The sequence below is a fragment of the Rhizobium sp. rho-13.1 genome, assembly GCF_007000305.1.
GTDB classification, from domain to species: Bacteria; Pseudomonadota; Alphaproteobacteria; order Rhizobiales; family Rhizobiaceae; genus Rhizobium; species Rhizobium rhododendri.
The window spans coordinates 1-56,776 of sequence record NZ_SCFL01000015.1; the positions used below are offsets into that span (position 1 = coordinate 1).

A 56,776-nucleotide genomic window follows, 5' to 3' on the forward strand; every position below is an offset into this window, starting at 1 on the left:
AATGCAGAATCATCTTTCCCGCCCTACGTCATCTCAAAATGAGGGGATGCCTGAGGTCACACATACCTCGTTGATCGAGGCGGATGACGAAGCGACCGCTGCGGCAAAAGTTTACGGGGAAATGTGCAAAAGTGAAACGCTGACCTTCAATGTGAAGGCCGATGAGAACCCCGGCACGAAAGTAATTGTTCCGACCTGCGGTGGGACCGATCCGAGTTTCGTCCGTCCGGGTATTTCTACGTCATCGTCAACCGCAACGCAGACCCTTGCGATCACATCCCCTGCTCCCGCCAAGGGACCGATAAATATCCCCGTTGGTCAGAGCGGGGCGGCATTTCGATCGACAAGCACATTGCTATGCGCCGGTACTGGCATTGCCGCGGCTCTCTACCTTGTCGCTCACTATTTGACCTGACCGGGGGAGCGACGAACCGACAAGCTTAAGCGGCAATAAACTCGATCGAATAGTGTGAGTTTATCGCTTGAAGCGACCCCAATCCGGTGGAAGCTCCCCCCACGGAACTCTTTGGGCCGTGATGAGGACGTAAACTACATCGTACTTCCCTATTTGACTTCCGACGATGAAGCGGGAACCAGAGCTTTGGAAATCGGCTCGATCCAACGGTCATTGACGATGTGGTAGTCGTAGGCGCTGAAACTGCTTTCGAACTGCCAGTAGCTCCAAGCAAAGTGATCGGCTTCCGCCGTGCGGGCAACCGTGGAAGACTAAGAGCACCATCGTCACCATCAATCGCAATTTTGCTGAATGGAATGGCGTCTGCAGCGCGACACTGCGGGTTTCACAAAGTCCCGGACAGGGATTTCAGTCAGTCGCGGACAGAAGCGACAGTGGATTCTAGATTGAATCTCGTGAGCGCCGATCTGGCAATTTGTTCTTAACACCTAGGCCGCCATACCCATCCACTCTCATGTTCGCGAACGAATACCCGACCTGTGCATTCCAGGATGATGAGACCGAACGTCTTCATTAAGCCGCGGATCTGATTGCTGAGCTGGGTCGAGATGCTGAGGAGCTGATTGCGAGCGGCCACCAGATAACTTAGAGTTGGACGCGTTTCTTCAATAGGCTTCAATTGTTGATGGCTAACATCGTCTTCTGCGGCATCAGGCGCAAGGACAAAGCCCTTTGAACACACCGACCATATCGTCAATTTGCCAAAACAATCATTGGTACGATATTCTGTCGTTGGTTAGAAAAATAGAATTTTATTGCGCTTTAGCGGGCTGAAGCATCGATTGTCGATCCTTGACAGAGAGCCCCGTCTTTCGCATGCTTGGGGAAGGCTCTGAACCGACAGATTTGGATCGAAATATGCTTTACCCCTCCAACGATCCAACGAAAATGATCGAAGATCTATTGCAGCCGCTCGAGCCGCGGTTGATTGAGATCCGGCGCGACATCCATGCGCATCCGGAAATCGGCTTCGACACCTTCAGGACGGCGCAGCTCGTCGCGGACGAGTTGCGGGCCCTCGGACTTGATCCCAAGACAGGTGTTGGCCGAACAGGTGTGGTTGCGACCATTACCGGCGGTCGTCCCGGACCGTGCGTCATCCTGCGCGCCGACATGGATGCCCTGCCGATAGCAGAGCAGACCGGGCTTGCCTTCGCCTCGACGATCCCCGGCGCCATGCATGCGTGCGGACACGATATTCATACGGCGGCGCTGCTTGGCGCTGCGAGCGCGCTTTTAAGGATTTCGTCCGAGCTTGCCGGATCGATAAGGCTGATTTTTCAACCGGCCGAGGAAACGCAGGAGAGCGGCGCTGCCGCCATGATCGCCGATGGCGCTGCCGACGGTGCCGACCTGGCGGTGGCTTTTCACAATCGTCCGGAAACTCCAGCTGGCAAGATCGTCCTCAACAGAGGCGCCAGCACCGCATCCAGCGACGAGTTCAAGGTGATTGTCCACGGCAAGTCCGGCCATGCGGCCCGCCCGCATGCCGCCATCGACCCCATTGTCGCTGCCGCACACATGATCACCCAGTTGCAGACCCTGATTTCCCGCGAGATGGATCCTTCGACGTCGGCGGTACTGACGATCGGCCATATCCAAGGCGGCGCGACACAGAACATCATTCCCGACAGCTGCATGTTCGAGGGCACGGTTCGATGCCGGTCGCCGGAATCCCGTGACCTGGCAGAGGCCTCCTTCAGCCGGATCTGCCAGGGTGCTGCTGCCGCACTCAACGTATCCGTCGATATCGACTATGTGCGCGGCGCACCGCCGCTGATGAACGACGACCGCCTGGTGGATCGTGCCACGGAAGCGCTCGGAATGCAGTTTGGCGTTCTGCCACTTGTAGAGCAGGGTTCCAGCTTCGGCGCAGAGGACTTTTCCTACTTTTCGGAACGCCTTCCGTCCATCCAGATCTTCATCGGTTCCGGCCAGCCCGGCCGTGACGACCGTGTTCACAATTCCGATTATCAGCCCGACGAATCCTGCATCAAGCAGAGCGCCATCGCCTTGACGCGCGTGGCTGTCGAGCTACTCACCTGACACCCATTCCATACCCTCCTACATATCCGGGATCACACTCATGACCATCACACGCAGCCATTTCCTGCGCCTTGGCCTTGCTGCCATCGCCGCAATCGCCATGACACCTGCAGCCACATTCGCGCAGACCAAAACATCCTACGTGTTCGCGACCGAGGGTGCGTTTCCACCTTTCAACATGACCTCTCCCACGGGCGAATTGAAGGGCTTCGAGATCGACATGATCAACGAGATCGGCAAACGCGCCGGCTTCGATGTGAAGATCATTCCCCAGGCTTGGGACGGAATGATCCAGGGCGTGATCGACGGCAAGTATGACGGCGTGATTGATTCCGTTTCGGTCACCGACAAAAGGCGCGAGGTCATCGACTTCTCGCTACCCTACACCACCGGAGGCTCGACTTTCTTTGTCGCCAAGGACAGCGGTCTCGAACTGCCCGGCAACGGAACGTCCGTCGACCTTGCCGACGATGCAGCGACGCAGCCAGCGATCGCCGACATTGCCAAGGTCCTGGCCGGCAAGACTGTCGGCGTACAGGTGTCGACGATCCAGAGCACGTTTCTCACCAAATATCTCGCCGACAAGGGCGTGACGGTCCGCACGTACCCGAACGGGCCTGATGTCTACCACGACCTTCTCAATGGACGGATCGACGCGGGCATGGCGGCGGAGACCAATGTAGCTGCCTTTCTCGAAAAGAATGCTGCCGAAGCCGTCAAGACCGGCCCGTCGATCAAGGGCGGCGTCATGGGGACAGGGTCGGCCGTCGCTATCCGCAAGGGCAACAAGGATTTGCAGCAGAAGCTCGACAAGGGCCTGAAATCCATGTCCGATGACGGCTCTTTGGCTGAGCTTTCGAAGAAATGGTTCGGTATGGTCATCACGCCAAAGCTCTGAGGCCGACATGCAGGCAGACCTGGCGCTTCTTGGATTTGGGCCCGATGGATGGGGCATGGCGCTGTTTCGCGCCGGCCTTACCACGCTTGCCGTTTCCATCTGCGCCTTTGTCGTCGGCATGCTGCTGGGGACGCTGGTGGCTTGGGCCCGCATCGCCGGAGGCTGGCCGATGCGCAAGATCGCGGTTGCCTACACCGTCGTAATGCGCGGCGTGCCGGACATTCTGGTGATCTATCTCTTCTACTTCGGAGGCCGCCAGATCGTCGCGCTTGTCGGACAGGCGCTCGGCTTTGCCGGCCCTTTCGAGATCAGCGGGTTCGTCGCCGGCATGCTGGCCATCGGTCTGATATCGGCTGCGTACCAGTCGGAGGTGCTTCGCGGCGCCTATCAATCGGTCCCGAAGGGAACGATAGAAGCGGGGCGCGTCGTGGGCATGGGTAACTGGCTGCTGTTTCGTCGCGTCATTGCACCGCAGGCGATGACCACGGCCATTCCCGGCCTTGGCAACCAGTGGCAGTCGGTCATCAAGGAGTCCGCGCTCGTTTCGGTGACCGGGCTGGTGGAGGTCATGCGCCAAGTCTCGGCAGCAGCCGGCTCGACGCAGGAGGATTTCCTGTTCTATTCCGCCGGCGCCGGCGTCTACCTCGTCATTACTACGATCTCCGGCCAGGTCTTTCGCCTCATCGAACGTCGCAGCCTGCACGGCCAATCGGCAGGAGGCTTCTGATGGACATCCAGTTCCTCGCCGATATCGAGAAGCAACTGCTGGTCGGCCTGCCGCTGACGCTCAATCTCGGCATCCTGTCGCTGCTGGGTGGCGGTTGCCTGGCGCTGTTCTTCAATCTCATTCGCGTCAACCCCATCGGTGAAGCCTTCGTCTCGGCCTATGTCTTCCTGTTCAGGGGCACGCCGCTACTTATCCAGATCTTCCTGATCTACTACGGGCTCGCCCATTTCTGGGTGATCCGGCACACATTCCTCTGGCCGTTCTTTCGCGAACCCTATTGGTGTGGCCTGCTGGCGCTGGTGCTGAACGACGCGGCCTACACGACGGAGATTATTCGTGGCGGCCTGCGCGCCGTGCCAAAGGGCCTCATCGAGGCCGGCAGGGTCTCCGGGATGACACGGCTTACGGTCACCCGACGCATCGTGCTGCCCATCGCCTTCCGCCAGGCCCTGCCCTCCTATTCAAGCGAGGTCATTTCAATGCTGAAATCGACCGCGCTGGTCAGCACCATCACGTTGATGGAGGTCACCGGCATCGCCCGTGCGCTGGTGTCTGAAACCTGGCGCGCGATCGAGATATTTCTCTGCGCGGCGGTGATCTACCTCGCCCTGTCCCTCCTCGTGACGCGGGCCGCCGACTGGATCGAGCGCCGCCTCTCTCCTTGGCAGTTTGGAGCATACCGATGACCGCCCTCCCGGCAATTTCCATCAGCGGTCTGCGAAAGCGCTTCGGTGATAACGAGGTGCTGCGCGGTATCGATCTTACAGCTGATGACGGGGACGTCATTTCCCTGATTGGTGCCAGCGGCTCTGGAAAGAGCACACTACTCCGTTGCATTCCGATGCTCGAGATCCCCCATGAGGGCTCGGTGTCCGTCGGGGCAGACCGCATCTCCCCCAGAGCGGGAAGGCTGTCGCGCAATGAGGAGGCGGCTGCCCGGCGCATGCGCAGCCATCTCGGCTTCGTCTTCCAAGGCTTCAACCTTTGGCCGCACCGGACCGTGCTCGAAAATGTCATCGAGGCGCCGATCCATGTCCAGAAACGCCCTCGGGCCGATTGTATCGCGGAGGCATTGGCACTCCTCGAGCGGGTCGGGTTGGCGGAAAAGCGCGATGCTTGGCCGGCTCACCTCTCCGGCGGGCAGCAGCAGCGCGTCGCCATTGCCCGTGCCTTGGCGCAGCATCCTCGCGCCATCCTCTTCGACGAGCCTACCTCGGCGCTCGATCCGGAACTGGTCGGCGAAGTGCTGAAGGTCATTCGCAGCCTTGCCGAGGACGGCATGACCATGCTGATCGTCACCCACGAAATGGGCTTTGCCCGCGAGGTGTCGTCGCGCACGATCTTCCTCGACATGGGCCTGATCGCCGAGGACGGTACGCCGGAAGAGGTTTTCGCCAACCCCAAGTCCGATCGCTGTCGCTCGTTCCTCAGCGGCCACTTCGACCGCAATCGCTGAGGGTACGTGATGCGCGAACCGATCGACAAGAAGAGCCTGCAGGACAATACGGTGGATTGGCTGCGCGATGCCATCGTTCGCGGCGAGTTTCTTCCAGGCGCCACTCTGACCGAGCAGGGACTGGCGCAGCAAGTCGGCGTCGGCCGCGGAACAGTACGCTCGGCTCTCTTTGCACTCGAGGAGAAGGAACTCGTGATGCGAACGCCCTATTCGAGCTGGCATGTCGCCCATCTCGACGCCCGCGAGATCTCTGAAATCTATTCGATGCGGGCTGCCTTCGAAGGCTTGGCAGCCCGCATCGTATCAGAAAGGTGGTGCGCGATCGACACGACGAGGATCACGGAGGCCTTCGACAATCTCGGTGGCGCGGAGGACGGTGGCACCGATGCAAGGCTGGAAGCAGATCTCGGCTTTTACGCCAGCATCGTCGAGGCCGCCAACCACCGGCTTTTGATGCGCCGCCACGCCCAGCTCGCCGACAAGATGGAATGGCTCTATCGTTGGTCGGAGCTGCACTGGCCGCGTCGGCGGCCGCTCGTTGCGGAACACCAGCGTCTCTTCGAGACCCTGATGCAGGAGAACCCGGAGAATGCCGAGAAGGCCGTTCGCGATCATATCGCGGATTCGATAGCGGACGACATCGCCGGCTTTCATGAACTTCAGAGAGCCAACACCCAAAAACAGAAAGTACATCATGGCTGATATCTTGATCCTCGACGGTGGAATGGGGCGCGAACTGGAACGCATCGGCGCTCCCTTCCGTCAGCCTGAATGGTCTGCCCTCGCGCTGATGGAGGCACCTGATATGGTCCGAAAGGTCCACGACAGCTACATCCGCGCCGGTGCCAAGGTCATCACCACCAACAGCTATGCCATCGTCCCCTTTCACATCGGCGAAGCGCGCTTTCGCGAGCGCGGCGAGGAGCTTGCCGCGTTGGCGGGACGCTTGGCACGCGATGCCGCGGGCGCCACAAATGTCAAGGTGGCAGGCTCTCTGCCGCCCGTCTTCGGATCCTATCAGCCTGAGCTCTTCAACGCCGAACTAGCGGCCGATTATCTCGGCGTCCTCGTTCGCGGGATGTCCCCTTACGTCGATTTCTGGCTTGCAGAAACGCAAAGCAGCCTGGAAGAGGCCACCGCGGCCGCGACTTCAATTCGCCAGACCGGCAAGCCGCTCTGGCTTTCGTTCACGCTGCGTGACGATATTCCGTCCGAAGAGATGACTGAACCGCAACTCCGGTCGCATCAGACTGTCGCGGACGCGGCTCGCCTCGCCGCCGCGCTCGGCGCCGAGGCTCTCTTATTCAATTGCTCGATGCCGGAAGTAATGGCTGCCGCACTCAGGGCCGCGCGGGCCGCAGTGCCTTTGCTTCCCCTCGGCGTCTATGCAAACGCCTTCGGCTCTCAGGATGAAGACGGTGCTGCCAACGAGGTCGTCTCTGCGGTGAGGACTGACCTTGACGCACAATCCTATTGCAATTGGGGCAACCATTGGATCGAAGCCGGCGCGACGATCATCGGTGGCTGCTGCGGCATAGGAACAGATCATATCCACCACCTGACAAACCATTTGGTCTGTGAAGCAACGCGGTAGACGTACCGATGGCGCTGAACGTGGAAGCAGTTGGAGCGGCGCAATGCAAAGCTGCGGGCCGACAGTTGCTTGTCCAACGACGTCCATGATCTGCGTCACGCGGCGATATTGCGCTGCTTGCACAGGATGTGCATTGCTATTTTCATCTCTGGAAAGCGCCATTGCCCGGTACAGAGATGGCTTGTGCAATTGCAAGCGGCGGCCGATTGCTCGGCGGCTTCAACATAGTTAGCGTGACTGGTCGGAAGATCTCCAATATCCTGCCCCCTTTAAAGAACGCCAACCCGCGCCTGCACCGCGCCTCAGGAGATTTGTTTGTCGAACGATAGCGAGAACGGGACTGCCAGTGAGGGCGCGCCTTCCAGAGAAATTTCAGAAGATGACAAGCGGGCGGTGTCGGAGCGGACGTCGGGATCGGCCAAGGTCGTCCACGAGGTGATCCGGCTGCAGGGCGACGAAGAACTCGCCCGGCCGATCATCTCGCTGCTGTTCTCCGGTTTTGCAGCGGGCGTGGCGATCAGCATCTCGCCTCTGGCGGAAGCGTTCATTGGCTTGCGTCTGCCGGATGCACCGTGGCGGGAACTGGTCGTTGCGCTCGGCTACACCGTGGGCTTCGTCATCGTCATCCTCGGCAAGCTCCAGCTGTTCACGGAAACGACGGTGACTGCGGTCCTGCCGCTGGCCACCCACCCGACAGTTCGCAATCTCGGCCGACTGCTCCGGCTGTGGGCGGCGGTATTCCTTGCCAACATGATGGGCACATTTTTCGTGGCAGCCCTTGTCGCCTCGCAGATCATTGTCGGCCCCGAGCAATTGGCAGCGGCCCTGGAGATTTCGAAAGCGGCTCTTGAACATGACTTCGTCACGACACTTCTCCTCGCCACCCCTGCCGGGTTCCTGGTGGCGTCGATTGCATGGATCTTGCCCAATGCAAGGGGCAGCGAGTTCTGGGTGATCCTGCTCATCACCTATGTCATTGCGATTGGCGGGTTCAGCCATGTCGTTGCTGGCTCAGGCGAAGCATGGCTGCTGTTCTTGAGCGGTCAGACGACGCTCTGGGAGGCTGCCGGCGGGTTTATCCTGCCGGCGCTGATCGGCAACATCATTGGGGGTACAGGCCTCTTTGCGGTGGTGGCCCACGGCCAAGTTCGCGACGAAATCACGTAAGCGCTATCATCGGCGTGCACAGCGGGCGGGCTAACCGTGCCGGACCTATTGCAATCCGGCCACGCGAAATTTCGATCCGCGTGCAGCATTAGCGCGCAGATCGCGCCTTGCCTATTTCCTCCCGAAGAAAAGTGCCTACATGCCCAGACTTCCAACGAGGAGGTTGATATGGCCGAAGTTGCGGCGCCCAGGGTAAATCGCTCCATTCTCCAGGAACTCATCGCCGGGCTGAGCGACGGCATCATCCTTGTCGATCCCGACGGCTCGATCGCCTGGGCCAATTTAGCAGCGTTGAAGATGCACCGGGTCGAGGCGGTTAAGGATCTCGGCGAGGACGCAAAGGGCTACCGCCGCAATTTCACGCTGCGGTACCGGAACAACCATCCCCTGGAAGAGGGACAATATCCGATCGAGCGCCTGCTCGTGGGCGAGACGGTCGACGACGTGACGGTGGAGCTCTCACCGTCTTCGGATCTCGACCTCGTCTGGGTGCACACTGTGCGCAGCCTCGCGATCTCGGATGGTGGCGACAAGCCAGATGTCCTCGTGCTGATCATGCGGGACGAGACACCGCGCTTCGAAGCCGAGGAAAGGTTCGAGCGGGCTTTCAACGCCAACCCGGCACCCGGCCTGATCTGCCGTCTCGACGATCACCGCTTCATCCGCGTCAACCAGGGCTTCCTGGAGATGACCGGCTTTGCCAAGGAAGATGTCGTCGGCAAGAGCGTCGAGGCCCTCGGTCTGTTTTCCAACTGCGAAACCGGCGAAGATGCATTGACGAAGCTGAATGAGGGCCGCGTCATTCGCCACCGCGAGGCCCTGGTGCCGTTGCCCGATGGTGGCGACCGGCTGGTGATCGTCGCCGGCGAGCCGATTTCGGTGGTCGAAGAACCCTGTATGCTTTTCACCTTTGCCGATCTGGATGGTCGCAGGAAGGCCCAGAATGCCCTGCGGCAAAGCGAGGAGCGGTTCTCGAAATCCTTCCGGCTGTCGCCTGCGCCAGCGGCCATTTCCCGGCTCGACGACTTCGTCTTCATGGAAGCAAACGACGCCTTCCTGCAGATCTCCGGATATGCTGCCGGCGAGGTCGTCGGGCGGACGGCCGGCGAACTCCATCTCTGGGAGGACGTCGCCGCGCGCCGGACAATCGAGCAGAAGCTGCGCGACAACACCATTATTCGAAACGAGCCGATGCAGATGAAGCAGAAGGCCGGGGGCGCTGCTGAATGCCTCGTCTCCGCCGAGCGGGTGGAAATCAACGACCAGCAATGCGTCATCTGGGCCCTGCAGGACGTGACCGAGCGACGGCGCAGCGAGGCCGAGCTCGTCGAGGCCATTGAAAGCGTCATGGCGGATACCTCCTGGTTCAGCCGTTCGATCGTTGACCGTCTTGCGACCCTCAAGCACAGTTCGACCGGCCGCGCGCCGACGGCGCAACTGTTCGAGCTGAGTGACCGCGAGCGGGAGATCCTGGGGCTGATCTGCAGCGGCCACAGCGATCAGGAGATGGGAGAACGCCTGCACCTGTCGAAGAATACTATCCGAAACCACGTTGCCTCGCTCTACGCCAAGATCGGCGTCAACCGCCGGGCGGCAGCGGTCATCTGGGCAAGGGAACGGGGCTTTACGGGTTTGCCCGAGGGCCAGGGTAAATCTCCAAAGTCTAACGTTGCTACCCCAGCCAAAAAAAGTACTAAATTGACGAAAAAAGGTCACTAGCTACTAGCGGGATTGGTATTTTCCAATCTGCAAGACGCCTGTTCGGAGCGCTATCTCCATTTGCATGACGCCGGCCAGACCGGGGTCAGGATAAACAACGCGAATGAAAGGATAGTACAATGGACAAGAACCGTATCGAAGGCGCCGCAAAGGAACTCAAGGGCACGATCAAGGAAACTGTTGGAAAGCTGACCGGCAACGAGCGGCTGGAAGCAGAAGGCAAGGTCGACAAGGCTGCCGGCGAAGTGCAGAGCACCGTTGGCAAGGGCAAGGATGCCGTCAAGGACGCGCTTAAGTAACCGACCGCCACTCCACCGAACCGAGACGATCATTTGGCTCGCCAGACCTGGCGAGCCGAAAATCCCATGGAGCCGAGTTCAAGATGATGTTTTTGCCCTACCCCGCCTTGGCCACCAGTGCATCCAGCGACTGCTCCACCCGGATCGCAATCGAGTGCCTGCTTGCCTATACCTTCGGTCACGAAGACTGCGAGATCGAGGTCGAGGTTGCCAACGGATGCGTGACCCTCAGCGGCCGTGCCCATTCTCACACTGCGGCAGCCAGAGCAGTCGAGGTTGCGGGCGAGTTCACACACATGGCGGTGCACAGCATCATCGAGATCGCCCCGGGCGAATCTTTGCCCTGAACATCTTATCCTCAGCAAACAACAGGAAATCTCAGCATCGCGTCTCGTGGTGCTGAACGAGACCTGAAAAAGGATCAATCACATGAAAAAAGCATTCATCCTCGCCATGGCGGGTAGCCTGGCCCTGTGCTCTGCGGCCTCGGCCACCAGCCCGCACCACCATCGCAAGCACCCGACAAAGCAGGTGGTAACGCAACCGAAGGAACGTCTCGGCACCCTGTCGTGCGAAGTGGCAGGCGGAATCGGCTTGCTGATCGGCTCAAGCAAGGCAGTCACCTGCCAGTTCAAGCAGCGCACCGGTGAGGTCGAACGCTACACCGGGACGATCGGCAAGCTCGGTCTCGATGTCGGCATCACAGGCAAGTCCTACCTCAGCTGGGTCGTCGTCAATACGGCACCGACGAGCGTCGGACAGGGTAGCCTCGCCGGCACCTATGTCGGAGCTTCGGCAGGTGCTTCAGTCGGCCTTGGCCTCGGCGCCAATGCACTGGTCGGCGGCAACTCCAAGAACTTCGGCCTGCAGCCGCTCAGCGCAGAAGTGGGAACCGGCCTGAACGTCGCCGCCGGCGTCTCGCGACTGCAGCTACGCCCTGCAAGCTAAGGCCCACTAGCCTTCACCAAATCCGAAAACAGGGCTTGGCGGCCCTGTTTTCCAATTCGTTCATGTCACAGGTCCTCGCAACCGGCGCGATTTTGACCGTCGTCGGATTTTCCACGCCCGTACGGACGACTTAAACCGCCGCAGGAAATTTAGGCGAGCCGTGCAAATTCCCGACCTCGCTGTTAGCGTGGCAGCTGTCGTGGTCACTCAAAAGCGGTGAGCGGTTCGGGGCAAATTACAGGCGATGTTGTGCTTTTATCCGCCACAAAAATCGCGTCAATCTTGTAAAGCTGGGCGAAGGGTTTGTCGCCTATCAACTTCAAGCCGCCCGGAAGTGCATATCCCACATATTTGTCCGGCTGGTTTGCGTTCATGACAAGAACATAGTCAAAACGCTTTCGCCAATTAGACAGATACGGCGCCAGGACGGATTCCCTTTCGAGCCAAGAAGGGCAACTCAGTACCCCGGTCGATGATAAATTACCTTCTGGCACCGCAATGGAAGACCATGGCGGCAACACCATGAGAGGCTGCTTGCCGCGTGCCGTGAAGACTGCAGGAACGAAGGCTTGTGCGAAGGGTATCGCCAATGTCGGTAGGTGTCGGAACGTGTCTTCGCCCCAGGCATAGTGTCTCTGCCATCCGCCTAGGGGATCGGCGAGCACAAGATGAGCGAGAGGTAGGATGGCTGACCCCGGTGGGACTGATGCCAATACCGATATGACGTCGTTGGCGTCGTTTTCGCCTTGCCACCAATTGTAGCTTATCCATGCGGTGCGCCCGAAGACAACGAGGGTCAAGGCGAGCATGATGACACGTGCCTCGTGTCGCGCCAGTTTCGGCAGCGGACAGAACATCACCATGCCCGTGAGTGCGGCCATTATGGGAAAGCGCCAGCTTATCCAGCCGGTCCCCACCATGCTGCGGGGGGAAAGGCAGGCGACGATGGTGAGACCGAGTGCAGCTATCGCAAGTCCCGTGTGCATCCTGAACCGGCCAGTGCGGGCGGCGTTGGTGCAGACCAGGACTACAGGGATAAGCAGCATCACATCGACCACGGAGACGTACGTCCAAATCGCCGAGAAAAGGTTCATCATCTGCCGGGTCGGCGTGGCGTTCCACATCGTCTCCAATCCCAGCGCATTCCCAGGTAAGACCGGCGACCGCAGAAACAACAGAAGCGGGAAAATCGCGCAAGCCAGGAATGCAAGCGCTATCCGAATGGCCAATCTGCTCCAATCGGCCAGTGAACGGCGCAGTTCTAACCGGGGGGAGATTTCGAGACCGCAGATCAGCGCAAGGTAGAACCCCAGTGAGAATAGATGCATTATCGTTAAAAGCAGGGAAGCCAGAAGTCGCCAGACGAATAACGCCCGTCTGTTCCTGACCTGTAAATGCAGATCGACCGATGCAAACAGCAATGCTAAGCCGAGGCCGATCTGGAAGTTGATGAAGCCGCCGATAAGCGTCGCGCACCATGCAAGGTAGAGCATTGCGATCTGCCAGTAGTAAGATCCGCCGAACACCTTACGATGCAGTATTATGGCGCCTATTGGCGGCAGCACGATCGCTGCAAAGAGAATAGCGCGTGCCAGCATACTGACACCGATCAACGGTCCAAGATAACGGGCCATAAGATCTATGCCGAGATTTGTGAAGGTGCCGTGCCAGTCGAGCGCATAGATTTGCGCGAGATGGACTTCCGTAATGCCGCCTGCGATCAGCCACATGCGTGTATAGTGGTTCGCATAATCGAGGAGCGGCGGGAACTTGAACGCCGTCACCATCAGTCCCACAATGCCGAGGAAGGCGAAAATCGAGGTGTTGGTGTTCTGCAGGACCGAATCCGCGGTTCCTTTCGGTGCGGGTTCGGACTGTGGATCTGAGGGCATATCCACAACGAGGTCGACGGGCCTCATCGGACGGCCCTTGCCCTTGCATTCTCCGGCTGTTCGCCTCCATCCTGCAAGGCTGACGCGATTGCCCTGCGTCTTCCTGCGGCGTCTAAATCTGAGAAATCGCTGGTTAACGTCAGATCTCGTCCATTTTGCAGCAGGCTCTCGATCATGAACATTGGACGTCGTTTGCTTTCCTGCACCAATCGCCCCAAATATTCGCCAATAATTCCAATGCATATCAACTGGATGGCGCTGAAAGCTGTGACGGCACACATGATACTGGACCAGCCAACGATCGTGTCACCAGAGAGCCACCGTGCGATCGAAAAGATGAGCAGCAAAAATGCAATGCCCGCAGTCGCAAGCCCGAGGATAGTACTGACACGCAACGGAGTTGTCGAAAAACTCGTCACGGCGTCCAACGCGAAGCCGATCATTTTGCGCAGAGGATATTTGGTTTCGCCGGCAAAACGTGCGTCGCGTTCGTAGGGCAAGGCAACTTGTCGCCCGCCGATCCAGCTGACCATGCCTCGTATGAACCGATCACGCTCCGGCATAGCCATCAGGATATCAACAACCCGGCGGCGCATCAGCCGGAAGTCGCCCGTGTCGCGCGGTATCGTGACCGATGCCAGCCGGGAAAGAAGACGGTAAAAAAGCGAAGCCGAGGCACGCTTGAACCACGTTTCGCCCTGACGTTGACAACGCTGGCCGTAGACCACATCGGCGCCACGATCCATGATCGGCATCATCATCAACAACAGTTCCGGCGGATCCTGCAGATCTGCATCGATCAAGAGGATACGCTCGCCGCAGCATGCAGCGAGCCCAGCGGTAGCCGCCAGCTGGTGGCCATGATTACGCATCAGGCGTACCCCAAGGATCTGGGGCACGAGTGCTGTCATTGCAGCAATTATATTCCAAGTTTCGTCGCTGGAGCCGTCATCGACCAAAACAATCTCGAAATCCTCACCGGCTACCGATCGAGCCGCCGCTACGCAGCGACGGCAGAATTCCGATATCCCCTCCTGCTCGTTGTAGCAGGGTGCAACAATTGAGAGGATGAGTGGTGAAATATTGGTCATATGCGCTCGTCAATTTTCAGCTCGTAGCCTAACCTTCAAAGGTCAAGACTTTCTTGCAAAGCAGCAGAAATGCTCAATCACGGCTACCGCTATCCTTCGACATTCGTATGTTGCGCAGTGTATTGGCCGTGATGGCCCCCCACACACATTTGCCACGCCGCCCGAGGCCTAGGCCAGCAGGTACTGGATGTGGCAGCGGCCGTGGATCGCGGACTTTTCTACGTGCGCTTTTACTCCGAAGACCGTGCGAATGAGGTGTTCGGTGAGGACGTCTTCCGGTGATCCGGCGGCGACGACCTTGCCGTCTCGCAGGACGACGAGACTGTCGCAGAACATGGCCGCAAGATTGAGGTCGTGAAGGGCGACGATACAGGTGATATCCAGCTTGGCGACAAGTGACAGGATATCCAGCTGGTGCTGGATATCGAGATGGTTGGTCGGCTCGTCGAGTAGTAGCTCGGTCGGAGCCTGCGCCAGCGCGCGGGCAATGTGCACCCTTTGACGCTCGCCGCCCGACAGCGTCTGCCATAGTTGGGCTGCCCGGGCCTGCATGTCGACCCGGGCGAGCGCGATCTCGACGGCGGCATCGTCGTCGCTGCTCCAGGTGGAGAGCAATCCTCTGTGGGGCGTGCGACCGAGGCGGACGACGTCGGCGACGGTCAGTGGTGTGTCGGTCGTCGATTGCTGCTCAACGAAGCCTATGCGGCGCGAGATCTCGCTGCGCGACAGACTAGCCACATCATGTTCTCCAAGTCGTATGATGCCGCTGCGGACTTTCCTCAACCGGCAGATCAGGCGCAGCAGGCTGGATTTCCCCGATCCGTTCGGCCCAAGCAGGCCGAGAACCTTGCCTTGCTCGATCGCCAGGCTGATGCCGTCAACGATGAGCGTGTTACCGGCTGCATAGGTGACGTCGTCGACGGATATGCTCATGGGGTCCTCCGGACACGATAGAGGATGACGGCAAAAGCGGGCGCTCCAAAGAGAGCCGTGACGACGCCGATCGGCAGGATCTGCTGGGGGATGATGATGCGCGAAGCAATATCGGCTCCGACCATGAAGATCGCGCCGCCAAGGGCGGTCGCCGGCAGCAGGCGGCCGTGCGACGGCCCGACCAGGAAGCGCGCGGCGTGCGGAATGACGAGCCCGACGAAACCAATCGAGCCGACCATGCTGACGACGCTCGCCGTCATGACGGCGGTCGTGCCAAGGAGCACGATCTGTACGCGGCGCACCGGGATGCCGAGGGAGGTCGCCGCGTCGGCGCCAAAGACGAAGGCGTCGAGCGCCCTGACATGGCAGAGGCAAACAATGAAGCCCGCCAAGGTCACGGGTGCGGAGAGATAGACGTCGGGCCAGCGCACGCCGCTCATCGAACCGAGCAGCCAGAACAGCACGCCGCGCGCCTGCTCTGCATTGGCAGACGTCGTGACGATGTAGGAGGTCAGGGCATTGAACAGCTGCGATCCGGCAACGCCGCAGAGAATGATCCGCTCGCCCGACCCGCCTGCCCCTGAGGCCAGAATGCCCACCAGCGTAAAGGCGACGACGGCCCCGATGAATGCTCCGCCGGACAGCCCGAGAACGTTTGCGCCGAGCCCGAGGATCGTGATGCAAACTGCCCCTGTCGAGGCGCCTGCCGAAATGCCAAGCACATAGGGTTCGGCCAGCGGGTTGCGCAGCAGGGCCTGGAGCACGGCGCCGCAGAGGGCCAGCGAGGCTCCGGCACTGGCTGCAACCAGTGCCCGGCTGAGACGGTAATCCCAGACGATGCCTTGGTGAATACGGTCGATTGCAAAGCCCGTGCCGAAGATGCGGTTCGACACAGCCTCTGCCGTCGTCTGCAGCGGGATGGAGATTTCCCCGATGGAAACGGCAAGGCTGATCGAAAATCCGAGGACGACGATGGCGGCAACGGCGAGCGCTGCAAGCGCCCACCATCTACGCCGTGTTACGACTGCGCTGTTGCTCACCGGGCCAGACCGAAGGACCTGATGCCATTTGCAAGAACCTCGATGCCGTCGATTGTCCGGATCGTCGGGTTCATGGACTGCGCATCCATCATCACAAATCGTTTGTTCCTGACGGCGTCCATTTCGCTGGTGACGGGATCGTTCTGCAGGAAGTCCAGCTTCACCTTGGGATCGTCTGCCGCATAGCGGCGGCGATCCATGGTGGCGATGACGATGACGGCCGGGTTCGCCTGGGATATTGTTTCCCAGCCGACAAGCGGCCATTCCTCCTCGGTGGTCACGACGTTGCGCGCATCGAGGGCCTTCATCATATAAGCGGGGGCACCGTTCTTGCCGGCTATGAAGGCATCGCCCCTGACCTCTTTGCTCGAGAACCAGAAGACGATCGGCAGGTGCTTGGCGGCCGCACCCTCCACGGATGCCACAGCGGTGGCCTCGCGTTTCCTAAGGTCGGTGATCAGGGCATCGCCACGGTCCTTGATATCGAAGACTTCGGAGAGCTGGGCGATCTCCTGATAGACTAGATCCATGCTGAACATCTGCTTGCGGACCCCGTCTCCGCCGTCGGAATTGACTTTGGCGACACAATCAGCCGGCGAGATATAGGTATTTATTCCGAGGTCGGAGAATTGCTCCCGCTTACCGACGGAACCCTGCGGTCCGACATGCCACTCGAATTCCGCAGCCACCAAGTCTGGTTGGCGTCCGACGACGGATTCGAAGCTCGGATCGTTGTCGGCCAGCCTTTTGATCTTGCTGTTGGCCTGTGCATATTGAGGAAGCACGGGACCCACCCAGACCGCCGTGCCGACGATCTTGTCGGCAAGGCCGAGAGACAGGAGAACTTCCGTCATCCCCTGGCCGATGGACACTATCTTCGAAGGCGCCCTGGCAAAGGTCACCTGTTGACCGCAATTGGTTATGGACAGCGGATAGACCGTCGCCGCGAATGCGGGGGCGGCCATGCCGAGAAGCCCGCAGGCAAGCGTAATGCTGGACAGAAACTGACGCATGAAAAATATCTCGATTTTATGGGAAGGCGAGTGCCCTGGTGCTGCAGGTATGCGGCAGCGAGGCAAGCTGCGGTTGCCACGTCAACTGTCGGAAGCCCAATCGAGCCGGAGATGCGCCAGGCTATGGCGAAAATTCAAATGAGACATATCTGTTCCTTTCCGGGCATCCCCGCCCGGGTTCATGGGATAGCGCTTGACGGCAGGTCTCCTGACTTGCGGATATGCGCCGATCATCTGTCTTCCCGCGAAACCTTCGCAGTGACATGGCCCTGAGGCCCTGGGATGAGCAGCAATCCGCTTACAGTTGCGGGGGCAGTCACGGTCTTGGTCCCATTCGGGTGGCCCTCACCGTGTTCCCTATTAATCCCCTTGGAGTCATCCTAAGGGAACCGTCGATGGCATCTATGACAGGCCTGCAACGGCGGTCAAGGTGGGCGGGTCTCGCAAAATCTCGCACAGGTCGGAAATCCATCATTGCTTTATATTATGTTATAACGTTACATTATTGGTAAAATGCAGGCAGTCAAGTGTCTTGTCGCGTTAGCCAACAAACAGACTGCTGACGCAAACCTGTTGCAAACGACGTGCAGGGTCTGGAATGTACGTACCGGAAAGGTGCCCGACGAAAGGCATTCCGGGAATCGCAGGCAGGAGTAGCGCATGAGCAAAATTATTATATTCACCGACCTGCACATGGTCCTGGAGGGAGAGACGATCATCGGCCTCGATCCCTATCAGCGCCTTTCAAGAGGGATAGATCATGTCAACCTGCATCACCGCGATGCTGAGTTTGCGGTGATGACGGGTGACCTCTCGCACCGCGGCAGTCGCCAATCCTATGCGAGACTGCGCGAACTGGTCGACACGCTCGAAATTCCCGTCCACCTGCTGGTCGGAAACCACGACAACCGCGAAAACTTCATTGCCGCCTATCCCGAAAGCCCGCGTGACGAGCACGGTTTTATCCAGCAGCGGATCGAGACCGAAAACGGTGTCATGCTTTTGCTCGATACGCTTTGCGGACCGCCCTACGTCTCGCCGGACGTTCATGCCGGGGTGCTGTGCGACAATCGGCTTGCCTGGTTGAAGCAGAACCTCACTGGTGCCGGCGACCGGCCCGTCTACATCTTCATGCATCACCCACCGCTCGACACCGGGTTTCCCGGGATGGACAAGATCAAGCTCCGGAACGGCGAGGAGTTTTACGATATCCTTGCCGAATACGGCAATGTCCGCCACATCTTCGCCGGCCATGTTCACCGTACGATTGGCGGCTCCCATCGCGGTATACCTTTCTCGGTATTCAAGAGCCCGGTCCATCAGCAGCCGATGGTATTCGATACGGAAGATACTTCCCTCTCCGTCGATGAACCGGGCGCCTACGGCATCGTTTTCCTGAAACCGCAGGGATGCCTCGTTCATGTCGAGGATTACGAACTGTCCAACCATTCGATATCGGGCAGCGACGCACTCGGTAACTGAGACATATGCCCTGACGTCGGACTATGCCGCGTCGCCGCCTCGTCTTTAGGCCGCTTCCATGACACCGACGCTGACCGGCAGGTCAGCGTTGGTGTTTTCACGTGCGCATCCTCCGGTTGCCGCGCGCGCCTCGGCAAGACCGGTGGAAAGATCGGAAAATTTGTAGGCAATAGTTGACATCGGGAGTCAACAAACAATACAGGAGTTCACCAGTCAACTTATTGATCATGGTCGTTGGTCGGTATTCCGTAGACTTTTCAGGTATTTGATAGATTGATTGCAGGGGGCTGCCGTGATGTTTCGCGAGGCTAGGACGACTGTATCGCCGGTGGGCACATCCTTTACGACGACCGTCGGACGTCTGATGATCGCGTTTCTGTCGAGTTCGACGCTGCTTGCCGCAACCCCGGTTTTCGCTCAGTCAGGCGACGCGGAAGCAACCACGCTCGCCAAGATCACCATTGCGGGCCAAGGCGACCGAGCTGGCACCATTGACAAGACGATTGTCGCAAAGAGTTCCCGCTCCAGCAGCAAGACCGACACCCCGCTTCTCGACGCGCCGGCCTCGGTTTCCGTCGTCACTGCAAAGGAAATGAAGGAGCGCGGTGTCACCAACCTCGACCAGGCGCTGGCCTACACGCCCGGCGTCTCCACCGATATCTACGGCTCCGACGACCGCTACGACCACTTTTTGATCCGCGGTTTCTACCAGACGACCGACGGCACTTTCCGTGACGGGCTGCCGATGCGTGTCGGCGGCTCCTTTACCGCCAGCCGCCTCGAGCCCTATGGCATGGAACGGATCGATGTGCTGAAGGGGTCCAACTCCACGCTGTTCGGCCTTTCCGGCCCCGGCGGTATCGTCAATGCGCTCACCAAGGTGCCGCAGGACAAAGACTTCGGCGAGATCTATACAACAGTTGGGAACGGACATGTCGAAACCGGCACCGACTTCGGCGGAGCGCTCGACAAGGATGGCATCTGGACCTACCGCATGACTGGCAAATGGCAGAATGCCAATGCCGGCATCGACCATACCAACGACGATCGCGTCTATGTCGCGCCGGCGCTGACCTGGTCGCCGGATGCCGACACCTCCGTCACCATCCTGACGGATTACAACAAGCGCGACGGCAACCCTGGCCATGCCATTCCCTACAAGTCTGGGATCGATTCCGAGACCTATCTCGGTGAGCCCGATTTCGACAGGGTCGACACCATCGAGCGCAATGTCGGCTATCAGCTGCGCCACGATTTCGGCAACGGTTTCGAGTTCCGGCAGAATGCCCGCTACACCAATCTCGACATGACCTATCAGCAGATCTATCTCGGAGCTGCCGATCCTGCTTCGAGCCGCGCTGCATTGGCAATTTATGGCCATAGCAAGCGGTTCCAGATCGACAACCAGCTCCAATATGACGGCACCTACGGCCCATTCGAAAGCCGCACACTGCTGGGCGCCGATTATGGCCGCGACAGCAATAGCGAACGTCGCCTCGACGGGACGGCCGGTGGCGTGCTCGATGACAGCAAACCCGTCTATTGCGGCACACGCTGCATCTCGTTCGGCGCACCGGTGGACACCAGGACAAGGCTGACAACGGCCGGCACATACCTCCAGGAACAGCTGACGATCGACGACCGCTGGATCCTGACGCTGGGTGGCCGATACGATCACGCCGACACGATGTCGGAAAGCTCAGGCATCCGCGACGACGCGGTCGATACGAATTTCTCCAAGCGCGCCGGGCTTACCTTCAAGGCGACCTCCGAGCTCTCGGTCTACGCCAATTACTCGGAATCCTTCCAGCCACTGGCAGCCAGCCGCTCGACCTTCCTCGGCACGCCCAAGCCTCAGGAGGGCACACAGTACGAAATCGGTGCAAAATATCGGCCCGAGGGTATGGATGCGCTGTTTACCCTGGCGCTGTTCGACCTGACCCAGAAAAACGTGGCGCAGTGGGCGTCGGACTATTCCTACCAGTACCAGGTGGGCAAGGTGAACGTGAAGGGCATCGAGTTCGAGAGCAAGGTCGCGCTCACCGACCGGCTGAACCTGACTGCCGGTTATTCGTACTGGGACGCGCGGATCAAGGACGACGCGACCACCGGGCTGATTGGCAATCGGCCGGAACTCGTTCCCAACCACATGGCAACGCTCTGGGCCGACTATACCATTCCCGGCAAAGGCGCGATCGGTGACATCAACGTCGGGATGGGCGCCCGCTTTGTCGGCAATACTTTCGGCGACAATGCCAACACGCTGCCGCTTGCCTCAAGAACGGTCTTCGACGCGGCTTTCAATTACAAGTTCAAGAACGGCGTTGCCCTCGCCGTCAACGCCACCAACATCTTCGACAAGGAATATGTGGCCAGCATCGACGACTACAGTCTGGCCGCCTACTACGGCGACCGCCGCGCGGTGCGGGCGACCCTGCGCTACACCTGGTAGCGCCTGCGCGACGATCTCTCGGCGCAACCACAAAACACAGGAATGGATGTCATGGCTCTCGTTACCCGTCGTCGCGACCTGCTGTGCGGGCTGGCAACCGCTCTCTTGGCGCCGGAGCTGATGCACACACCCGCCATCGCTGCCGACGGGCCGCTGCAATTCGATCATGCCTTCGGCGTGACCGTCCTGCCGAAGCCCGCTACCCGTGTCGTATCGCTGGGCTACCTCACCCAGGATCCCCTGCTCGCGCTCGATGTCATCCCGCTTGCGATACGCGACTGGTTCGGCGACCAGCCATTTGCCGTCTGGCCATGGGCGCAGCCTTTTCTGAAGAACGCCCGCCCCGTTGTCATCAAGGGCAATGTCGGGTTGGAACTCGTCGCTACCTTGCAGCCGGATCTGATCGTCGGCATCGGGTCAGGCATATCGGAAGCAGAGTACGCCGGGCTTTCCCGCATTGCGCCCGTGCTGATGCAGCCGAAGGCGTTTCCGGCCTATGGCATGCCTTGGGATGAGATGACACGGCTGATCGGTCGCGCCGTCGGCAAGGATCGCATAGCCGACGAACTGGTTGCCAAGACCCGCCAGGACTTTGCGGCAGCGCGCCTGCGACATCCGGATTGGGGCGGACTCACGGCTGTCGCCGCCTATCACTATGGCAGCGAGACCGGATTTTTCGCATCCTCGGACACGCGCGGCCATTTCCTGACCGAGCTCGGATTTGCCCGCACAGCCGCCAGCCGCCTGCTCGATGGGTCCAAAAGCTTCTATCAAAAACTTTCACCGGAAGACCTGTCCGCTCTCGAAGCTGATCTCGTCCTTTGGGTATCGTCCTCCGAAACCGCTACCGATCTCGCCGCCCTGCCGATGCGCCGTGTCCTGAAGGCCCATGCCGAGGGTCGCGAAGTCTTTGCGGGCGGTACGGTCGCAGCCGCGCTGTCTTTCGGCAGCGTCCTGTCGTTGCCCTTCGTGCTGTCTGCACTCGAGGCCGATATGGCAGCAGCACTCGATGGCGACCCCAGGACATCGGTAGCCTCGGCGGTCCGTGCCGGACTTGCCCCGTGATGCCGTCTGCCACAGTCCCCTCGCAGCCCACAGCGGGAAAGCACCATACAGCACGGCAACGGCTGGCAGTTGCCGTTGCGGGCTTTCTGCTGCTGGTGGTCCTGTGCCTGGTCAGCCTGGCCGTCGGCGCGCGTTCTGTTTCTCTCTCCACCGTCTTCGATGCGTTGACGGCCTATGACGCTCGCCTGCCAGACCACATTGCGGTCCGGGACTATCGCTTGCCGCGCACGTTGCTGGGGCTTTTATGCGGAGCGGGTTTCGGTGTGTCCGGTGCCATCATCCAGGCGATCACGCGCAATGCGCTCGCCGATCCCGGTCTGCTCGGCGTCAATGCCGGCGCTGCCTTTTTCGTGACGATTGCTGCCGGCGTATTCGGCCTGCAGGCGGTGAGCACCTATCTCTGGTTTGCCTTTCTCGGCGCCATCGTTGTCACTGTGATCGTCTATGTGCTCGGCTCGCTCAGTCGCGCCGGAGCGACCCCGGTCCGGCTGCTGCTTGCAGGCGTCGCGATCAATGCGTTGCTTGGCGGCCTCGGATCAGCCATCGTACTGCTCGATCCGGTCGGCTTCGACAGCATGCGTCTCTGGTCGATCGGCGCTCTCGGCGGCCGCGACATGGCGGTGGTGTCTGCGGTGGCGCCGTTCATTATCGTCGGGCTTGGCATCGCGGGCCTCATCGCACCGGCGATGAATTCGATAGCGCTCGGCAATGACACCGCCCGGGCGCTGGGCACCCATGTTGTCCGCAGCCGCATCCTGGCGGCTGTGTCCTTGACCCTTCTTGCCGGTGGTGGCACGGCGGCGGTCGGACCGATCGGCTTCATCGGCCTGATGACGCCACATGTCGTGCGCTGGCTGTTCGGCCCCGATCAGCGGCTGATTTTCGCCGGCACGATGATCTTTGCCCCGATCCTGCTGCTGTCGGCCGACATTATCGGGCGTCTTCTCCTCCCGGGTGAACTGGAAGCCAGCATCGTCACCGCCTTCATCGGCGCGCCCGTCCTGATCCTCCTGGTGCAGCGGCAGAAAGTGCGCGGGCTGTGACGCGGGCGGCGGATCCAGGCGTCATCGTTCTGCGCTCGCCCCGTGGGCGGCTTTCGCTGCGGTTGCGCAGCCGGAGTGTTATCGCCTGCGCCTTCATGCTGGCTGTCTGCCTCATGCTCGTGCTGCTGTCGCTGGTTTCCGGCGACTATGCGGTTTCAATGTCGGATGTCGCGCGGACCCTTTCGGGGCGGGGCGACCAGATGCAGGAGATGATCGTTCTCGAATGGCGCCTGCCCCGCGCCCTGCTTGCGCTGCTGATCGGCGCCGCGCTCGGCATCAGCGGTGCTATTTTCCAGTCGCTGACGCGTAATCCGCTCGGTTCGCCGGATATCATCGGCTTTTCTGCCGGCGCCCACACCGGCGCGCTGGTGGCGATGCTGCTGTTGTCGGAGGGCTATTTAGGGACAGCCACGGGCGCACTGATCGGCGGTCTGGCAACGGCGATCGCAGTCTACATGCTGACCTACCGAGGGGGTATCGACGGATTTCGGCTGATCGTCGTCGGCGTCGCCATCGCCGCCATGCTGTCTGCCGCCAATGTCTGGATGATCCGCAAGGCAGACCTGCAGGTCGCGATGTCGGCTGCCATTTGGGCGGCGGGCTCGCTGAACGGCCTCGGCCTTGATCGCCTGCTGGCGGTATCGGTGGCGCTGGCAGTGCTCGTCCCTATCGCCCTTGCCCTGGCAAGGCCGCTCCGTCAGCTCGAACTCGGCGACGAGGCGGCGCTTTCGTCTGGTGTGTCGCCGGATCGCGTCCGGCTGGCGCTGGCCGTCATCGGCGTGGCCCTGATCGCGGTGGCAACGGCCGCGGCAGGCCCCATCGCCTTCATCGCGCTAGCAGCGCCGCAGCTTGCGCGGCGCGTGACCAGGTCGGCCGGGGTTGCGCTGGTACCATCGGCGCTAATGGGCGGGGTATTGCTCGTCGCCTCGGATTGGGCAGCCCAGCACGCGCTCGGCCTCCAGCTGCCGGTCGGCGTGATGACGTTTAATATCGGCGGCCTGTATTTCATATGGGTGCTAGTCAGCGAGGGACGCAAATGACGACGGCCAGACTGCGCGCTGAAGCAGTGACTTTGCGCTACCGGGAGTTGACGGTCGCCCGCGAGCTCTCGGTGACCATTCCGGATAACGCATTTACCGTTATCTTCGGCCCGAATGCCTGCGGCAAGTCGACATTGCTGCGGGCCTTGTCGCGCCTGCTTCGGCCGACGCAGGGGGAGATCATCCTCGACGGTGCCAGCATTGGAAGTCTGCCGGCCAGGGACGTGGCGCGCCGGCTCGGGCTTTTGCCGCAGAGTTCTATCGCACCTGACGCCATTACCGTCGAAGACCTCGTGTCGCGCGGCCGTTATCCGCACCAGTCGATCTTTCGCCAATGGTCGGCCGCTGATCAACAGGCCGTCGCGTCTGCGATGTCAGCCACAGGGGTCGCCGACCTTGCCACCCGGCTCGTCGACGAACTGTCCGGCGGGCAACGCCAGAGGGTCTGGCTTGCCATGGTTCTGGCCCAGCAGACACCAATCCTGCTCCTCGACGAGCCAACCACCTTTCTCGACATCACCCACCAGATCGACCTGCTCGACCTGTTGGCCGATATCAACGCCGACGGACGCACCGTCGTTGCGGTGCTGCATGATCTCAACCATGCCTGCCGCTATGCCACGCACCTGATCGCGATGCGCGATGGCGCCATCGTTGCCGAAGGCACGCCGGCAGCGATCGTCACCGAACAACTGATCGAAAGCGTCTTCGGCCTTGCCTGCGTCATCGTTCCAGATCCGGTGACGGGAACCCCGATGATCGTGCCGCGCGGGCGCCACTCGGCAGCGCAAGCCCGGCCAGTAGCCGATATCCCCGGTTCTGCTGCAGACAAGGACGAGATCGTATGAGCGAGGTGCAGGAATTCAAGTTGAGCGGCGTCGCAATTCCGCACGATGCCGCAGGCATGCTGGATGAGATCTGCGAGCATTTCGTCGAGCATTCGAGCGTCGAGCGGACGGGCAATCTGGCGCTGCTGAGAAGCGAAACGGCACTTGTCGCCATCCGCCTAAAGGACAGCCGCCTGCTCATAGAACTCGCTTGCGCAACGGAACAGGCGCTGCAGCTGACCTGCAACAACATTGCCGAGCATCTGGTCTACTTCGCCGGCGAAGAACCTTTAGAGCTTAGCTGGTCGACGCCACCGGCGCCCGGCATCCTGCCCGATCTGCGCGAGGTAACCGTGGTGTCCGCCGCGGACGTCACGCCGCATATGCGAAGGGTCAAATTCAGTTGCGAGGATATCGCGCCGTTCATCGGTGGCGGCATGCATGTGCGTGTTCTGCTGCCGCCTGACGGACGCATACCGGTCTGGCCGACCCTGCTGCCGGACGGCAGGACGGGCTGGCCCGAGGGGGAAGACGAACTCGCGGTGAGGGTCTATACCATCCGCTCCGTCGATGTCGCACGCCGTGAATTATGGATCGATTTCCTGCAGCATGCCACGCACGGTGTCGCGGCGCCCGGTGCCGAATTTGCGCGCAAGGCGAGACCGGGACAAAAGCTGGCGTTTCTTGGGCCAGGCGGCGGCGGAGTTCCGCAGGCGTCGTCCATGCTCCTCGCAGGCGATGCGACGGCGCTTCCAGCCATCGCCCGGATCGCGGCAGAAGTGCCGGCCCATATCCGGATGCAGGCCATCATCTTGGTGGAGGATGCAGGCGAGGAGCAACCCTTGCCAACATCGGGAACTCTGGATGTGCGCTGGCTCCACCGGAAGGATGACAAGAGTGATACCGGTTATCGGTTCGGCGACGCGGTCAGGACCGCGATCAGCGCGGCGGATGCGCAGACCTATGTCTGGGTGGCCTGCGAAAGAGACGAGATGCGCCCCATTCGCGCGCTCCTGAAGCAAAAGGGCCATGATCGCAAGCTGACTTATGCGGCGTGGTACTGGGAGAAGCCAAAGCCTGACGCGGTAAATCAGCCGTGATGGATTTGCGCTCGGTTTCGTGTCCGTGACGACAGATCGCCTTTGAGTTTTCTCTTTCATTGCGGTTAAGTTCGCTTTCGCGCAAACGCGATGCCAGCGAAGGATGAATCGATGTTTTTGACAGATCGCCAGACCGAGATCGTTGCTCTTGCCAAATCGACGGGCCGCGTTCTCGTCGACGATCTCGCGACGCGGTTCAATGTGACGCCGCAGACCATACGCAAGGATCTCAACGATCTCTGCGACGGGCAGATGCTGACCCGCATGCACGGCGGCGCCAGCCTACCCAGCGGCACTGCGAATGTGCGCTACGAGCAGCGCCGCCAGATAGCCTCCGCCGAGAAGCAGGCGATCGGCGCCGCAGCTGCCCAGCTCATCCCCAACAACGCATCGCTGTTCATCAATATCGGCACGACGACCGAGGCGGTGAGCGAGGCCCTGATCGCCCACCATGAGCTGATGGTGATCACCAACAACATCAATGTGGCCAATCGGTTGCGCCTTTATTCGGCAATCGAGGTCGTGGTTGCGGGTGGCGTCGTGCGCGCTTCGGACGGCGGCATCGTCGGCGAGGCGGCCGTCGATTTCATCCGGCAATTCAAGGTCGATTACGCAGTCATCGGCGCCTCCGCCATCGATTCCGACGGCGCCCTGCTCGACTACGATTTTCGCGAGGTGAAGGTGGCACAGGCGATCATCGCCAATGCCCGGCACGTCATTCTGGTGGCGGATTCGACGAAATTCGAGCGCACGGCACCGGTGCGGATCGGACAGCTGTCGCAGGTCCAGACATTGATCACCGACCACTGTTCCGTCGAGGCCATCCGGACGATCTGCCACGACAGCAACGTCGCGCTGATCGAGACATCGAAAGCGAGCTGACCCGCGAAACTTTCGTTTGACATTCGTTATGGTTTCGTTTCAGATGTCTCCTATACCGCAAGCGCAATAAATTTGTGCATTGCGAAGGTCTGGCTCTTGGGGGAGAGGCAGTGGGGGATAGAATGTTCGATCTTTTTGTCATTGGTGGCGGCATCAACGGTTGCGGTATTGCGCGCGACGCGGCCGGCCGTGGCTACAAGGTAGCGCTGGCCGAAATGAACGATTTCGCCTCCGGCACATCTTCCGGATCGACCAAGCTTATCCATGGCGGCCTGCGCTATCTCGAGCATTACGAATTCCGGCTGGTTCGCGAATCGCTGATGGAGCGCGAGGTCCTATGGGCCATGGCGCCGCATATTATCTGGCCGATGCGCTTCGTCCTGCCCTACCAGAAGGGCGGCATCCGCCCGGCCTGGCTCATTCGCCTCGGGCTCTTCCTCTACGACCATATCGGCGGCAGAAAGCTGCTTCCGGCGACGTCCGTTGTCGACATGCGCAAGGATCCGGCAGGCAAGCCATTGAAATCCCTGTTCACCAAGGCCTTTGAATATTCCGACGGATGGGTCGACGATGCGCGGCTTGTCGTCCTCAACGCCCGGGATGCTGCCGATCGCGGAGCCCAGATCATGCCGCGGACCCGCGTGCGGTCGGCGCGTTGGGAAAAAAATGCCTGGTCTGTCGAGACGCAGGATATGGCAACAGGCAGGATCGACAGCTTTCAGGCGCGCATGCTTGTCAATGCGGCAGGCCCCTGGGTCGATCAGGTGCTGTCCAGTGCATTCGGCAAGAACCAGGTTCACAATGTACGGCTCGTCCAGGGCAGCCACATCGTCGTCAGGAAGAAGTTTGACGATCCACGCGCCTATTTCTTCCAGAACCCTGACAATCGCATCATCTTCGCTATCCCCTACGAGCAGGATTTTACCCTGATCGGCACGACCGACCAGGATTTCGAGGGCGATCCGAAGGATATCCGAATCACGCAGCGCGAGGTCGACTATCTCTGCAGCGCCGCCAGCGAATATTTTGCCGAACCGGTAAAGCCTGATGACATCGTCTGGTCCTATTCCGGCGTTCGTCCGCTGTTCGACGACGGCGCCTCGAAGGCGCAGGAAGCGACGCGGGACTATGTGCTGAAGCGCGAGGAACTGCCCGGTGGCGGTGAACTGCTCAACATCTTCGGTGGCAAGCTGACCACCTACAGGCGCCTTGCAGAGCACGCGCTGGAGAAGATCGGCGATGCGATCGGTGTCAAGGGCAAGGTCTGGACGGCCGGCAGCAGCCTGCCCGGCGGTGCCTTTGCCGCGACGGGCTATGAGAGCGAAGTTGCCAAGCTCAAGGGCTCCTACCCGTTTCTGGCCGACCGCCATGCCCGACGGCTTGTCCGGCTCTACGGCACGAACGCGGCGCTCCTGCTCGGCAAGGCAGCAAACGCGTCCGATCTCGGCCGTAATTTCGGCGACGACCTTTTCGAATGCGAGGTCCGGTGGCTGATCGACATGGAATGGGCAAGGCACGCGGAGGACGTGCTTTGGCGCCGGACCAAGAAGGGACTGTATCTGTCGAAGGATCAGGCCGCAGAACTTGAGACTTTTATCGCCGGGGTGATCACGCACTAGGAGCGTTTGCCGCTCGAGGACAATATCACCGCTGGTTTGGAGGAGGCACGGGGATTTAATGCTGGAATTGCGAAATGTGGCCAAGATGGCGGGCAGTGAATATCATATTCACCCCTCCAGCCTTGTCCTTCAGGGAGGAACACTGAACGTCCTGCTGGGTCCGACCTTGTCCGGCAAGACGTCTCTGATGCGGCTGATGGCCGGGCTGGACAAGCCAACCTCGGGAACGGTTCACTTCGATGGCGTCGATGTTACCGGCCTGCCGGTGCAGAAGCGCTCGGTCGCCATGGTCTATCAGCAGTTCATCAATTATCCGGCGATGACGGTATACGAGAATATCGCGTCGCCGATGCGGATTGCCGGCAAGGATAAGCAGACGGTGGACCGCGAAGTGCGCAAGGCCGCCGAGCTCATGAAGCTGACGCCCTATCTCGACCGCCTGCCGCTCAACCTCTCCGGTGGCCAGCAGCAGCGCACGGCGCTGGCGCGTGCCATCGTCAAGAACGCCCGCCTCGTGCTGCTCGACGAGCCACTCGCCAATCTCGACTACAAACTGCGCGAGGAATTGCGCGAGGAACTGCCTCGCCTGTTTGCCGCCTCGGGATCGATCTTCGTTTATGCCACGACCGAACCGTCCGAGGCCCTGCTGCTCGGCGGCAACACCGCGTCGCTCAGCGAAGGGCGCATAAGCCAGTTCGGTCCAACCATCGACGTCTATCGCAACCCTGCCGACCTCGTCACCGCCCGGACCTTCGCCGATCCGCCACTGAATACGATCGCACTGGTGCGCGCCGGTAATGCGCTGCAGCGCGACGGAGAAACGATCCTGCAGCTGCCGGACCACCTCGCCGGCGTGCCGGAAGGTCCATGCGTCATAGCCTTCCAGCCTCACCATCTGTCTGTCGCGAGGCGGCATGAAACTTCGGCAGCCCTCAAGGCGCGGGTGATCATCTCCGAAATCGCCGGCTCCGAAAGCTTTATCCACGTGGAGGCGGCAGGCTCGCGCTGGGTGATGCTGGAACATGGCATCCACGATATCGATCCCGACACCATCGTCGACCTGTTCGTCGATACCCGCCACCTGATGGCCTTCGATACCGCGGGGCACTCGATTGCCCGCGCGGCGAACGGATAGGAGACCGGAAATGGCACGCATCACGCTCGATCACATCCGCCATGCCTATGCGCCGAACCCGGCGACAGACAAGGATTATGCGCTGCGCGAAGTCCACCACGAGTGGCGGGACGGTGGCGCCTATGCGCTGCTGGGACCCTCCGGCTGCGGCAAGACGACCTTGCTCAACATCATTTCGGGCCTTCTGCGCCCGTCCCATGGCCGCATCCTGTTCGACGGCAGGGACGTCACCGATCTGCCGACGCAGGAGCGCAACATTGCCCAGGTTTTCCAGTTTCCGGTCGTCTACGACACCATGACGGTCTACGACAACCTGGCATTTCCGCTGCGCAACAGGGGCGTGGCTGAAGCCGACGTCGATCTTCGGGTCCGCGAGACGCTCGACATGATCGATCTATCGAGCTGGGCGAACCGCAAGGCCAGCGGCCTCACCGCCGACCAGAAGCAGAAGATTTCGCTCGGACGTGGCCTTGTGCGCAACGATGTCAGCGCGATCCTGTTCGACGAGCCGCTGACTGTCATCGACCCGCACATGAAATGGCAGCTCCGCTCGCAACTGAAACTGCTGCACAAGCAGTTCGGCTACACCATGGTCTATGTGACCCACGACCAGACGGAGGCGCTCACCTTCGCAGACAAGGTCGTGGTCATGTACGACGGACAGATCGTTCAGATCGGTACGCCGGCCGAGCTGTTCGAGCGACCAAGTCACACCTTCGTCGGCTATTTCATCGGCTCGCCCGGCATGAACGTCATGGCGGCGCGCGTCGAAGGCAGCTTAGTGCATGTCGGCGACCAGACCCTGGCGCTCGGCTATGCGCCGGACACCGGAAAGGCGGCCAAGACCGAGCTTGGCATTCGCCCCGAATTCATCCGCATCGACCGCGACGGCATGCCGGTGACGATCAGCAAGGTCGAGGATATCGGCCGTCAGAAAATCGTCCGCGCCGAGTTTGCGGGCCAGCCAATTGCCATCATCGTTCCCGAAGACGGCGAGATCCCATCGGAGCCACGGATCACCTTTGATCCCACCGCCATCAGTATCTACGCCGATTCCTGGCGTGTCGGCCGGGAGGATCGGGCATGAACAAGCCATGGAACAACAAGGCCTGGTTCCTCGTCATGCCGGTGCTGGTGCTGGTGGCCTTTTCGGCGGTGATCCCGCTGATGACGGTGGTCAATTATTCGGTCCAGGATACGTTCGGCAACAACCAGTTCTTCTGGGCCGGTACCGACTGGTTCGTCCAGACGTTGAAGTCCGACCGCTTCTGGTCCGCGCTCGAGCGCAACCTGGTGTTCTCTTTCATCATCCTCGCGCTCGAAATTCCGCTCGGCATCTTCATCGCGCTGAACATGCCGAAGAAGGGTCTCGGGGTCCCCGTCTGCCTGGTACTAATGGCGCTGCCGCTGCTCATTCCCTGGAACGTCGTCGGCACGATCTGGCAGGTGTTTGGGCGTGGCGATATCGGGTTGCTTGGGCATACGCTCAATTCCATGGGTATCGACTATAACTACGTCCGCAATCCCCTCGATGCCTGGCTGACCGTTATCGTCATGGATGTCTGGCACTGGACGAGCCTCGTTGTGCTTCTTTGCTATGCCGGTCTGGTGTCCATTCCGGATGCTTTCTACCAGGCCGCCAAGATCGATGGCGCGTCCCGCATGGCCGTGTTCCGTTACATTCAGCTGCCGAAGATGAAGCGGGTGCTGACCATCGCCATCCTGCTGCGCTTCATGGACAGCTTCATGATCTACACCGAGCCTTTCGTCGTCACCGGCGGCGGACCTGGCAACTCGACCACGTTCCTGTCAATCGATCTGGTGAAGACCGCGCTCGGACAGTTCGATCTTGGCCCGGCTGCGGCCATGTCGATCATCTACTTCCTGATCATCCTGCTGCTCTCATGGGTGTTCTACACCGTGATGACCAGCTACGACGCGGAGACCTGATATGGCTATCGCTATCGCTCACGCTCCATCCGCCAATCCGGTCCTCAAGGCAGAGGGATCGCGCTTCGGCTTCCTGATCCCGACGATCTACATCCTCTGCCTGCTGCTGCCGATCTATTGGCTGGTCAATATGAGCTTCAAGACCAACGAGGAAATCGTTTCCTCGATGACGCTCTATCCCCACGCCCCGACGCTGCACAACTACGTCATCATCTTTACCGACAGCGCCTGGTATTCCGGCTACATCAACTCGATCATCTATGTGGTAATGAACATGGTGATCTCGGTTGCCGCTGCCCTGCCGGCCGCCTATGCCTTCTCGCGCTACCGTTTCCTTGGCGACAAGCACCTGTTCTTCTGGCTGCTGACCAACCGCATGGCACCGCCGGCGGTCTTTGCCCTGCCGTTCTTCCAGCTCTACTCGGCCTTTGGCCTGATCGATACGCATATCGCCGTCGCTCTCGCCCATTGCCTCTTCAACGTGCCGCTGGCGGTTTGGATTCTCGAGGGTTTCATGTCCGGCGTGCCGAAGGAGATCGATGAGATGTCTTATATCGACGGCTATTCCTTCCCGCGCTTCTTCGTGAAGATCTTCATTCCGCTGATCGCCAGCGGCATCGGGGTCGCTGCGTTCTTCTGCTTCATGTTCTCCTGGGTCGAGTTGCTCCTCGCCCGGACGCTGACGACGACCGACGCCAAGCCGATCGCCGCGACGATGACCAGAACCGTCTCGGCAGCCGGTATGGACTGGGGATTGCTGGCCGCGGCCGGCGTGCTGACGCTAATCCCAGGGGCGCTCGTCATCTATTTCGTTCGAAATTACATCGCCAAGGGCTTTGCCCTCGGGAGGGTATGATCATGAATCTCGATTTCAGCTGGATGGCATGGACGCCGCCGACGATCATTTTCTTCGTGGTGATACTCGTCCTGCTGCTGGGCATGGGGCTTTGGGAATATGTCTCGCCGGGCGGAAATCCGCGCGTCGGCATTCTTCATTTCGAAACCACCCGCGGCGACCGGTTCTTCGTGTCGCTGCTCGGTTCCGCATTCATTCATCTCGCATGGCTGGGTCTTGTCGGACCCAACCTGTGGTGGGCTCTTGCTCTCTCCGTTGCCTACGCCGTCGGCGTATTCCGCTTCGTCTGAGGCAAGTCGATACGGGTCGCCGATATCCGGCGCTCCGGGACTGACACAACTGCAATCGCAATTCGGGAGGATATCATGCGAACGCATCTACTGACGACAACGGCAGCCTTGTTGCTGGCCGTAACTGGGACTGCCTATGCGGGAATGGAGGAGGCAAAGACCTTTCTCGGCAAGGAAATCGGCGACATGTCGACGCTGTCGCCGGCAGAGCAGGAAAAGGAAATGCAGTGGTTCATCGACGCCGCCAAGCCCTTCAAAGGCATGGAAATTAAGGTCGTCTCGGAATCCCTGACCACCCACCAGTATGAATCGCAGGTGCTGGCACCGGCCTTTACCGCCATCACCGGCATCAAGGTCACCCACGACGTCATCCAGGAAGGCGACGTCGTCGAGAAGATCCAGACGCAGATGCAGACCGGCCAGAACCTTTATGACGGCTGGGTAAACGACTCCGACCTGATCGGCACCCACTGGCGCTACCAGCAGGTCCGCAACCTGACCGACTGGATGGCCGGCGAAGGAAAGGACGTGACCAATCCCGGTCTCGACCTCAAGGACTTCATCGGTACATCCTTCACCACCGCTCCTGACAAGAAGCTCTACCAGCTTCCCGACCAGCAGTTCGCCAACCTCTATTGGTTCCGCTACGATTGGTTCAACGATCCGAAGAACAAGGCCGATTTCAAGGCCAAGTACGGCTACGAGCTCGGGGTGCCCGTCAACTGGTCTGCCTATGAGGATATTGCCGAATTCTTCACCGGCCGCGATGTCGGTGGCAAGAAGGTCTTCGGCCATATGGACTACGGCAAGAAGGACCCGTCGCTCGGCTGGCGCTTCACCGACGCGTGGCTTTCCATGGCCGGCAACGGCGACAAGGGATTGCCGAACGGCCTTCCCGTCGACGAGTGGGGCATCAAGGTCGACGAGAAGTCCCGTCCGGTCGGCTCCTGCGTCGCGCGCGGTGGCGACACCAATGGTCCTGCCGCCGTCTACTCGATCCAGAAATATCTCGACTGGATCAAGGCCTATGCCCCGCAGGAATCGCAAGGCATGACCTTCTCCGAATCCGGACCCGTGCCGGCACAGGGCAATATCGCCCAGCAGATCTTCTGGTACACGGCGTTCACAGCCGACATGGTCAAACCCGGCCTGCCGGTCATGAACGACGACGGCACGCCGAAATGGCGCATGGCTCCAAGCCCGCATGGCGTCTACTGGAAGAACGGCATGAAGCTCGGCTACCAGGACGTCGGATCTTGGACGCTGATGAAATCGACACCGACCGACCGCGCCAAGGCTGCCTGGCTCTACGCGCAGTTCGTCACTTCGAAGACGGTCGACGTCAAGAAAAGCCATGTCGGCCTGACCTTCATCCGCGAGTCGACCATCCGCGACAAGAGCTTCACCGAGCGCGCTCCCAAGCTTGGCGGCCTGATCGAGTTCTATCGCTCGCCGGCCCGCGTGCAATGGTCGCCAACAGGCACCAACGTTCCGGACTATCCGAAACTTGCCCAGCTCTGGTGGCAGGCAGTCGGCGATGCCGCATCCGGTGCCAAGACGGCCCAGGCAGCGATGGATTCGCTTTGCGAAGCCCAGGAAAAGGTCATGGAGCGCATCGAGCGGTCCAAGGTCCAGGGCGATATTGGCCCCAAACTCGCCGAAGAGCATGATCTGGCCTACTGGAACAAGGATGCCGTCTCCAAGGGCAACCTTGCGCCTCAGCTGAAGATTGCCGAGGAGAAGGAAAAGCCGCAGACCGTCAACTACGACGAACTGGTGAAGAGCTGGCAGTCCAAGTAGCCGGATCTACAGGCTCGGGCCCGATGGCCTGAGCCACCCCTTGGCCGCCGGTTCACCCGGCGGCCTTTGCCGCAAAACCATCCCACAAACAGCCTGCCGACCGGCGGGATCGCAGCTTACTGCCTTATCGGAGCGCATGAATGAGTAGCTATGTTCTCGCAATCGACCAGGGAACGACATCGTCTCGGGCTATCGTTTTCGATGGAGAGATGAAAATGGTCGCCTCGGCGCAGCGGGAAATTACCCAGTCTTATCCGCAGCCGCGCTGGGTCGAACACGATCCGCAGGAGATCTGGCAAACCGTGGTCGACGTTGTTCGCGAGGCTTTGGAGAAGGCGAAGCTTGGAGCCGCCGACATCGCCGCCATCGGTATCACCAACCAGCGCGAGACGACGGTCGTCTGGGACCGCGACACGGGTGCACCACTGCACCCGGCCATTGTCTGGCAGGACCGTCGCACGGCCGAGATCTGCGAAAGCCTCAGGGCGGACGGGTACGAGAAGTTGTTTTCCGCCAAGACCGGACTTCTGCTCGATCCCTATTTTTCCGGCACGAAGTTGCGCTGGCTGCTCGAGAATGTCGATGGGTTAAGAGACAAGGCGGAGGCCGGCTCTGTCTGCTTCGGCACCATCGATACATGGCTGCTCTATAAACTGACCGGCGGCAAGAGGCATTTGACCGATGCGACCAACGCATGCCGGACGTTGCTTTACAATATTACCGATAATCGTTGGGACGAAGAACTTCTCGCCATCCTGGGGATACCCCCTTCTCTGCTGCCGGACGTCAGGGATTGCGCCGACGATTTCGGTGAAACGACGCCAGATCTGTTCGGCGCAGCGATCCCGATCCTTGGCGTTGCCGGCGACCAGCAGGCGGCGACCATCGGCAACGCGTGTTTTGTACCGGGCATGATGAAATCGACCTATGGCACCGGCTGTTTCGCGCTGTTGAATACAGGCGTGGAAAGGGTCAATTCGTCCCACCGCATGCTGACGACGATCGCCTATCGTCTCGACGGCGTGACCACCTATGCCCTTGAGGGCTCGATCTTCATCGCCGGCGCTGCCGTGCAGTGGTTGAGGGACGGGTTGGGGATCATCGGCAAGGCATCCGAGGCTGGCGAGCTTGCCGATGCTGCCGATGAAGAGCAGCAAGTCTACATCGTGCCGGCCTTCACCGGTCTTGGCGCGCCCTACTGGGATGCCGAGGCGCGCGGCGCGATCTTCGGCCTTACACGCAACAGCGGCCCCGCCGAAATCGCCCGCGCCGTGCTGGAAGCGGTTGCCTACCAGACGATGGACCTGCTTTTCGCGATGAAACGCGACTGGGGCAGCCACGATGTCGAGACAGTGCTGCGCGTCGATGGGGGCATGGCAGCCTCCGACTGGACGATGCAGCGCCTTGCCGACATCATTTCGACGTCAGTCGACCGCGCCGCCATACTGGAAACAACCGCACTCGGTGCCGCCTGGCTTGCCGGCCACAGGGCCAAGGTCTGGCCAGACCAGAAGGAGTTCGCCGAACGCTGGAATTGCGACCGGCGTTTCGAGCCATCGATGAGCGAAAGCAATCGCCAGGCAAAGATCGCCGGCTGGCGCGATGCGGTGTCACGCACGCTAACGGGTGGGTAGACTTCACATAGAGCCCAGTCTCAGTGCGGTACGCCCAAAAAAATACACCGGCCGCGACGGGCCGGTGCAACTCAAACATTCGTTTTGCTCCAGTTAAGCTGCAGCCAAGGCCTTTTCGATGTCCTGCATCGAATGACCCGTAAGGTCCTTGGCGAGTTCGCCGATCAGCACGTCGGATACCGTCTTGTGGTAGCCCTTGCGCAGTTCGCCGAGCGTACGAGGCGCTGCAATCACGACGAGGTTCTTGATCTTGCCCGCCAGCACCTTTCTGTTGAGAAGATCGGCGACACCGGCTCCAAAACCGTCTTCGTCCTGCTGGCTGTCGTCGGGGTTGGCAGAGCTGCTCGAGTGGCGGCTGCCGGAGCCTATCTTAGAGCTGTCGACGGCCTCGTCAGGCATTGCCTTCAGCTTGACGTTGGCCGCGTCGCCTTCATTCTGGAAGAGGTTGAGCTTTTCGCCGTCGGCGACGGCAATGACGGTGTGCTGAGGAATTTGCATATCTGATTTCCATTCACAAAGTGGCATTTCGCCGGTTTGGCCGACTGATATCAGCCGCTCTAATAACCCCTCGAGCGCTTATCTGTTCCGCCCGGGCGTGGCTTCGGATGGTGCTTGTCTCGGTGTTTTCAATGCGCCGGACTGTCGGCGCCGGCCCGCAGCTCAGGTCTTCCGGCCAAATGCCATCATGACCAGCATTGCCAGCCATGTGAGCACGAAGCTGATCATCGAAAGGGCGGCGGCCTGGGTCGGCGAGCTTTTGCCGACCTCATTGATCGCCACCGGAAAGGTTGGAAACAGCAGTATGTTGGCGACCGTGAATTCTCCGATGACGACTGTGAATGTCAGCAGCGCACAGTTGACGATTGCCGCGCCTATGCCGGGAACCACGACCAGCCGGATCGTCGTCAGCCCGCCGGCCCCAAGGCTTTCCGCAGCTTCCTTCAAGGTCCGGATATCGAGCGCCGCAAGGCCGACATCGAGCGCACGGAATGCGAAAGGCAACGCCAGGAAGAAGTAGGGAATGACAAGATAGAACGGCGAGCCGATTAGCCACATCGGCCCCGTAACCAGCATCGAAAGACCGCCGACAAGAGCAATGGCCGGCACCACGAAGGGTAGGATCGCCACGAACTCTATAACCCCGCGCATGCGCGGCATGTAGAGATGTGCGGCGATGACTGCGGGTGCAAGGATGATGTAGATCGCTGCTATCGTTGCCACCCCCAGTTCCAGCGACAGGATCAACGGTTGCAGCAGGGCCTTGTGGCTGAAGACGGCGGCATAGGCGGATACACCATAGGCGGTGCCGCCTTCCCAAAGGCTGAAGATCGCAGTCATCGCCAACGGCAGCACGAAATATGTCGCCGCGAGAACGAGGATAAGCCGACGCAGCATCTTACCGGCGCTCATCTCACATTCCCCGGCGCCGGGCGCGGCGCATCAGCAGGTTACTCGTCGCAACGACGACCGCCATCGTCACGATCATGGCGACGGAGAGCGCCGCTCCGGTCTGGGGCGAATTCATGACATCGCCGGACAGCACATTACCGATTTCCGTGGTCAGCAGCACGAGATTGCCGGAGGTCAGAGCATAGGCGGTGGCATAGCCGGAGAAGGCTGATCCAAACAGCAGGATAAATGCCGATATCAGCGACGGGGCGAGGATTGGCAGGACGACCAGGCGCCCATATTGCCAAGGCGTTGCGCCAAGGCTTTCTGCCGCCTCCGCCCATTCGCGGCGAAGGGCTTGCAAGGCCGGCATGATGATGATGATCATAAGAGGGATCTGGAAATAGGCATAGACGATCGTCAATCCGGTCAACGAGAACAGGCTAAAGCCGGCGGCATAGATATCGATGCCTAAGACCTTCAGCGCCCGGGTGAGAAGGCCGAACATGCCAAGGCTGGAAATGAATGCGAAGGCGAGCGGGACGCCGGCGAAGTTTGCCGCAACTGCGCTGAAACTCGAGGCGATGGCACCGAGCGCCGGGTGGGCATCGCGATGAATGACGGTCGCCGCAATGGCGCCGCCACAAGTGACGCCAACCGCTGCTGACGCAACGGAGAGCACAATCGAATTATAGGTGGCGAGACGAAATGTCTCGCCACCCAAAGCAACGATGTATTCCAGCGTGAAGCCGGTGCGGGTGCTGACTGACTGGACGACAAGCATGAGCGTGGGCGCCACCATGAATGCCAGTGAGAACAGCAGGAATGGTGCCACCAGCAGGACCGGTAGGCCCCACTGCCTGAGCATCGCACCGACGCCGTGCCCGGAGCGTGACCGTCTCTTGGCGGGGTCAAAGGGCTGCACCATGCCTGGCTTAATTGGTCTTCACGGTCTTGGGCCACATGTCGGCGACAACCTTCTTTGCGGCATCGATCTGCGCCTGGCTCGCAAAACGCACGCTCTTGTAGGCTTCCGGAGATGGCAGCTTGGCCAGCAGCGCGGCGGGCAGCACTCCGGCGTCGAGCATCTTGGCAAAGCGGATCGGATGGGCGTAGCCCGCAAGAAAGCCCAGTTGGCCTTCATCGCTGTACAGATATTCCTGCCACAGTTTGGCGGCGTTCGGGTGCGGCGCATAGGCGCTGATCGCCTCGCAATAATAGTTGCCGAACGGCGCGCCATCATTGGGAACGACGACTTCGAAATCGACCTTGCCGGCTTCGTCGTCGCGAATCGTCAGGTTGAGGTAGTCCCAGCGCAGCGCGATCGGCGTCTGGCCGCTCATCATGGTGCCCTTGTCGCTCTGTATCGGATTGTAGTTGCCGGCAGCGGCAAGCTTGCCAAAAAACTCCACGCCGGGCGCGATATCGTCGAAGCTGCCACCGTTGGCAAGAGCCGCCGCCATCACGGCCGCGAAGGAATCGCCAGCCCGGACGGGGCTGCCGCCCATGGACACCATGCCCTTGTATTCCGGCTTCAGGAGGTCAGCCCAGCTACGCGGCACGGTCTTGACGACGCTCTTGTTCACGGCAAAGGAGATGATGCCGTAGTAGCAGCCCTGCCAGAGGCCATCGGGGTTTTTAACCTCCGAGGGAATATCGTTCCAGGTGGCGACCTTGTAGGGCTGCAGCAGATTGTCGGTGACGGCTTGCAGCGCGAAGGACGGCGCCAGATCGAGCGTGTCCGGCCCGCGATCCTGGCCTTTCAGGCTGCGAACGGCCTGCAGTTCCTCGGCCGACGAACCCTCCGGGTTGGCGGCATTCACCTCGATCCCGTAGAGCTTTGAGAAGTCGGTCATCATCTTGCCGAAGACCCAGTTCGGCGACAGGGCTACGACGTTCAGCGCGCCTTCTTTCTTGGCGGCAGCAACGAGGCCGTCCGGCATGGTCGCAGCTTCGGCACGCAGCGGGCCGAGGTTGAGCAGCGATGCGCCGAGCGCCGCCGAGCCCGCCCGCAATAAAGTCCTGCGATTGATGTGAAACGAATTCATCGAAAAATCCTTCGGGTTGCGTATCGCCTGATGGCCGTTTGGGAGAGCCGTCGAAAGCTTGTGGCGATTTGCCAATAGGCATCGTCAGTGACAGGCAATTGACAGATTTAAGAAGTTTCAAAAGCGTGACGGGCGATATCGCGCCTTGGTATCCGATTGAAATATATTCGCTTTCTGCGTGCGCCTTCTGGCGGGCAGCTGTCACCGGACTGTCGCGTCGATCCGTTACGGGAATGCGGCCCTTGCGTCGGAGGGCCGACAAACCGCGCCCCCGGACAGAACCAGAGAGGCCATCATGCAGATTGCGATCATCGCAGATCCCCATATCGGCGCGAAGACCGATGATTTCGTTGCCAACTGGAATGCGGCGGTGGCGCACGTCAACGATCTCGATGTGGCATTCACGATTGTGCTCGGAGACCTGACGCTCGATGGCGCCAATCTGGAAGCGGATCTTGCTTTCGCGCGGCAATCTCTCGACACACTCCGCCGGCCGGTTCTCGTGCTGCCCGGCAACCACGACGTGGGCGATATCTCGCGCGCCAGCCGTCAGCCGGCAAGCCGCGAAAGACTGGAGCGCTGGAACCGGCATCTCGGCGCGGACCGCTGGATTTGCGACGATATTCCGGGATGGCGGCTGATCGGCATCGACAGCCAGGTTCTTGCGACCGGATTGGCTGAAGAAGCCGAGCAGTGGCATTGGCTTGACGAGGCGTTTGGCGGACGGGGCGAGCGCGCCCCTGTCCTGCTCACCCACATGCCGCTGTTTCTAGAGAACTGGGACGAAGCCGATCGACCCTACTGGGCCATCCCGACTGCGGCGCGGCAACGGTTGCGGATGCTGGTGGAGAGCACCGGAACGGCTGCCATCGTCAGCGCCCATATCCACCGGACCCTCGATCTTCCAGGCGCCGATGGTCCCCGCCAGATCTGGGCAGCGGCGACGAGCTTCCTGTCGCGCGATGCGTCGATGCCGTCACAGCCGGGCGCGGCAAACCTCGGTATCACGATACTCGACTTTACCGACGGCGCGCTCAAGGTCCGCTTCGACAGTGTTGCGGGCATCTCGGAAACCTACATCGAGGATTCTAACGGCTCGATTTATCCGAAACCGGAATAGCGGTCCTCGTTGCGGGCATAGCAGTTGCCGATTTTGATCGTGGCTGGCTAACGATGTCGTTTTATGGCAAACGTGGGGGCATCAGTTCAATGCAGTCAACGACGTCAATCGGAACGCGAGAATGATCGAAAGTCAAACCAGGCAGGCAGATTGGCGCCGCGCCAACCCGATGAAGTACAATGCTCATCTCGCGGTGCAGCGTGCCATCGTCGCCGGCGATCTCGAAAAGCTCGGCTGTGAAGTCTGTGGTCACGATGCCGTCGACGCCCATCACGACGAGTATGACGAACCCCTGAGGGTTCGCTGGCTTTGCCGCAGACATCACACGCGTCTTCATCGCTACGGCGAAGACATGTTTCCACTGCGGTCGAATACAGACCAGCGCTGATCGGTTTGGGATTTTGCCGTCCTGTCGTCTCTGACAGTTTTGGGGCCACCGGCAGTGTCGTTTGCCGGCGGCCTTTTCGTTTTACTTCGAGTTCGCCGCCTTTATGCCGGCGTCGTCGGCCATGATGGATGCCGCCTCGTTCAAGAGGACATCCTTGGCGTTCTTGCGGGCGGTTTCGATGGCGATATCGGCACTCAGGCTGCGTTCGTTTGCCTGCAGGCCATCGTCTTCCCCGGGGTCGACGCCATCGTTTATCTTCTCGCGTGATTTGTCACGGGTCGCCTGAGCTGCCAGTTCCTTGCGACGCTCTGCCTCGTTGAGAGAAACGATGCCCTTCTCGCGCTGCGCCTTCAACTCGGCGATGTCTTCGACCAGACGCTTGAAATCCGGATCGTTGGCAACGCGTGCGTCGTGGCGGCTCTGCAGCTGCGGTATCTTTGCCGCCACATCGCCTTCCGGCTTGTAGTTGGCCGGCTTGATCTGCGTCCATGGAAGAGCATTGTCGTAGCTGGCCTCGCCGAAGGTCTTCGGGTCCGACAGGCTCGGCAGCCCGATGTCCGGCGTCACGCCGCGCAACTGGGTAGTGCCCCCATTGATGCGGAAGAACTGCGCTATCGTCATTTTCAGTTCGCCGAATTTCGGTTTGGCGTTGTGCGCGACCTGATCGAGATTGACCACTGTCTGCACGGTACCCTTGCCGAAGCTGGGTTCACCGATGATCACGCCGCGGCTGTAGTCCTGGATTGCGGCCGCGAAAATCTCCGAGGCGGATGCGGAACCGCGGTTAATGAGCACGCCGACCGGACCTGTCCAGGCAGCAGGCGAGCGGTCGTCGCCCTCAATGGCAACCTTGCCGCCAGCATCGCGCTGCTGGACGACGGGACCCTTGCCCGTAAACAGACCGGTGAGATCAATCGCTTCGGCCAGCGACCCGCCGCCATTGTTGCGCAGGTCGATAAGAACGCCGTCTGCCTTGTCCTGTTTCAATTCGTCGATGAGCTTGGCCACATCACGGCTGGCGCTACGGTAATCCTTGTCGCCCTTGCGGCGAGCGTCGAAGTCTTCGTAGAAGGCCGGCAGGGTAATCACGCCAATCTTGCGCGTCGCATCGCCGTCCTTGATGGAGAGCAGCGTTTTCTTGGCGGCCTGCTTTTCGAGGCTGATCTTGTCGCGCGTCAGGCTGACGATGTGATGGGCGCCATCGGCACCTGCTTCCGCTGGCAAGATATCGAGGCGAACAATGGAGTCCTTGGCGCCGCGGATCATCTGGACGATCTCGTCGAGGCGAGTGCCGACCACTTCCTTCACCGGACCATCGGCGCCCTGGCCAACGCCGATAATACGATCGCCGACGGCAAGCTTGCCCGACACCTGCGCCGGGCCGCCGGGAACAAGCTCGCGGATCGTGGTGTAATCGTCGCGTTCTTGCAGCACTGCGCCGATGCCGACCAGCGACAGCTTCATCGAGATATCGAATTCAGCCGAAGCGGTGGCGCCGAAATAGTCCGTGTGCGGGTCTATGGATGTGGTGTAGGCATCCATGAACGATTGGAACACGTCTTCGCTCTTGTATTTGTAGGCCCGCTCCAGCGAATTTTCATAGCGCTTGTCGAGCGTATCGCGAATGGCTGCGTCGTCCTTGCCTGCAAGTTTGAGGCGGAGCCAGTCACCTTTGACGCGCTTGCGCCAGAGATCGTCGATCTCGGCTTCCGACTTCGGCCAAGGCGCATCTTCGCGCAGGAAGGAATAGCTCTCGTCCTTGCTGAAATCGAAACTCGTCTTCAGCAAGTCGCGCGCATAATTCATACGGTCGACGACACGCTGCTCATAGAGATTGAACATTGAGAACGGAATCTGCAGGTCTTCCTTGTTGACAGCATCGTCCAGCTTGGTGTCCTGAGCCTTGAACTTGTCGATATCGGCCTGCAGGAACAGCATCCTGTCCGGATCCAGCGACTTGATGAACCTGTCCATTATCTTCACCGACAACGCATCGTCGAGCGGAACCGGCTTGTAGCTGAAGCGGGTGAGAAACTGGGCGCTGAGATGTGCAGCCTGTCCCTGTTGCGGTAGCGGCGCCAATACGGGCAGCGGTCCCATTTCCAGAGCATAAGCCGAAGATGAAAGCGCCAGAAAGATGCCGAGGGAACCAGAAAGTCTACGCATTCAGCTTTGATCCAATTCGTAATGCCGAGTCTCGATGCTTAGCGTTGGTGGAACAATTTTAGACTTTTGGCAACCAAGGGGATGAGCAAAGCGTATGGCGTTTCTCAAACGTCGTTACCCCTATCTTCTGAAGGCGGGCCTGGAATTCGGCTAAAGATGCCACTCGAGCGCGGCCTTGTGCGCATTTCAGCGAATTTATAACGGGAATTCCGGCATGAAAGCGGCAGCCGGTGGCTGCCGCCGTCACCAAAGCGTGAATGCCAATTTTGCGCGATTGTTATTGTGGGGCAGCGTTCTTCGTCTGCACCACCATTGCCTCGATATGATCGACGAGACCATCGGCAAGGCCGAGGCGTCCTGCGAGAAGATCCAGATAGCCTCGCTCTGCGCGAGTATCCGGCTCGATCGTCAGCCTCGAGGCTGTGTAGAGTTCGACCTTCTGTTCCTCACTGACGGCCGCTGCGATCAGGGCGTCGAGGTCCGTTGGCACGGTCAATTCTCGCTGGATGAAATTCGCAGCCTCACCCGTCACGTCGGCCGCTGCAATCTTGTCCATGATCAGCGCCCGCTCGGCATCGTCGACATGGCCGTCGGCCTTGGCAGCGGCAATCATGGCGCGGATAAGCACCAGCACGAACTCGTTGCTGTTGGCAGGCGAAGACGGTGCGAAGGGGGAATTATCCGGCGGCGGCAGCACAGGCTGTTGTCCCTGCGAAGAAACCTGCGGCGATGTCACCGGCGCGGAGCCCGACTGGTAATTCTTGTAGGCCTGGTAGCCAAGCCCTGCGATGGCGGCAAGGCCACCGACGGCAAGCGTATTTCCAGCGATGCTGCGCCCGGTCTTGGTGCCAAGCAACACGCCGAGGATCGCGCTTGTTGCCAACGGGTTTTCCCGGGCTTTGCCGATCGCATCTCCCGCCCGGTCCCGCACTGTCCCTCCGAGCCCGGGAACCTGCGACGTCAGGAACTGGTCGAGAAGTTTCTTCGCATCGAACATAGTCAACTGCCTCCTTGATGATGATTGATAGATAGGAGCAGTCCGCACGAATACAAATTTCGCCAGATCGGAAAGGACCGGGATGGGAGGGTGATGGCCCTATCAGCGGTCGTGAGGCGAGGCGGCCTCATTGTATGTAGATAGATAGATGTATAAAGATGTATATCTTCTGGTGTGAGGATCTACAAGGAGATACCGATGGCCATCAACGTCAACAACCCGCAGGCCGATGCTCTGACCCGCAAGTTTGCAAGCGTCGCCGGTGTGAGCATAACCGATGCTATCGTCATCGCCATGAAGGAGGCGCTGGAGCGACGTCTTAATCTGGAGAGCGCAACGGAAACGGCTGCGCGGCTGCGCGCCAAGCACGGCCTCGTCTTGTCCGCCCGGGGCAAGGAGCCTCTTCCCAGGTCGGTTTTTGACGAGATGTGGGACGGGAAATAATGTACGTTGACGCGTGCGCCATCATTGCTCTTGCATCTGACGAACCTGAAGCCAAGCGTGTTGCAGATGCCCTTTTGTCCGCAAAGACGCGGATCACATCCGCCGTCGCTGTCCTCGAAGCAGCAATGGCCTTGGCAAGGCCCGATAAGTTCGACCGGTCGATTGCTGACATCGAGCCATTCTTGATGGAATTCCTGGAGGCGCGCGGCATCGAATTATACGACCTGCCGCCCGGCAAGAGCGCCACGACCCTATCACTGATGGCGGCCGACAAATACGGTAGCGGTCGCAACAGACTAAACCTTGGCGATTGCCTCCATTATGCATGCGCCAAATATTACCAAGTGCCGATGCTCGCGACGCATGACGAGTTTCGTCAAACCGATCTCCAGACAATTCCCTGACGCCTCCGCGCGCCTATGACACGCGCGCGAGCAGCTGGGCGGCAAATCGCGCGTTGGCTGCAGTCAAAAAGCAGCCGTGTTTCATTCGCAAAATGCTGCAACGCACACTATCTGATTTGACGTCGCTTCGATTTTCACAACGGGAACCGCTGCATGGTTTTGCCCCAGTCAGCTCGTCTACACCGGATGCTCGGCTATATCGGCTGGCCTCTTGCCCTGCTCTTCCTCTGGGATATCGCCATCACTCTGGCCTATGTCTATCTTCCCCACCCTTGGCTGGATCTGCCAGCGCTGCCGATGAGCCTGCTCGGATCGGCACTGGCCCTGTTTCTGGGTTTCCGGAACAACAACGCCTATAATCGTTGGTGGGAGGCGCGGACGCTTTGGGGGGCGATGGTGAACGCGTCGCGCTCCTATGGGCGAGAGGTGTTCCACCTGATCGACAAAAACGGCGAAAGCTTCGATCTGCGCCACGACCTCGTTCGACGCCAGATCGCCTACGTGAACGCCCTGCGCTGTCATCTGCGTCGGCAGCCGAACGAGGACGAGATCCGAGCCTTCCTCTGCGACAACGAACTCGAGTCGTTGAAGGGGGTGACAAATGTGCCGAACGCAATCCTCAACGAGACTGCCGCGCTACTGGCCGACGCACGCCAGCAAGGCTGGATCGATTCGATGCGCAGTATCCAGATCGAAAGCGTCCTTGTCGACATGAGCAATGCCCAGGGCGGAATGGAGCGGATCAAGAATACGCCTCTGCCGCGTGAATATGGCTACTACCCGACGCTGTTCGTTCACATTTTCTGCATTCTGCTGCCAATCGGTCTTGTCGATAGCCTAACGATCTATACACCGCTTGCATCGACCATCGTCGGTTTCATGCTGCTGGCCATGGATCGCATCGGCTCCGATCTGCAGGATCCGTTCGAAAATCGTGCCCACGACGTGCCCCTGACCTCGCTTTGCCGGACAATACAGATCGACCTCGAGCAACTGGTCGGCGGAGGCAATGCCACGAAGCCGATCCGACCAGTCGAAAATGTCCTCTGGTAGACCGCCAGACGGCCGCGCCTCAAATATCGTAGGTGTTGGCGGCGTTGATGGTCGAGATGAACTGCCTGGTGCGCTCGCGCTGTGGCGCAGTGAACAGGAGCCTTGCATCGCCGGTCTCGACGACGCTGCCTGCCTCCAGAAACACCACGTTGTTGGCGATCTTCGACGCCAGCCGGAGGTCGTGCGTCGCCATCACCATGGTCGTCCCCTCAGACGCAAGCTTGCTTAAGACATCGACAACCTCGGCGGCAAGTTCAGGATCGAGCGCCGATGTCGGTTCGTCGCAAAGCAGGACGCGGGGCGACGGAGCGAGCGCACGGGCGATTGCTATCCGCTGCTGCTGGCCGCCGGACAGGGTCGCGGGCCACGCATCTGCCTTGTGCTCCATACCGACCTTCTTCAGAAGATCCATAGCGCTGGCACGCGCTTTGTCACGCGGCCATTTCAGCACGGTGACCAGGCTTTCCATGACGTTTTCAATGGCGGTCTGATGCGGAAAGAGCTGGAAATTCTGGAAGACCATGCCGGTCTGCCGGCGGATTTTCTGGATCGCCTGCCAGCTGGTTTTTTTGCCCGGTGCGAAGGTCAGCGTCTCCCCGCCGAGGCGGATCGCGCCGGAGGTCGGGATTTCCAGCAGGTTGATGCACCGCAGCAGCGTGCTCTTGCCGCCCCCGGAAGGGCCGACAAGCGCAGTCACGCTGCCTTCCGGGATGGTGATGTTGATATCCTTGAGGACGACTATGTCGCCGAAACGCTTTTCGATGTTTGTAAGCTCGATCATGCGTTGGCCTCCATCATGCCACCATACCGGGCGAAGCGTCGCTCCAGTCGCACTTGCAGCGTCGACAAGACCGAGCTCAGTGCAAGGTAGATCAGGGCAGCCTCGATATAGAGAATGAGCGGCTCGTAGGTGGTGGCGACGACACGCTGTGCGGCCTGGAACAGTTCCGGCACCGTGATCGCTGCGGCGAGCGACGTGTCTTTCACCAACGAGATGAAGGTATTCGACAAGGGCGGGACCGCGACGCGGGCAGCCTGGGGCAGGATCGTCCGGATCATCGCCTGGCGCCAGCTCATGCCGATCGAATAGGCCGCCTCCCACTGTCCCTTCGGAACCGATGAAATGACGGCACGGATGATCTCGGAGCTGTAGGCGCCGATGTTCAGCGTGAAGCCGATCAGGGCTGCCGGAAACGCATCGAGCAGGATCCCGACGCTCGGCAGGCCGTAGAAGATCACGAAGAGCTGCACCAATAGTGGCGTCCCACGGATGATCCAGACGTAGAAGCGGGCGATCGCTGCCACAGGAGCCGGGCCGAACAGGCGCGCTATTGCCGTGACAAGTCCGAGAATAAGCCCAAAGGCAAAGGACATCAGGGTCAGCGGTATCGTAAAGATTAGCCCTGCCCAGAGCAGAGGCGCGAGCGAATCCGCCATCAATTGAAGCCAGTGCGGCAAGGGTATCTCCCTTAAAAAGCGATGCGCCCAGCGAAAGATCACTGAGCGCCCGTTCGTTCACTATCGTGGTTTTCAGGATTTGGAAACGGCTTTCGCCTTCCGTTACTTGGAGACGTCCTGGCCAAAATATTTTTCGGAGATCGTCTTGTAGGTACCGTCGGCCTTGATCTCGGCCAACGCCTTGTTGATGGCAGCCAGCAACTCGGGCTCCTGCTTGCGGATGATGACGCCCGAATAGTTGGCGTCGGCCTCCTCTGCGACGACCTTCACAGGCGCGTCCGGCTTGTGCTTCTTGAAGTCGAGGAAGGACAGGCTGTCATTGATCGTCGCATCGGCGCGGCGGGTGAGGACCAGCTGGATAGACTGGTCGAAGCCATCCGTGCCAACGAGCTCGGCACCGGATTGCTCGGCCAGCTTGCCATAATTGCTCGTCAAAGACTGCGCTGCCTTCTTTCCCTTCAGATCGGCAAAGCCCTTGATGCTGTCGTCGTTGTCACGGACGATGAGTGCGGCTTTCGATGCGATGTATGGGTCCGAGAAATCATATTTCTGCTTGCGAGCATCGGTGATGCCGACTTCGTTGATGACGCTGTCATAGCGCTTGGCATCGAGGCCGGCGATCAGCCCATCCCACTTGCCTTCGACGAATTCGGCTTTGACACCCAGCTTGGCGGCGATCGCCTGGGCAATCTCGACATCGAAGCCGGCGAGCTTGCCGCTGGCATCATGAAAGGTGAAAGGCGCGTAGGTGCCTTCGGTCCCGACCTTGAAGACACCGGCGGATTTGATGGCAGCGAGGTTTTCGCCAGCATGGGCCGGCAACAGCAATGCGGCCTGAACGAGTGCGATGGCGGCGATGGATTTCAGCAGTGTCATGTCGGTACCGATCCCGGTGTTGATGTTCGAGTGCGAAAGATCGCAGAAACTGTCTCTCAAATATGCACAGGAAACTGCGAAGGAAATGAGCAATTGCAAATAATTTTCTCAATTCCGCGTCATTCAGTGATGATCTGTCTCCAAGAGCCCGCATCACCCTCCAGCGGGCAAGAGCGTGGGTGTTTCCGGGCGCATCATTGGGGGCGACGCCCTGCAGCCCGTTGGCATTTCCGGCAAGGCGCATCGTTGTCTTCAAAACCGTCCGCGACACTTCGAAATTCCTGTTTACGTTCATATGTTTGCGCTCTAATGCTTTAAGCGTGTCATGCAAAGGCGCTATCAAGATCCAAGGCGGGGCTGCAAGCCTCGACCCGATTTCAATCCAGTGTGTCACCCGTAGATAAGATCGATGAACAACCTGCCTGCGCTGCTGCCGGTCATTCGCGCCTTCACAAGAAGCTGGCCGGCCTTGGCGTTAATGACGGGTCTGCTCGTCGCCTGGGAACTCTACGCCCGCTATTCCGGCATCCGGGCGACGACCCTGCCTGCGCCGTCGCGGGTGTTCGAGCAGATCGTCGTCAACTGGCAGGTGCTTCTCGAAAATGCCATCCCGACCGTTGCGGCCACGTTTACCGGCTTTGGCTTCTCGCTGACCGTGGCGTTCCTGATGTCTGTCGTGGTCGATTTCTTCCAGCCGGCGCGCCGCGCGCTGGTGCCGGTCTTCATCGTCAGCCAGACGTTGCCGCTGGTCGCCATTGCGCCGCTGGTGGTGCTGTGGTTCGGTTTCGGGCTGCTGCCGAAAATACTGCTGGTGGCGCTCGTGACGTTTTTCCCGATGATGGTGGCCCTCGTTCAGGGGTATGAGTCCACCGACCGCGAAATGGAATGGCTGCTGTCGTCCATGGGTGCCTCCCGATGGCGGGTCTTCGTTTTGGCGCGCCTGCCGTCGGCCATTCCCTACTTCTTTACCGGGTTGCGAATTTCCATCACCTATGCCGTCGTCGGCGCCATCTTTGCGGAATATGCCGGCGCGGCAAAAGGGCTCGGCATCTACATGCTATCGGCGAAGAACAATTTTCGGCCGGACCTGGTGCTGGCGGCGGTGACTGTCAGTTCCTGCCTGACACTATTGCTTTTCGCATTGGCGGTTGGCGCGGAGCGTCTCGCCACACCCTGGAATACGGATCGCAAGGATCGCCAGCCATGAGCCAACCGGCCCGCCTGTCGCTTGCCGGCATCCGCAAATCTTTCGGTCCGCTCGACGTGCTCGCGGACGTGACGCTGCATGTCGGGCACGGCGAATTCGTGTCGATGCTCGGGCCCTCCGGCGCCGGCAAATCCACGCTGTTCCAGGTGCTGACCGGGGCCATTGTCGCCGATGCCGGCCAAATCGTCTTCGACGGCGCGCCGTTGGACCAGGCGAGCGACACGTTCGCCTTCATGCCGCAGCGCGATGCCCTGATGCCGTGGCGCCGGATCATCGACAACGCGACGCTCGGACTGGAGGTGCAGGGACTATCGAAAAGGATGGCCCGTGCGCAGGTCGAGCCTCTGCTGGAAACCTTCGGGCTTGCGGGATTCGAGCGGCATTACCCCAACCAGTTATCCGGCGGCATGCGACAGCGCGTGGCGCTGCTTCGCACCGTCGTCCAGCAACGAAAGATGCTACTGCTCGACGAACCCTTCGGCGCGCTCGACGCGCTCACGCGGATTTCCATGCAGCGTTGGCTCGAGCAGATGTGGGACCAGAACCGGTGGACCGCGCTGCTGATCACCCATGACATCAGGGAGGCGATTTTCCTCTCTGACCGGATCTACGTCCTCTCGGCCCGACCCGCCCGGGTGCTTGCCGAAATCGAGGTGCCGCTGCCGCGTCCGAGGACCTTGGCGGACCTCGCCTCCCCCGTTGCCTCCCGTATCGAGGCAGCGCTGCTGGAGGCGCTGATCGGTCCGGAAAATGCGCCCTTTTTGCCACCCAATCCCATCTCTTAATATCACAGCAGGAGTTCCCATGCCCTCGTTCCCTCGCCGCAGCGCCTTCGGGCTTGCGCTGTCCGTTTTCACCGCCCTCGCCTCGATTGGCCCCGTTGCGGCGGCGGATCTGAAAACCGTCAATATCGCGCTGGACTGGACGCCGAACACCAACCATGTCGGGTTGTTCGTGGCCGAGCAAAAAGGCTACTTCCGGGATGCCGGGCTCGACGTCAAGATCCTGCCCTACACCGATACGGCGGCTGGCACGCTGGTCAGCAACCACGTTGCGGATTTCGGCATTGCGGGCATCGGCTTCTATTCGCAGAGGGCCGCCGGAGCCGACCTCAAGGGGGTCTATGCTGTCGTCCAGAAGGAAACCGGTCGGCTGATCGTCGATGCCAAGCGCACCGACATCCAGTCGCCGAAAAATCTCGACGGCCTCACCTATGGCGGTTTCGGCAGTGCCTGGGAAAATGCGCTGATCACCGACATCATCAAGCATGATGGTGGCAAGGGCGATATCAAGACGGTGACGCTGGGCACATCGGCCTATGAGGCGCTCGCCAACGGTTCCGTCGACTTCACCCTGGAAGTGGCCACCTGGGAAGGCGTCGAGGCCGAACTGCGCGGTGCCAAGCTCAAGGAATTCACCTACAGCGATTATGGCGTGCCTGACGAGTACACCACCTTCATCGTCTCCAGCGACGGCTACCTGAAGGCCAATGGCGACACCGCCAAGGGGTTTCTTGCCGCCGTTCAGAAAGGATACGCCTTTGCCGCAGATCATCCCGAGGAAGCCGGGGACATCCTGATCGCCGCCAATCCGGACACGCTCACCAACCACGCCCTTGTGACGCAGTCGATGAAGGCACTGGTGTCCGGCCATTACCTGCGCAGCGCCGATGGTGTCATCGGCAATATGGATCTCGCCAAGATCGATGCTTTTGGCCAATATCTGGTGAAGGCCAAGATCCTCGTCGATGGCGACGGCAAGGTCCTGACCTCGGCGCCGGACTTTTCGACCTTCGTCACCAACGATTATCTTCCGAAGAAGTGAGCACCGCGTCGCCGGCCGGAGAGACGCCCGACACTCCGGCTGACGCGCGCTCAGACCACGGCGCAGACCGTCTTGGTTTCGAGATAGTTCTCGAGGCCCGGCGCTCCGTTTTCATATCCCCAGCCGGATTGCTTGTGGCCGCCCTTCGGCAATTCGGGTGAGAAATACGAATGGCAGTTGATCCAGACGGTGCCTGAACGAATACGGGCGGAAAGCCGATGGGCAGAACTAAGGTCCTGTGTCCAGACGCTGGCCGCAAGCCCATAGGGCGAATCATTGGCAAACAAAATGGCCTCGACGGCATCATCGAACGGTGTGACAGCCACCACGGGGCCGAAGATCTCCTCCCGCATCATTCGCATGTCCTGACGGACGCCGGTCATGACTGTTGGCCGATAGAAGGTCTTTAGCTCCCCGTCCTGCGCGCCACCTGTGACGATCTCGGCGCCTTCTTTGGCGCCCTCTGCCACGTAGCGCGCGACATGATCGGCCTGCCGGCGATCGACGAGGGGGCCGAGGTCCACATCCGGATCGAGCCCATGGCCGAGCCGCAGCTTGGCCGCCTCTTGCGCCAGTCCTTCGACCAGCCGCTGATAGATCGACCGATGGGCATAGACACGCGACCCGGCGACGCAGACCTGGCCGCCATTGGCAAAGATGCCGCGCGCGATGCCGGGGATGGCAAGCATCATGTCGGCATCCGGCATGACAATGGCCGGCGACTTGCCGCCGAGCTCCAGCGTCAGCTTCTTGAGGTTGCCGCGTGCAGCGCCGACGATCAGCTTGCCCACCTCGGTCGAGCCCGTAAAGGCGACCTTGTCGACCCCGGGATGGGCGGTCAAGGCCGCACCGACGGTCTCGCCCATCCCGGTGACGATATTGACGACACCGCGCGGAAGCCCGGCCTCGAGCATCAGTTCTGCAAGCCGCAGTGTCGTCAGCGACGTCTCCTCGGCTGGCTTCAACACGACCGTGCAGCCAGCCGCCAGCGCCGGCGCCAGCTTCATGGCTGCCATTAGCATCGGCGAGTTCCACGGCGTGATGGCAGCGACGACCCCGATCGGCTCGCGCGTCGTGTAGGCGAATATCTTCTTGCCCGGCGGCTGGTAGCCGATGGAGGTCGGGATCGTCGTGCCGAGGATCTTGGTGGTAAAGCCGGCGTAATAGCGAAACTGCTCGGCCGAGGCGGGGATCTCGCCGAAGCGTCCGGTCTTGAGAGATTTTCCCTGGTCGAGAGTCTCGAGTTCGGCAAGTTCATCGACATGGGCATCGATGAGATCGGCGATGCGCCACAGCAATTTGCCCCGCGCCGAAGGCGTCATGCCCCGCCAGGCATCTCCCTCGAATGCTTGCCGTGCCGACGAGACGGCGGCATCGATATCCGCTGCTCCTGCCGCCGCCAGTTCGGCGAGAGACTTGCCGGTGGCTGGGTCGAACGTCGTGAACGTGGCGCCGGAGGCGGCCGCGACCCACGCGCCATCGATCAGCAGTTTCTTGTCTGTTTGTGCCAGAAAGCGTCGCGCGCCTTCGCTGGCGGGCTCGAAGATGCGGATTGGGATGGTCATGGGTTTGGATCTCCCGGCCCGCAGGCCAATTGAGCAGCTTCAAGCCGCGCCGATGAGTTGAGCGCACCGCGAATGATCGAATGATAGCCGGTGCAGCGGCAAATATTGCCTTCGAGCGCAGAGAGAATCTCCGCTTCGCCAGCGGCCGGCAGGTCGATGAACAGCGCCGTCAGGGCCATCAGGAAGCCGGGCGCGCAGTAGCCGCACTGGAAGGCGTTTTCTTCGGCCAGCGCTGCCTTCACGACCCGCGCGATCTCGAAGGCATCGATCCCCTCCGGCGTGACGATGTCTGCATCCGGCAACTGCCATGCCATGACCAAGCAACCATTGACGGCAAGGCCGTTCATCAAAACGGTGCAGGCGCCACATCGGCCGATGCCGCAGGCGATCTTGGTGGCGGTGAGACCGAGTTCGTCGCGCAACAGTTCGGCCAGCCGCATATCCGGCGGCACTTCGAGGGCGACCGTTTCGCCGTTGAGGCGGAATTTGACGTGCGTCGTCGCCACGGTGCTCATGCCCGCCCCGCCATCGCATCGAGGATTGCCTCCGGGGAAAGCGGCAGGCTGAGCGGCCGGTGGCCGATGGCACCGGCAACGGCATTGGCAATCGCCGGCGCGATGGCGCCGATGCCGAGTTCGCCGGCCCCGCGCGGCCCAAGCTCGTCGCCCGCGTCCAGATCTTCCAGGGCATAGACCGACATTGCTGAAGCACTGTCCCTGATGCCGGGCATCATGTAGCTGTCAAAATTGCCGTTCATGTTGGTGGCGTCGTGCATCATGGCGTCTTCCGTCAGCGTAAACCCGAGCCCCTGGATGGCGCCACCCTCCATCTGACCGAGATAGGCGGCGACGTCGATGACCGGGCCTGCCGCCGTGTGCTGCCTGATGTCCATGACGCGCACGCTGCCGGTCACGCGGTTGACGGCAACCCGCACCAGACATGCCCCGAAGGCGAAGATGTAGCGGGCGTTGCCTGCCTCATAGTCCGTCTTCGGAAAGTCGAAGGCGACCGTCGCGCTGGGCAGCGCGTCCGGCCCCAGCGAGCGGGCCAGCTCACGGTAGGTGAGGAGAAGGTCCCCGCTGTTGCTGCCGGCGTCGGCAAAGCCACCGGGTGCAAGCCGCAAACTCATTGCCGGACGTCCGATTTTTAGTCCGGCGGCCTCGAGCAACTGTGGCGCCAGCAGCGCGCCGGCGGACTTGGCCACCTGCCAGACGACATAGCCGCCGCGCGATGCCGTGGTCGAGCCGGAATCGGGCGCAAGGTGGGTATCCCCCGTCACCGGCAGGACATCGTCACGCCCGCAGCCAAGCCGGTCGGCAACGGCTGCCTTGATCGATGTCAGCAGGCCCTGCCCCATTTCATCGAGGCCATAGGCCGCTTCGATAAAGCCGTCTTTGGAGAGAGCAAGCCTGCCGCCGGCCGGGTCGGGAACCAGCGAGCCGAGACCATTGCCCTGATAGTTCAACGCCATGCCGACCCCAACGATCTCCTCGGGCCCTGTCCCGTCCGCCTCCTGCCACAGAGAACTTGCGGCAGCGGCATCCAGCATCTCGGACAACCGCTCTGAGGTAGACACAATCTGCCCGAGATAGCCGGGCGCGCCGGGCTGGCGCAGATTGCGGCGACGAATCTCGACCGGCGTCAGGCCGCAGAGGTCTGCCAGCAGATCCATCTGGCATTCGATCGCATAGGTCATCTGGTTGGCGCCAAAACCTCGGAATGCGCCGCAGACACCATTGTTCGTATAGGCAAGGCGACCCCGGGTCTCGACGTTCTCTAAGATGTAGGGTCCGGCCACATGTTCGAGCGCGGTCTCAAGAACGCCGGGACCGAGCGATGCGTAGGCACCGGCGTCGGAGAGGACATCGACCTCCTGGGCGAGCAGCCGGCCATCGGCATCACAGGCGGTGCGCATGCGGATCGTCATCGGATTGCGCTTGATGCCGGCAACGACCGATTCTGCGCGCGACAGCTGGATGCGAACCGGCTTCCCTGTTTTCTCGGCAAGAAGCGCCAGTGCCGGCTGCACCGTCAGTTCGTCCTTGCCACCGAACGCGCCGCCCGTCGGGCTGGTGACGACGCGGATCGTCTCCTCCGGCCGCCCCAGAATTCGCGCAAGTTGCTGCCGGTCGCGGGCACCGTGCTGGCCGCCGGCGAAGATCGACAGAACGCCGCCCGCCTCCACCTGCGCATAGCCGCCTTCTGTTTCCATGAATCCATGCATCTGCCGTGGCGTCGTATAGACGCGCTCGACGATGTGGGCCGCAGTGGCAAAGCCTTGCACCACGTTGCCGCGTGAAAAATGCAAGCTTCGCTGGAGATTGCCACCCTCGTGCACGGCGGCCGCATCATGGGCTAGAGCCTGCAGCGGATCGGTGACGAGTGGAAGTGCGGCATATTCGACCTTGATGAGATCGAGCGCTGCCTGTGCCGTCCTTTCGTCGACGGCGGCGACAGCCGCGACCGCATCGCCCTTGTACCGCACCTTGTCGAAACATAGTGCCGGTTGATCCTGCACGACGATACCGAAGGCGTTGACACCATTGATGTCGCGATGGGTGACAACGGCAGCAACCCCCGGCAGAGCCTGCGCATCGCGCGTGTCGATCGAGACGATCCGGGCGTGGCCGACGCCAGCGCGCAAGATCCGCCCGACCAGCATGCCGGACATTCTTCGGTCGGTAAGGTAGGCCAGCTGGCCAGCGATCTTGGCCTCCACGTCCGGGCGCGTGTGCCAGCGCTGCCGCTGGTCCCTCCGGCTCAGCCGAATTTCTGCTGCGAGCGGCGGCGCTTCCAGCCGGCATCTGCGGGATCGTGCGGGCAATTCGGGCAGCCCGGCCAGGCCATGGACCAAGGCATTGGCAGCGACGTGGCGGCGGTAGCGGCCAGATCGAAACATATCATCGGGAGCAGATATTTCGTCTATCAACCGGGCGTGCAGCGCGTCCCAGTCGACATCGGCCCAAGCGAGACCCCCGAGGCTCGCCTCTGTTGCAACCAGGCGTGTCGCTGCCACGATGCCACCGCCGACAGCAAGCCGCACGGTTTCGATCCTGCCATCCGTTAGTCCGATGAGGCCGGAAATGCCGATGACACTCGGAGTGAAGGCGGCGCGCAATCCGATTTTTCGCGTGGTCCAGCGAAAGACAGGGAACGTCTTGGGAAGGATGACAGCCTTGATTACTTCATGCGGAGTGGCGGGCTGCGATAGCCAATGGCGGAGGCTTTCGCGCCCGGTGCCGCCTGTGCGGGCGATTTCCAGGCAAGCATCAAGCGCCAGCAGGGCCGGCAGCAGGCAGCCACTGCGGCCGGCGATATTGCCACCGATTGTGCCGATATTGCGCACTGCGGGGCCCGCCACCGA

The 56,776-nt window shown here is 60.6% G+C and carries 54 protein-coding genes, 2 pseudogenes and 1 riboswitch (1 of these 57 cut by a window edge); of the genes and pseudogenes, 37 read left to right on the forward strand and 19 right to left on the reverse strand.

The features are described from left to right. A pseudogene (locus EQW76_RS23375) lies at positions 1-415 on the forward strand (hypothetical protein); the annotation flags it as partial. A gap of 526 nt (positions 416-941) precedes the next feature. On the opposite strand, the pseudogene EQW76_RS29930 reads toward EQW76_RS23375, so the two are convergent. Beyond that, positions 942-1,055, reverse strand: a pseudogene (locus EQW76_RS29930) (IS110 family transposase); the annotation flags it as partial. Positions 1,056-1,363: 308 nt separating this feature from the next. Between EQW76_RS29930 and EQW76_RS23385 the strand changes: the two are divergent. The 12 genes from EQW76_RS23385 to EQW76_RS23440 all read left to right on the forward strand — a co-directional run bounded on the left by EQW76_RS23385 (position 1,364) and on the right by EQW76_RS23440 (position 11,329). Beyond that, positions 1,364-2,521 (forward strand): M20 family metallopeptidase, encoded by a 1,158-nt coding sequence (locus EQW76_RS23385; RefSeq protein WP_202617206.1) that lies wholly within the window; start codon positions 1,364-1,366, stop codon positions 2,519-2,521. Between the two features lie 40 nt (positions 2,522-2,561). Continuing rightward, positions 2,562-3,419, forward strand: coding sequence for a transporter substrate-binding domain-containing protein (locus EQW76_RS23390; RefSeq protein WP_142831431.1), 858 nt, complete (start codon positions 2,562-2,564; stop codon positions 3,417-3,419). Positions 3,420-3,426: 7 nt separating this feature from the next. Continuing rightward, positions 3,427-4,146, forward strand: a complete 720-nt coding sequence (locus EQW76_RS23395) for an ABC transporter permease subunit (protein WP_142831430.1) — start codon at positions 3,427-3,429, stop codon at positions 4,144-4,146. Next, a complete protein-coding gene (locus EQW76_RS23400; RefSeq protein WP_142831429.1) occupies positions 4,146-4,832 on the forward strand; it encodes an ABC transporter permease subunit in 687 nt (228 codons plus the stop codon). Before EQW76_RS23395 ends, EQW76_RS23400 begins: the two co-directional genes overlap by 1 nt. Next, a complete protein-coding gene (locus EQW76_RS23405) occupies positions 4,829-5,602 on the forward strand; it encodes an amino acid ABC transporter ATP-binding protein (protein ID WP_142831428.1) in 774 nt (257 codons plus the stop codon). The genes EQW76_RS23400 and EQW76_RS23405 overlap by 4 nt, the downstream gene beginning before the upstream one ends. Before the next feature lie 9 nt (positions 5,603-5,611). Further along, positions 5,612-6,304: a GntR family transcriptional regulator gene (locus EQW76_RS23410; RefSeq protein WP_143123271.1), complete on the forward strand. Its 693-nt coding sequence runs from the start codon at positions 5,612-5,614 to the stop codon at positions 6,302-6,304. Continuing rightward, the gene (locus EQW76_RS23415) at positions 6,297-7,196 is read left to right on the forward strand and encodes a homocysteine S-methyltransferase family protein (RefSeq protein WP_142831426.1); all 900 of its coding nucleotides are present in this window, start codon (positions 6,297-6,299) and stop codon (positions 7,194-7,196) included. Before EQW76_RS23410 ends, EQW76_RS23415 begins: the two co-directional genes overlap by 8 nt. A gap of 315 nt (positions 7,197-7,511) precedes the next feature. Continuing rightward, a complete protein-coding gene (locus tag EQW76_RS23420; RefSeq protein WP_244615494.1) occupies positions 7,512-8,363 on the forward strand; it encodes a formate/nitrite transporter family protein in 852 nt (283 codons plus the stop codon). A 168-nt stretch (positions 8,364-8,531) separates the two neighbouring features. Further along, positions 8,532-10,082, forward strand: coding sequence for a helix-turn-helix transcriptional regulator (locus EQW76_RS23425; RefSeq protein ID WP_142831425.1), 1,551 nt, complete (start codon positions 8,532-8,534; stop codon positions 10,080-10,082). Between the two features lie 119 nt (positions 10,083-10,201). After that, positions 10,202-10,381, forward strand: coding sequence for a CsbD family protein (locus EQW76_RS23430; RefSeq protein ID WP_111221490.1), 180 nt, complete (start codon positions 10,202-10,204; stop codon positions 10,379-10,381). 83 nt (positions 10,382-10,464) lie between these two features. Continuing rightward, on the forward strand, positions 10,465-10,728 hold the full coding sequence (locus tag EQW76_RS23435; RefSeq protein WP_142831424.1) for a BON domain-containing protein: 264 nt from the start codon (positions 10,465-10,467) through the stop codon (positions 10,726-10,728). Between the two features lie 82 nt (positions 10,729-10,810). Further along, positions 10,811-11,329, forward strand: a complete 519-nt coding sequence (locus tag EQW76_RS23440) for a DUF992 domain-containing protein (protein ID WP_142831423.1) — start codon at positions 10,811-10,813, stop codon at positions 11,327-11,329. Between the two features lie 203 nt (positions 11,330-11,532). Here the strand turns inward: EQW76_RS23440 and EQW76_RS23445 are convergent, their stop codons facing one another. The 5 genes from EQW76_RS23445 to EQW76_RS23465 form a co-directional block, all read right to left on the reverse strand. Continuing rightward, entirely contained in the window at positions 11,533-13,221 is a 1,689-nt protein-coding gene (locus tag EQW76_RS23445; protein ID WP_143123304.1) for a hypothetical protein, read from the reverse strand. A 23-nt stretch (positions 13,222-13,244) separates the two neighbouring features. Beyond that, the gene (locus EQW76_RS23450; RefSeq protein WP_143123272.1) at positions 13,245-14,312 is read right to left on the reverse strand and encodes a glycosyltransferase family 2 protein; all 1,068 of its coding nucleotides are present in this window, start codon (positions 14,310-14,312) and stop codon (positions 13,245-13,247) included. Positions 14,313-14,480: 168 nt separating this feature from the next. After that, a complete protein-coding gene (locus tag EQW76_RS23455; RefSeq protein WP_143123273.1) occupies positions 14,481-15,245 on the reverse strand; it encodes an ABC transporter ATP-binding protein in 765 nt (254 codons plus the stop codon). Continuing rightward, entirely contained in the window at positions 15,242-16,285 is a 1,044-nt protein-coding gene (locus tag EQW76_RS23460; RefSeq protein WP_142831420.1) for an iron ABC transporter permease, read from the reverse strand. Before EQW76_RS23460 ends, EQW76_RS23455 begins: the two co-directional genes overlap by 4 nt. Further along, positions 16,282-17,298 (reverse strand): ABC transporter substrate-binding protein, encoded by a 1,017-nt coding sequence (locus EQW76_RS23465; protein WP_142831419.1) that lies wholly within the window; start codon positions 17,296-17,298, stop codon positions 16,282-16,284. The genes EQW76_RS23460 and EQW76_RS23465 overlap by 4 nt, the downstream gene beginning before the upstream one ends. Before the next feature lie 180 nt (positions 17,299-17,478). Continuing rightward, positions 17,479-17,707, reverse strand: a riboswitch (cobalamin riboswitch). Between the two features lie 251 nt (positions 17,708-17,958). On the opposite strand from EQW76_RS23465, the gene EQW76_RS23470 reads away from it, so the two are divergent. Further along, positions 17,959-18,780 carry a phosphodiesterase gene (locus tag EQW76_RS23470; protein ID WP_143123274.1) on the forward strand — a complete coding sequence of 274 codons (822 nt, stop codon included), beginning with the start codon at positions 17,959-17,961 and terminating at the stop codon, positions 18,778-18,780. 45 nt (positions 18,781-18,825) lie between these two features. Here the strand turns inward: EQW76_RS23470 and EQW76_RS30180 are convergent, their stop codons facing one another. Further along, a complete protein-coding gene (locus tag EQW76_RS30180; protein ID WP_257625455.1) occupies positions 18,826-18,960 on the reverse strand; it encodes a hypothetical protein in 135 nt (44 codons plus the stop codon). Positions 18,961-19,075: 115 nt separating this feature from the next. On the opposite strand from EQW76_RS30180, the gene EQW76_RS23475 reads away from it, so the two are divergent. The 15 genes from EQW76_RS23475 (at position 19,076) to glpK (ending at position 36,473) form a co-directional block, all read left to right on the forward strand. Next, positions 19,076-21,232, forward strand: a complete 2,157-nt coding sequence (locus EQW76_RS23475; RefSeq protein WP_244615491.1) for a TonB-dependent siderophore receptor — start codon at positions 19,076-19,078, stop codon at positions 21,230-21,232. A gap of 51 nt (positions 21,233-21,283) precedes the next feature. Further along, positions 21,284-22,297, forward strand: a complete 1,014-nt coding sequence (locus EQW76_RS23480) for an ABC transporter substrate-binding protein (protein WP_202617207.1) — start codon at positions 21,284-21,286, stop codon at positions 22,295-22,297. Continuing rightward, positions 22,297-23,340, forward strand: a complete 1,044-nt coding sequence (locus EQW76_RS23485) for an iron chelate uptake ABC transporter family permease subunit (protein WP_142831416.1) — start codon at positions 22,297-22,299, stop codon at positions 23,338-23,340. Before EQW76_RS23480 ends, EQW76_RS23485 begins: the two co-directional genes overlap by 1 nt. Further along, positions 23,337-24,380, forward strand: coding sequence for an iron chelate uptake ABC transporter family permease subunit (locus EQW76_RS23490; RefSeq protein ID WP_244617011.1), 1,044 nt, complete (start codon positions 23,337-23,339; stop codon positions 24,378-24,380). Before EQW76_RS23485 ends, EQW76_RS23490 begins: the two co-directional genes overlap by 4 nt. Next, complete coding sequence (locus EQW76_RS23495; protein ID WP_143123275.1) at positions 24,377-25,228, forward strand: ABC transporter ATP-binding protein; 852 nt, start codon at positions 24,377-24,379, stop codon at positions 25,226-25,228. The genes EQW76_RS23490 and EQW76_RS23495 overlap by 4 nt, the downstream gene beginning before the upstream one ends. After that, the gene (locus EQW76_RS23500) at positions 25,225-26,307 is read left to right on the forward strand and encodes a DUF2218 domain-containing protein (RefSeq protein WP_142831414.1); all 1,083 of its coding nucleotides are present in this window, start codon (positions 25,225-25,227) and stop codon (positions 26,305-26,307) included. Before EQW76_RS23495 ends, EQW76_RS23500 begins: the two co-directional genes overlap by 4 nt. A 111-nt stretch (positions 26,308-26,418) precedes the next feature. Next, entirely contained in the window at positions 26,419-27,189 is a 771-nt protein-coding gene (locus EQW76_RS23505) for a DeoR/GlpR family DNA-binding transcription regulator (RefSeq protein WP_142831413.1), read from the forward strand. A 110-nt stretch (positions 27,190-27,299) separates the two neighbouring features. Continuing rightward, positions 27,300-28,808: a glycerol-3-phosphate dehydrogenase gene (gene glpD, locus EQW76_RS23510; protein ID WP_142831412.1), complete on the forward strand. Its 1,509-nt coding sequence runs from the start codon at positions 27,300-27,302 to the stop codon at positions 28,806-28,808. A 58-nt stretch (positions 28,809-28,866) separates the two neighbouring features. Continuing rightward, positions 28,867-29,943: an ABC transporter ATP-binding protein gene (locus EQW76_RS23515; protein ID WP_142831411.1), complete on the forward strand. Its 1,077-nt coding sequence runs from the start codon at positions 28,867-28,869 to the stop codon at positions 29,941-29,943. 10 nt (positions 29,944-29,953) lie between these two features. Continuing rightward, on the forward strand, positions 29,954-31,030 hold the full coding sequence (locus EQW76_RS23520; protein WP_142831410.1) for an ABC transporter ATP-binding protein: 1,077 nt from the start codon (positions 29,954-29,956) through the stop codon (positions 31,028-31,030). Beyond that, a complete protein-coding gene (locus EQW76_RS23525) occupies positions 31,027-31,893 on the forward strand; it encodes a sugar ABC transporter permease (RefSeq protein WP_142831409.1) in 867 nt (288 codons plus the stop codon). The genes EQW76_RS23520 and EQW76_RS23525 overlap by 4 nt, the downstream gene beginning before the upstream one ends. A gap of 1 nt (position 31,894) precedes the next feature. Next, complete coding sequence (locus tag EQW76_RS23530) at positions 31,895-32,749, forward strand: carbohydrate ABC transporter permease (RefSeq protein WP_244615487.1); 855 nt, start codon at positions 31,895-31,897, stop codon at positions 32,747-32,749. Between the two features lie 2 nt (positions 32,750-32,751). Continuing rightward, the gene (locus EQW76_RS23535; RefSeq protein ID WP_142831408.1) at positions 32,752-33,039 is read left to right on the forward strand and encodes a DUF2160 domain-containing protein; all 288 of its coding nucleotides are present in this window, start codon (positions 32,752-32,754) and stop codon (positions 33,037-33,039) included. Positions 33,040-33,114: 75 nt separating this feature from the next. Continuing rightward, positions 33,115-34,839 (forward strand): ABC transporter substrate-binding protein, encoded by a 1,725-nt coding sequence (locus EQW76_RS23540; protein WP_142831407.1) that lies wholly within the window; start codon positions 33,115-33,117, stop codon positions 34,837-34,839. A 140-nt stretch (positions 34,840-34,979) separates the two neighbouring features. Further along, positions 34,980-36,473, forward strand: coding sequence for a glycerol kinase GlpK (gene glpK / locus EQW76_RS23545; RefSeq protein ID WP_143123276.1), 1,494 nt, complete (start codon positions 34,980-34,982; stop codon positions 36,471-36,473). Positions 36,474-36,566: 93 nt separating this feature from the next. Here the strand turns inward: glpK and EQW76_RS23550 are convergent, their stop codons facing one another. The 4 genes from EQW76_RS23550 to EQW76_RS23565 form a co-directional block, all read right to left on the reverse strand. Continuing rightward, positions 36,567-36,971: a host attachment protein gene (locus EQW76_RS23550; RefSeq protein ID WP_142831405.1), complete on the reverse strand. Its 405-nt coding sequence runs from the start codon at positions 36,969-36,971 to the stop codon at positions 36,567-36,569. Positions 36,972-37,133: 162 nt separating this feature from the next. Further along, positions 37,134-37,883 carry an ABC transporter permease subunit gene (locus tag EQW76_RS23555; RefSeq protein WP_202617208.1) on the reverse strand — a complete coding sequence of 250 codons (750 nt, stop codon included), beginning with the start codon at positions 37,881-37,883 and terminating at the stop codon, positions 37,134-37,136. Position 37,884: 1 nt separating this feature from the next. Beyond that, entirely contained in the window at positions 37,885-38,790 is a 906-nt protein-coding gene (locus EQW76_RS23560; RefSeq protein ID WP_244615485.1) for an ABC transporter permease subunit, read from the reverse strand. Positions 38,791-38,797: 7 nt separating this feature from the next. Further along, entirely contained in the window at positions 38,798-39,910 is a 1,113-nt protein-coding gene (locus EQW76_RS23565; RefSeq protein WP_142831404.1) for an extracellular solute-binding protein, read from the reverse strand. A 295-nt stretch (positions 39,911-40,205) separates the two neighbouring features. Here EQW76_RS23565 and EQW76_RS23570 point away from each other — a divergent pair, with 295 nt between their 5' ends. After that, positions 40,206-41,030: a metallophosphoesterase gene (locus tag EQW76_RS23570; RefSeq protein WP_142831403.1), complete on the forward strand. Its 825-nt coding sequence runs from the start codon at positions 40,206-40,208 to the stop codon at positions 41,028-41,030. Positions 41,031-41,151: 121 nt separating this feature from the next. Continuing rightward, on the forward strand, positions 41,152-41,418 hold the full coding sequence (locus tag EQW76_RS23575; protein WP_142831402.1) for a hypothetical protein: 267 nt from the start codon (positions 41,152-41,154) through the stop codon (positions 41,416-41,418). Positions 41,419-41,499: 81 nt separating this feature from the next. Here EQW76_RS23575 and EQW76_RS23580 read toward each other — a convergent pair whose 3' ends face one another. After that, entirely contained in the window at positions 41,500-43,584 is a 2,085-nt protein-coding gene (locus tag EQW76_RS23580) for a carboxy terminal-processing peptidase (RefSeq protein WP_143123277.1), read from the reverse strand. Positions 43,585-43,861: 277 nt separating this feature from the next. After that, positions 43,862-44,581, reverse strand: coding sequence for a tellurite resistance TerB family protein (locus EQW76_RS23585; protein ID WP_142831400.1), 720 nt, complete (start codon positions 44,579-44,581; stop codon positions 43,862-43,864). A 198-nt stretch (positions 44,582-44,779) separates the two neighbouring features. On the opposite strand from EQW76_RS23585, the gene EQW76_RS23590 reads away from it, so the two are divergent. From EQW76_RS23590 to EQW76_RS23600, 3 genes are all read left to right on the forward strand, one after another. Further along, the gene (locus EQW76_RS23590; protein ID WP_142831399.1) at positions 44,780-45,025 is read left to right on the forward strand and encodes a type II toxin-antitoxin system VapB family antitoxin; all 246 of its coding nucleotides are present in this window, start codon (positions 44,780-44,782) and stop codon (positions 45,023-45,025) included. Continuing rightward, entirely contained in the window at positions 45,025-45,429 is a 405-nt protein-coding gene (locus tag EQW76_RS23595) for a type II toxin-antitoxin system VapC family toxin (protein ID WP_142831398.1), read from the forward strand. The genes EQW76_RS23590 and EQW76_RS23595 overlap by 1 nt, the downstream gene beginning before the upstream one ends. Before the next feature lie 153 nt (positions 45,430-45,582). After that, complete coding sequence (locus tag EQW76_RS23600) at positions 45,583-46,482, forward strand: bestrophin family ion channel (RefSeq protein WP_142831397.1); 900 nt, start codon at positions 45,583-45,585, stop codon at positions 46,480-46,482. Positions 46,483-46,501: 19 nt separating this feature from the next. Here the strand turns inward: EQW76_RS23600 and EQW76_RS23605 are convergent, their stop codons facing one another. The 3 genes from EQW76_RS23605 to EQW76_RS23615 form a co-directional block, all read right to left on the reverse strand. Next, entirely contained in the window at positions 46,502-47,263 is a 762-nt protein-coding gene (locus tag EQW76_RS23605) for an amino acid ABC transporter ATP-binding protein (protein ID WP_142831396.1), read from the reverse strand. Beyond that, entirely contained in the window at positions 47,260-47,940 is a 681-nt protein-coding gene (locus tag EQW76_RS23610) for an amino acid ABC transporter permease (protein ID WP_111221433.1), read from the reverse strand. Before EQW76_RS23610 ends, EQW76_RS23605 begins: the two co-directional genes overlap by 4 nt. Positions 47,941-48,042: 102 nt before the next feature. After that, complete coding sequence (locus tag EQW76_RS23615) at positions 48,043-48,816, reverse strand: amino acid ABC transporter substrate-binding protein (protein ID WP_143123278.1); 774 nt, start codon at positions 48,814-48,816, stop codon at positions 48,043-48,045. Positions 48,817-49,225: 409 nt separating this feature from the next. On the opposite strand from EQW76_RS23615, the gene EQW76_RS23620 reads away from it, so the two are divergent. Genes EQW76_RS23620 through EQW76_RS23630 form a run of 3 tightly spaced genes read left to right on the forward strand, consistent with a single transcriptional unit; the run spans position 49,226 to position 51,847 of the window. Next, a complete protein-coding gene (locus EQW76_RS23620; protein ID WP_143123279.1) occupies positions 49,226-50,023 on the forward strand; it encodes an ABC transporter permease in 798 nt (265 codons plus the stop codon). After that, entirely contained in the window at positions 50,020-50,808 is a 789-nt protein-coding gene (locus EQW76_RS23625; protein ID WP_142831393.1) for an ABC transporter ATP-binding protein, read from the forward strand. The genes EQW76_RS23620 and EQW76_RS23625 overlap by 4 nt, the downstream gene beginning before the upstream one ends. 19 nt (positions 50,809-50,827) lie before the next feature. Further along, positions 50,828-51,847, forward strand: coding sequence for an ABC transporter substrate-binding protein (locus tag EQW76_RS23630; protein WP_143123280.1), 1,020 nt, complete (start codon positions 50,828-50,830; stop codon positions 51,845-51,847). A gap of 50 nt (positions 51,848-51,897) precedes the next feature. Here the strand turns inward: EQW76_RS23630 and EQW76_RS23635 are convergent, their stop codons facing one another. The 3 genes in view from EQW76_RS23635 to EQW76_RS23645 are tightly spaced (each overlapping or abutting the next) and all read right to left on the reverse strand, a layout consistent with a single transcriptional unit that may run on beyond the window. Next, on the reverse strand, positions 51,898-53,412 hold the full coding sequence (locus tag EQW76_RS23635) for an aldehyde dehydrogenase family protein (protein ID WP_143123281.1): 1,515 nt from the start codon (positions 53,410-53,412) through the stop codon (positions 51,898-51,900). Further along, positions 53,409-53,927 (reverse strand): (2Fe-2S)-binding protein, encoded by a 519-nt coding sequence (locus EQW76_RS23640; RefSeq protein ID WP_143123282.1) that lies wholly within the window; start codon positions 53,925-53,927, stop codon positions 53,409-53,411. The genes EQW76_RS23635 and EQW76_RS23640 overlap by 4 nt, the downstream gene beginning before the upstream one ends. Next, positions 53,924-56,776, reverse strand: the 3' portion of a protein-coding gene (locus EQW76_RS23645; RefSeq protein ID WP_143123283.1) for a molybdopterin cofactor-binding domain-containing protein. Its footprint extends 294 nt past the window's final position; only the last 2,853 of its 3,147 coding nucleotides appear in the window; its start codon lies off the right edge, out of view; it ends in the stop codon at positions 53,924-53,926. The genes EQW76_RS23640 and EQW76_RS23645 overlap by 4 nt, the downstream gene beginning before the upstream one ends.

Coding starts and splice junctions, on each gene's coding strand:
- EQW76_RS23385 (WP_202617206.1), top strand. CDS start 1,364: ATGATCGAAGATCTATTGCAGCCGCTCGAGCCGCGGTTGATTGAGATC.
- EQW76_RS23390 (WP_142831431.1), top strand. CDS start 2,562: ATGACCATCACACGCAGCCATTTCCTGCGCCTTGGCCTTGCTGCCATC.
- EQW76_RS23395 (WP_142831430.1), top strand. CDS start 3,427: ATGCAGGCAGACCTGGCGCTTCTTGGATTTGGGCCCGATGGATGGGGC.
- EQW76_RS23400 (WP_142831429.1), top strand. CDS start 4,146: ATGGACATCCAGTTCCTCGCCGATATCGAGAAGCAACTGCTGGTCGGC.
- EQW76_RS23405 (WP_142831428.1), top strand. CDS start 4,829: ATGACCGCCCTCCCGGCAATTTCCATCAGCGGTCTGCGAAAGCGCTTC.
- EQW76_RS23410 (WP_143123271.1), top strand. CDS start 5,612: ATGCGCGAACCGATCGACAAGAAGAGCCTGCAGGACAATACGGTGGAT.
- EQW76_RS23415 (WP_142831426.1), top strand. CDS start 6,297: ATGGCTGATATCTTGATCCTCGACGGTGGAATGGGGCGCGAACTGGAA.
- EQW76_RS23425 (WP_142831425.1), top strand. CDS start 8,532: ATGGCCGAAGTTGCGGCGCCCAGGGTAAATCGCTCCATTCTCCAGGAA.
- EQW76_RS23430 (WP_111221490.1), top strand. CDS start 10,202: ATGGACAAGAACCGTATCGAAGGCGCCGCAAAGGAACTCAAGGGCACG.
- EQW76_RS23435 (WP_142831424.1), top strand. CDS start 10,465: ATGATGTTTTTGCCCTACCCCGCCTTGGCCACCAGTGCATCCAGCGAC.
- EQW76_RS23440 (WP_142831423.1), top strand. CDS start 10,811: ATGAAAAAAGCATTCATCCTCGCCATGGCGGGTAGCCTGGCCCTGTGC.
- EQW76_RS23445 (WP_143123304.1), bottom strand. CDS start 13,221: ATGCCCTCAGATCCACAGTCCGAACCCGCACCGAAAGGAACCGCGGAT.
- EQW76_RS23450 (WP_143123272.1), bottom strand. CDS start 14,312: ATGACCAATATTTCACCACTCATCCTCTCAATTGTTGCACCCTGCTAC.
- EQW76_RS23455 (WP_143123273.1), bottom strand. CDS start 15,245: ATGAGCATATCCGTCGACGACGTCACCTATGCAGCCGGTAACACGCTC.
- EQW76_RS23465 (WP_142831419.1), bottom strand. CDS start 17,298: ATGCGTCAGTTTCTGTCCAGCATTACGCTTGCCTGCGGGCTTCTCGGC.
- EQW76_RS23470 (WP_143123274.1), top strand. CDS start 17,959: ATGAGCAAAATTATTATATTCACCGACCTGCACATGGTCCTGGAGGGA.
- EQW76_RS30180 (WP_257625455.1), bottom strand. CDS start 18,960: ATGTCAACTATTGCCTACAAATTTTCCGATCTTTCCACCGGTCTTGCC.
- EQW76_RS23475 (WP_244615491.1), top strand. CDS start 19,076: ATGTTTCGCGAGGCTAGGACGACTGTATCGCCGGTGGGCACATCCTTT.
- EQW76_RS23480 (WP_202617207.1), top strand. CDS start 21,284: ATGGCTCTCGTTACCCGTCGTCGCGACCTGCTGTGCGGGCTGGCAACC.
- EQW76_RS23485 (WP_142831416.1), top strand. CDS start 22,297: ATGCCGTCTGCCACAGTCCCCTCGCAGCCCACAGCGGGAAAGCACCAT.
- EQW76_RS23495 (WP_143123275.1), top strand. CDS start 24,377: ATGACGACGGCCAGACTGCGCGCTGAAGCAGTGACTTTGCGCTACCGG.
- EQW76_RS23500 (WP_142831414.1), top strand. CDS start 25,225: ATGAGCGAGGTGCAGGAATTCAAGTTGAGCGGCGTCGCAATTCCGCAC.
- EQW76_RS23505 (WP_142831413.1), top strand. CDS start 26,419: ATGTTTTTGACAGATCGCCAGACCGAGATCGTTGCTCTTGCCAAATCG.
- EQW76_RS23515 (WP_142831411.1), top strand. CDS start 28,867: ATGCTGGAATTGCGAAATGTGGCCAAGATGGCGGGCAGTGAATATCAT.
- EQW76_RS23520 (WP_142831410.1), top strand. CDS start 29,954: ATGGCACGCATCACGCTCGATCACATCCGCCATGCCTATGCGCCGAAC.
- EQW76_RS23525 (WP_142831409.1), top strand. CDS start 31,027: ATGAACAAGCCATGGAACAACAAGGCCTGGTTCCTCGTCATGCCGGTG.
- EQW76_RS23530 (WP_244615487.1), top strand. CDS start 31,895: ATGGCTATCGCTATCGCTCACGCTCCATCCGCCAATCCGGTCCTCAAG.
- EQW76_RS23535 (WP_142831408.1), top strand. CDS start 32,752: ATGAATCTCGATTTCAGCTGGATGGCATGGACGCCGCCGACGATCATT.
- EQW76_RS23540 (WP_142831407.1), top strand. CDS start 33,115: ATGCGAACGCATCTACTGACGACAACGGCAGCCTTGTTGCTGGCCGTA.
- glpK (WP_143123276.1), top strand. CDS start 34,980: ATGAGTAGCTATGTTCTCGCAATCGACCAGGGAACGACATCGTCTCGG.
- EQW76_RS23550 (WP_142831405.1), bottom strand. CDS start 36,971: ATGCAAATTCCTCAGCACACCGTCATTGCCGTCGCCGACGGCGAAAAG.
- EQW76_RS23555 (WP_202617208.1), bottom strand. CDS start 37,883: ATGAGCGCCGGTAAGATGCTGCGTCGGCTTATCCTCGTTCTCGCGGCG.
- EQW76_RS23560 (WP_244615485.1), bottom strand. CDS start 38,790: ATGGTGCAGCCCTTTGACCCCGCCAAGAGACGGTCACGCTCCGGGCAC.
- EQW76_RS23565 (WP_142831404.1), bottom strand. CDS start 39,910: ATGAATTCGTTTCACATCAATCGCAGGACTTTATTGCGGGCGGGCTCG.
- EQW76_RS23570 (WP_142831403.1), top strand. CDS start 40,206: ATGCAGATTGCGATCATCGCAGATCCCCATATCGGCGCGAAGACCGAT.
- EQW76_RS23575 (WP_142831402.1), top strand. CDS start 41,152: ATGATCGAAAGTCAAACCAGGCAGGCAGATTGGCGCCGCGCCAACCCG.
- EQW76_RS23580 (WP_143123277.1), bottom strand. CDS start 43,584: ATGCGTAGACTTTCTGGTTCCCTCGGCATCTTTCTGGCGCTTTCATCT.
- EQW76_RS23585 (WP_142831400.1), bottom strand. CDS start 44,581: ATGTTCGATGCGAAGAAACTTCTCGACCAGTTCCTGACGTCGCAGGTT.
- EQW76_RS23590 (WP_142831399.1), top strand. CDS start 44,780: ATGGCCATCAACGTCAACAACCCGCAGGCCGATGCTCTGACCCGCAAG.
- EQW76_RS23595 (WP_142831398.1), top strand. CDS start 45,025: ATGTACGTTGACGCGTGCGCCATCATTGCTCTTGCATCTGACGAACCT.
- EQW76_RS23600 (WP_142831397.1), top strand. CDS start 45,583: ATGGTTTTGCCCCAGTCAGCTCGTCTACACCGGATGCTCGGCTATATC.
- EQW76_RS23605 (WP_142831396.1), bottom strand. CDS start 47,263: ATGATCGAGCTTACAAACATCGAAAAGCGTTTCGGCGACATAGTCGTC.
- EQW76_RS23615 (WP_143123278.1), bottom strand. CDS start 48,816: ATGACACTGCTGAAATCCATCGCCGCCATCGCACTCGTTCAGGCCGCA.
- EQW76_RS23620 (WP_143123279.1), top strand. CDS start 49,226: ATGAACAACCTGCCTGCGCTGCTGCCGGTCATTCGCGCCTTCACAAGA.
- EQW76_RS23625 (WP_142831393.1), top strand. CDS start 50,020: ATGAGCCAACCGGCCCGCCTGTCGCTTGCCGGCATCCGCAAATCTTTC.
- EQW76_RS23630 (WP_143123280.1), top strand. CDS start 50,828: ATGCCCTCGTTCCCTCGCCGCAGCGCCTTCGGGCTTGCGCTGTCCGTT.
- EQW76_RS23635 (WP_143123281.1), bottom strand. CDS start 53,412: ATGACCATCCCAATCCGCATCTTCGAGCCCGCCAGCGAAGGCGCGCGA.
- EQW76_RS23640 (WP_143123282.1), bottom strand. CDS start 53,927: ATGAGCACCGTGGCGACGACGCACGTCAAATTCCGCCTCAACGGCGAA.